This window comes from Hydrogenophaga laconesensis (assembly GCF_031457235.1).
Lineage (GTDB): Bacteria > Pseudomonadota > Gammaproteobacteria > Burkholderiales > Burkholderiaceae_C > Hydrogenophaga > Hydrogenophaga laconesensis.
The window spans coordinates 1-54,948 of sequence record NZ_JAVDWE010000002.1; the positions used below are offsets into that span (position 1 = coordinate 1).

General features: G+C 67.7%; 58 protein-coding genes (1 of these 58 only partly in view). 25 read left to right on the plus strand and 33 right to left on the minus strand.

What is annotated here, in order from left to right; genetic code table 11:
* Together J2X09_RS04355 and J2X09_RS04360 are read right to left on the minus strand one after the other, a co-directional pair.
* Positions 1-500, minus strand: a 500-nt coding sequence (locus tag J2X09_RS04355) for an amidohydrolase family protein (RefSeq protein ID WP_510184450.1), incomplete at its 3' end; no start/stop codon positions are given.
* Between the two features lie 33 nt (positions 501-533).
* Entirely contained in the window at positions 534-1,595 is a 1,062-nt protein-coding gene (locus J2X09_RS04360; RefSeq protein WP_204732967.1) for a LacI family DNA-binding transcriptional regulator, read from the minus strand.
* Between the two features lie 166 nt (positions 1,596-1,761).
* Here J2X09_RS04360 and J2X09_RS04365 point away from each other — a divergent pair, with 166 nt between their 5' ends.
* From J2X09_RS04365 to J2X09_RS04385, 5 genes are read left to right on the plus strand one after another with little or no spacing between them, the layout of a single operon-like run.
* Positions 1,762-2,637 carry a dioxygenase family protein gene (locus J2X09_RS04365; protein ID WP_310307549.1) on the plus strand — a complete coding sequence of 292 codons (876 nt, stop codon included), beginning with the start codon at positions 1,762-1,764 and terminating at the stop codon, positions 2,635-2,637.
* 19 nt (positions 2,638-2,656) lie between these two features.
* Positions 2,657-3,418 carry an SDR family NAD(P)-dependent oxidoreductase gene (locus tag J2X09_RS04370; protein ID WP_204732966.1) on the plus strand — a complete coding sequence of 254 codons (762 nt, stop codon included), beginning with the start codon at positions 2,657-2,659 and terminating at the stop codon, positions 3,416-3,418.
* 18 nt (positions 3,419-3,436) lie between these two features.
* Positions 3,437-4,336, plus strand: coding sequence for a beta-keto acid cleavage family enzyme (locus tag J2X09_RS04375; protein ID WP_204732965.1), 900 nt, complete (start codon positions 3,437-3,439; stop codon positions 4,334-4,336).
* Positions 4,337-4,364: 28 nt separating this feature from the next.
* A complete protein-coding gene (locus tag J2X09_RS04380; protein ID WP_204732999.1) occupies positions 4,365-5,378 on the plus strand; it encodes a quinone oxidoreductase family protein in 1,014 nt (337 codons plus the stop codon).
* 10 nt (positions 5,379-5,388) lie between these two features.
* The gene (locus J2X09_RS04385) at positions 5,389-5,754 is read left to right on the plus strand and encodes a cupin domain-containing protein (protein WP_204732964.1); all 366 of its coding nucleotides are present in this window, start codon (positions 5,389-5,391) and stop codon (positions 5,752-5,754) included.
* Positions 5,755-5,782: 28 nt separating this feature from the next.
* Here J2X09_RS04385 and J2X09_RS04390 read toward each other — a convergent pair whose 3' ends face one another.
* From J2X09_RS04390 to J2X09_RS04410, 5 genes are all read right to left on the minus strand, one after another.
* The gene (locus J2X09_RS04390) at positions 5,783-6,184 is read right to left on the minus strand and encodes a hypothetical protein (RefSeq protein WP_204732963.1); all 402 of its coding nucleotides are present in this window, start codon (positions 6,182-6,184) and stop codon (positions 5,783-5,785) included.
* Between the two features lie 69 nt (positions 6,185-6,253).
* Positions 6,254-7,834, minus strand: coding sequence for an MFS transporter (locus J2X09_RS04395; protein ID WP_204732962.1), 1,581 nt, complete (start codon positions 7,832-7,834; stop codon positions 6,254-6,256).
* A 21-nt stretch (positions 7,835-7,855) separates the two neighbouring features.
* The gene (locus J2X09_RS04400) at positions 7,856-8,242 is read right to left on the minus strand and encodes a DUF2845 domain-containing protein (protein ID WP_204732961.1); all 387 of its coding nucleotides are present in this window, start codon (positions 8,240-8,242) and stop codon (positions 7,856-7,858) included.
* A 5-nt stretch (positions 8,243-8,247) separates the two neighbouring features.
* Positions 8,248-8,877: a response regulator gene (locus tag J2X09_RS04405; protein ID WP_204732960.1), complete on the minus strand. Its 630-nt coding sequence runs from the start codon at positions 8,875-8,877 to the stop codon at positions 8,248-8,250.
* A complete protein-coding gene (locus tag J2X09_RS04410) occupies positions 8,855-10,003 on the minus strand; it encodes a hybrid sensor histidine kinase/response regulator (protein ID WP_204732959.1) in 1,149 nt (382 codons plus the stop codon). Before J2X09_RS04410 ends, J2X09_RS04405 begins: the two co-directional genes overlap by 23 nt.
* Before the next feature lie 161 nt (positions 10,004-10,164).
* Between J2X09_RS04410 and J2X09_RS04415 the strand changes: the two genes are divergently transcribed.
* The 6 genes from J2X09_RS04415 (at position 10,165) to J2X09_RS04440 (ending at position 16,081) form a co-directional block, all read left to right on the plus strand.
* The gene (locus J2X09_RS04415; RefSeq protein ID WP_204732958.1) at positions 10,165-10,608 is read left to right on the plus strand and encodes a hypothetical protein; all 444 of its coding nucleotides are present in this window, start codon (positions 10,165-10,167) and stop codon (positions 10,606-10,608) included.
* Positions 10,609-10,669: 61 nt separating this feature from the next.
* Entirely contained in the window at positions 10,670-11,032 is a 363-nt protein-coding gene (locus J2X09_RS04420) for a response regulator (RefSeq protein ID WP_204732957.1), read from the plus strand.
* A gap of 132 nt (positions 11,033-11,164) precedes the next feature.
* Positions 11,165-13,273 carry a chemotaxis protein CheA gene (locus tag J2X09_RS04425; protein ID WP_204732956.1) on the plus strand — a complete coding sequence of 703 codons (2,109 nt, stop codon included), beginning with the start codon at positions 11,165-11,167 and terminating at the stop codon, positions 13,271-13,273.
* A 60-nt stretch (positions 13,274-13,333) separates the two neighbouring features.
* Positions 13,334-14,224 carry a CheR family methyltransferase gene (locus J2X09_RS04430; protein ID WP_204732955.1) on the plus strand — a complete coding sequence of 297 codons (891 nt, stop codon included), beginning with the start codon at positions 13,334-13,336 and terminating at the stop codon, positions 14,222-14,224.
* A gap of 123 nt (positions 14,225-14,347) precedes the next feature.
* Positions 14,348-14,977: a chemoreceptor glutamine deamidase CheD gene (gene cheD / locus J2X09_RS04435; protein WP_204732954.1), complete on the plus strand. Its 630-nt coding sequence runs from the start codon at positions 14,348-14,350 to the stop codon at positions 14,975-14,977.
* A gap of 12 nt (positions 14,978-14,989) precedes the next feature.
* Complete coding sequence (locus J2X09_RS04440; protein ID WP_204732953.1) at positions 14,990-16,081, plus strand: protein-glutamate methylesterase/protein-glutamine glutaminase; 1,092 nt, start codon at positions 14,990-14,992, stop codon at positions 16,079-16,081.
* A 304-nt stretch (positions 16,082-16,385) separates the two neighbouring features.
* Here the strand turns inward: J2X09_RS04440 and J2X09_RS04445 are convergent, their stop codons facing one another.
* Entirely contained in the window at positions 16,386-17,090 is a 705-nt protein-coding gene (locus tag J2X09_RS04445; RefSeq protein ID WP_204732952.1) for a hypothetical protein, read from the minus strand.
* A 132-nt stretch (positions 17,091-17,222) separates the two neighbouring features.
* Complete coding sequence (locus tag J2X09_RS04450) at positions 17,223-17,729, minus strand: cupin domain-containing protein (protein WP_204732951.1); 507 nt, start codon at positions 17,727-17,729, stop codon at positions 17,223-17,225.
* 99 nt (positions 17,730-17,828) lie between these two features.
* On the opposite strand from J2X09_RS04450, the gene J2X09_RS04455 reads away from it, so the two are divergent.
* Entirely contained in the window at positions 17,829-18,389 is a 561-nt protein-coding gene (locus tag J2X09_RS04455; RefSeq protein WP_204732950.1) for a DUF2889 domain-containing protein, read from the plus strand.
* Positions 18,390-18,451: 62 nt separating this feature from the next.
* Here the strand turns inward: J2X09_RS04455 and J2X09_RS04460 are convergent, their stop codons facing one another.
* The 5 genes from J2X09_RS04460 to J2X09_RS04480 all read right to left on the minus strand — a co-directional run bounded on the left by J2X09_RS04460 (position 18,452) and on the right by J2X09_RS04480 (position 24,158).
* Positions 18,452-19,546: a competence protein CoiA family protein gene (locus tag J2X09_RS04460; protein WP_204732949.1), complete on the minus strand. Its 1,095-nt coding sequence runs from the start codon at positions 19,544-19,546 to the stop codon at positions 18,452-18,454.
* Positions 19,547-19,629: 83 nt separating this feature from the next.
* A complete protein-coding gene (locus J2X09_RS04465) occupies positions 19,630-20,076 on the minus strand; it encodes a universal stress protein (RefSeq protein WP_204732948.1) in 447 nt (148 codons plus the stop codon).
* 13 nt (positions 20,077-20,089) lie between these two features.
* Positions 20,090-20,521, minus strand: coding sequence for a response regulator (locus J2X09_RS04470; RefSeq protein WP_204732947.1), 432 nt, complete (start codon positions 20,519-20,521; stop codon positions 20,090-20,092).
* Positions 20,518-23,169, minus strand: a complete 2,652-nt coding sequence (locus J2X09_RS04475; protein WP_204732946.1) for a PAS domain S-box protein — start codon at positions 23,167-23,169, stop codon at positions 20,518-20,520. The genes J2X09_RS04470 and J2X09_RS04475 overlap by 4 nt, the downstream gene beginning before the upstream one ends.
* The gene (locus tag J2X09_RS04480; protein ID WP_204732945.1) at positions 23,166-24,158 is read right to left on the minus strand and encodes an ABC transporter substrate-binding protein; all 993 of its coding nucleotides are present in this window, start codon (positions 24,156-24,158) and stop codon (positions 23,166-23,168) included. Before J2X09_RS04480 ends, J2X09_RS04475 begins: the two co-directional genes overlap by 4 nt.
* Before the next feature lie 199 nt (positions 24,159-24,357).
* Between J2X09_RS04480 and J2X09_RS04485 the strand changes: the two genes are divergently transcribed.
* Together J2X09_RS04485 and J2X09_RS04490 are read left to right on the plus strand one after the other, a co-directional pair.
* Positions 24,358-25,167 (plus strand): trypsin-like peptidase domain-containing protein, encoded by an 810-nt coding sequence (locus tag J2X09_RS04485; RefSeq protein ID WP_204732944.1) that lies wholly within the window; start codon positions 24,358-24,360, stop codon positions 25,165-25,167.
* Positions 25,164-26,240, plus strand: a complete 1,077-nt coding sequence (locus tag J2X09_RS04490) for a pyridoxal phosphate-dependent aminotransferase (RefSeq protein WP_204732943.1) — start codon at positions 25,164-25,166, stop codon at positions 26,238-26,240. Before J2X09_RS04485 ends, J2X09_RS04490 begins: the two co-directional genes overlap by 4 nt.
* 9 nt (positions 26,241-26,249) lie before the next feature.
* Here J2X09_RS04490 and J2X09_RS04495 read toward each other — a convergent pair whose 3' ends face one another.
* The 3 genes from J2X09_RS04495 to J2X09_RS04505 are packed head-to-tail and all read right to left on the minus strand — an operon-like array spanning position 26,250 to position 28,533.
* Positions 26,250-27,032: an alpha/beta hydrolase gene (locus J2X09_RS04495; protein ID WP_204732942.1), complete on the minus strand. Its 783-nt coding sequence runs from the start codon at positions 27,030-27,032 to the stop codon at positions 26,250-26,252.
* Positions 27,032-27,994: a Bug family tripartite tricarboxylate transporter substrate binding protein gene (locus J2X09_RS04500; protein ID WP_204732941.1), complete on the minus strand. Its 963-nt coding sequence runs from the start codon at positions 27,992-27,994 to the stop codon at positions 27,032-27,034. Before J2X09_RS04500 ends, J2X09_RS04495 begins: the two co-directional genes overlap by 1 nt.
* Positions 27,991-28,533 carry a cupin domain-containing protein gene (locus J2X09_RS04505; RefSeq protein WP_204732940.1) on the minus strand — a complete coding sequence of 181 codons (543 nt, stop codon included), beginning with the start codon at positions 28,531-28,533 and terminating at the stop codon, positions 27,991-27,993. The genes J2X09_RS04500 and J2X09_RS04505 overlap by 4 nt, the downstream gene beginning before the upstream one ends.
* 103 nt (positions 28,534-28,636) lie before the next feature.
* On the opposite strand from J2X09_RS04505, the gene J2X09_RS04510 reads away from it, so the two are divergent.
* Positions 28,637-29,584, plus strand: a complete 948-nt coding sequence (locus J2X09_RS04510; protein WP_204732939.1) for a LysR family transcriptional regulator — start codon at positions 28,637-28,639, stop codon at positions 29,582-29,584.
* Between the two features lie 3 nt (positions 29,585-29,587).
* Here J2X09_RS04510 and glxR read toward each other — a convergent pair whose 3' ends face one another.
* The 5 genes from glxR to J2X09_RS04535 all read right to left on the minus strand — a co-directional run bounded on the left by glxR (position 29,588) and on the right by J2X09_RS04535 (position 35,284).
* The gene (gene glxR, locus J2X09_RS04515; protein ID WP_204732938.1) at positions 29,588-30,472 is read right to left on the minus strand and encodes a 2-hydroxy-3-oxopropionate reductase; all 885 of its coding nucleotides are present in this window, start codon (positions 30,470-30,472) and stop codon (positions 29,588-29,590) included.
* Positions 30,473-30,585: 113 nt separating this feature from the next.
* Positions 30,586-31,374 carry an HpcH/HpaI aldolase family protein gene (locus tag J2X09_RS04520; protein ID WP_204732937.1) on the minus strand — a complete coding sequence of 263 codons (789 nt, stop codon included), beginning with the start codon at positions 31,372-31,374 and terminating at the stop codon, positions 30,586-30,588.
* Between the two features lie 41 nt (positions 31,375-31,415).
* On the minus strand, positions 31,416-32,744 hold the full coding sequence (gene gudD, locus J2X09_RS04525; protein ID WP_204732936.1) for a glucarate dehydratase: 1,329 nt from the start codon (positions 32,742-32,744) through the stop codon (positions 31,416-31,418).
* Between the two features lie 144 nt (positions 32,745-32,888).
* Positions 32,889-33,842 (minus strand): Bug family tripartite tricarboxylate transporter substrate binding protein, encoded by a 954-nt coding sequence (locus J2X09_RS04530; protein WP_204732935.1) that lies wholly within the window; start codon positions 33,840-33,842, stop codon positions 32,889-32,891.
* Positions 33,843-34,246: 404 nt separating this feature from the next.
* Positions 34,247-35,284 carry a LacI family DNA-binding transcriptional regulator gene (locus tag J2X09_RS04535; RefSeq protein WP_204732934.1) on the minus strand — a complete coding sequence of 346 codons (1,038 nt, stop codon included), beginning with the start codon at positions 35,282-35,284 and terminating at the stop codon, positions 34,247-34,249.
* 78 nt (positions 35,285-35,362) lie between these two features.
* On the opposite strand from J2X09_RS04535, the gene garD reads away from it, so the two are divergent.
* Positions 35,363-36,973: a galactarate dehydratase gene (gene garD, locus J2X09_RS04540; RefSeq protein ID WP_204732933.1), complete on the plus strand. Its 1,611-nt coding sequence runs from the start codon at positions 35,363-35,365 to the stop codon at positions 36,971-36,973.
* Positions 36,974-37,075: 102 nt separating this feature from the next.
* Entirely contained in the window at positions 37,076-38,494 is a 1,419-nt protein-coding gene (gene cls / locus J2X09_RS04545) for a cardiolipin synthase (protein WP_310307572.1), read from the plus strand.
* 165 nt (positions 38,495-38,659) lie between these two features.
* Here cls and J2X09_RS04550 read toward each other — a convergent pair whose 3' ends face one another.
* The 4 genes from J2X09_RS04550 to J2X09_RS04565 all read right to left on the minus strand — a co-directional run bounded on the left by J2X09_RS04550 (position 38,660) and on the right by J2X09_RS04565 (position 42,575).
* Complete coding sequence (locus tag J2X09_RS04550) at positions 38,660-39,217, minus strand: hypothetical protein (protein WP_204732932.1); 558 nt, start codon at positions 39,215-39,217, stop codon at positions 38,660-38,662.
* Between the two features lie 113 nt (positions 39,218-39,330).
* On the minus strand, positions 39,331-39,762 hold the full coding sequence (locus tag J2X09_RS04555; protein WP_204732931.1) for a hypothetical protein: 432 nt from the start codon (positions 39,760-39,762) through the stop codon (positions 39,331-39,333).
* A gap of 109 nt (positions 39,763-39,871) precedes the next feature.
* On the minus strand, positions 39,872-40,915 hold the full coding sequence (locus J2X09_RS04560) for a TRAP transporter substrate-binding protein (RefSeq protein WP_204732930.1): 1,044 nt from the start codon (positions 40,913-40,915) through the stop codon (positions 39,872-39,874).
* Between the two features lie 49 nt (positions 40,916-40,964).
* Positions 40,965-42,575 carry a flavin-containing monooxygenase gene (locus tag J2X09_RS04565; protein WP_204732929.1) on the minus strand — a complete coding sequence of 537 codons (1,611 nt, stop codon included), beginning with the start codon at positions 42,573-42,575 and terminating at the stop codon, positions 40,965-40,967.
* Between the two features lie 150 nt (positions 42,576-42,725).
* Here J2X09_RS04565 and J2X09_RS04570 point away from each other — a divergent pair, with 150 nt between their 5' ends.
* Genes J2X09_RS04570 through J2X09_RS04580 form a run of 3 tightly spaced genes read left to right on the plus strand, consistent with a single transcriptional unit; the run spans position 42,726 to position 44,881 of the window.
* Positions 42,726-43,466 carry an SDR family NAD(P)-dependent oxidoreductase gene (locus J2X09_RS04570; protein ID WP_204732928.1) on the plus strand — a complete coding sequence of 247 codons (741 nt, stop codon included), beginning with the start codon at positions 42,726-42,728 and terminating at the stop codon, positions 43,464-43,466.
* 21 nt (positions 43,467-43,487) lie between these two features.
* On the plus strand, positions 43,488-44,432 hold the full coding sequence (locus tag J2X09_RS04575; protein ID WP_310307574.1) for an alpha/beta hydrolase: 945 nt from the start codon (positions 43,488-43,490) through the stop codon (positions 44,430-44,432).
* Positions 44,433-44,437: 5 nt separating this feature from the next.
* Positions 44,438-44,881, plus strand: coding sequence for a MarR family winged helix-turn-helix transcriptional regulator (locus J2X09_RS04580; RefSeq protein ID WP_204732927.1), 444 nt, complete (start codon positions 44,438-44,440; stop codon positions 44,879-44,881).
* Positions 44,882-44,890: 9 nt separating this feature from the next.
* Here the strand turns inward: J2X09_RS04580 and J2X09_RS04585 are convergent, their stop codons facing one another.
* On the minus strand, positions 44,891-46,312 hold the full coding sequence (locus J2X09_RS04585) for an ATP-binding protein (protein WP_310307577.1): 1,422 nt from the start codon (positions 46,310-46,312) through the stop codon (positions 44,891-44,893).
* A 175-nt stretch (positions 46,313-46,487) separates the two neighbouring features.
* Here J2X09_RS04585 and atpE point away from each other — a divergent pair, with 175 nt between their 5' ends.
* The gene (atpE, locus tag J2X09_RS04590) at positions 46,488-46,727 is read left to right on the plus strand and encodes a F0F1 ATP synthase subunit C (RefSeq protein WP_204732925.1); all 240 of its coding nucleotides are present in this window, start codon (positions 46,488-46,490) and stop codon (positions 46,725-46,727) included.
* On the plus strand, positions 46,727-47,281 hold the full coding sequence (locus tag J2X09_RS04595) for a hypothetical protein (protein WP_204732924.1): 555 nt from the start codon (positions 46,727-46,729) through the stop codon (positions 47,279-47,281). The genes atpE and J2X09_RS04595 overlap by 1 nt, the downstream gene beginning before the upstream one ends.
* A gap of 108 nt (positions 47,282-47,389) precedes the next feature.
* Here the strand turns inward: J2X09_RS04595 and J2X09_RS04600 are convergent, their stop codons facing one another.
* Entirely contained in the window at positions 47,390-48,427 is a 1,038-nt protein-coding gene (locus J2X09_RS04600; RefSeq protein ID WP_204732923.1) for a Rieske 2Fe-2S domain-containing protein, read from the minus strand.
* Positions 48,428-48,503: 76 nt separating this feature from the next.
* A complete protein-coding gene (locus J2X09_RS04605) occupies positions 48,504-48,983 on the minus strand; it encodes a MarR family winged helix-turn-helix transcriptional regulator (protein WP_204732922.1) in 480 nt (159 codons plus the stop codon).
* 200 nt (positions 48,984-49,183) lie between these two features.
* Here J2X09_RS04605 and J2X09_RS04610 point away from each other — a divergent pair, with 200 nt between their 5' ends.
* A complete protein-coding gene (locus J2X09_RS04610) occupies positions 49,184-49,849 on the plus strand; it encodes a hypothetical protein (protein WP_204732921.1) in 666 nt (221 codons plus the stop codon).
* Between the two features lie 5 nt (positions 49,850-49,854).
* On the opposite strand, the gene J2X09_RS04615 is transcribed toward J2X09_RS04610, so the two are convergent.
* From J2X09_RS04615 to J2X09_RS04625, 3 genes are read right to left on the minus strand one after another with little or no spacing between them, the layout of a single operon-like run.
* A complete protein-coding gene (locus J2X09_RS04615; protein WP_204732920.1) occupies positions 49,855-50,919 on the minus strand; it encodes a Kelch repeat-containing protein in 1,065 nt (354 codons plus the stop codon).
* A gap of 43 nt (positions 50,920-50,962) precedes the next feature.
* Entirely contained in the window at positions 50,963-52,177 is a 1,215-nt protein-coding gene (gene pncB / locus J2X09_RS04620) for a nicotinate phosphoribosyltransferase (RefSeq protein WP_204732919.1), read from the minus strand.
* On the minus strand, positions 52,174-53,019 hold the full coding sequence (locus J2X09_RS04625) for a cysteine hydrolase family protein (RefSeq protein ID WP_204732918.1): 846 nt from the start codon (positions 53,017-53,019) through the stop codon (positions 52,174-52,176). The genes pncB and J2X09_RS04625 overlap by 4 nt, the downstream gene beginning before the upstream one ends.
* 149 nt (positions 53,020-53,168) lie before the next feature.
* Between J2X09_RS04625 and J2X09_RS04630 the strand changes: the two genes are divergently transcribed.
* Together J2X09_RS04630 and J2X09_RS04635 are read left to right on the plus strand one after the other, a co-directional pair.
* Positions 53,169-53,528, plus strand: a complete 360-nt coding sequence (locus J2X09_RS04630; RefSeq protein ID WP_204732917.1) for a RidA family protein — start codon at positions 53,169-53,171, stop codon at positions 53,526-53,528.
* Between the two features lie 17 nt (positions 53,529-53,545).
* Positions 53,546-54,871, plus strand: coding sequence for a (Fe-S)-binding protein (locus tag J2X09_RS04635; protein WP_204732916.1), 1,326 nt, complete (start codon positions 53,546-53,548; stop codon positions 54,869-54,871).
* A gap of 12 nt (positions 54,872-54,883) precedes the next feature.
* On the opposite strand, the gene J2X09_RS04640 is transcribed toward J2X09_RS04635, so the two are convergent.
* Positions 54,884-54,948, minus strand: the 3' end of a protein-coding gene (locus tag J2X09_RS04640; protein ID WP_204732915.1) for a 3-hydroxybutyrate dehydrogenase. Its footprint extends 733 nt past the window's final position; only the last 65 of its 798 coding nucleotides appear in the window; the start codon falls outside the window, past its right edge; it ends in the stop codon at positions 54,884-54,886.

Genomic DNA, 54,948 nt, shown 5'->3' on the forward strand with positions numbered 1-54,948 from the left:
TTGTGGTACGGCACCTCGCCGGGACGCTCGGGGGGTTTGACGGTGCCGCGGGCGAAGACGGCGCGGATGCCGGACTCTTCGAGGCCGTCGATGGCCACATCCGTCATCTCGGCGTCGCGCAGGATGTGGCACCAGTCCACCACCGTGGTGGTGCCGTTGCGCAGCTGGTTCAGGGAACCCAGCAGGTTGCCCAGGTACACATCGCGCACGCCGTACTTGGTGGCCAGGTTCTTGTGCATGTTGGCGTGGTAGTCGCGGCTGCCCACCCAGTCGGATCCGATGCCGCGCAGCTGGAATTCCCAGGTATGGATGTGCGCGTTGACCAGGCCGGGGATCACGATGCGGCCCTTGCCGTCGATGATCTCGGCACTGTCGGCCTGCAGGTTCGGGCCGACCGCGACGATCCTGTCGCCTTCGATCAGGATGTCGGCGTCGTCGAAGTCGCCCACGGCGGGGTCCATGGACAGGATGCAGGTGTTCTTGATAAGGATGCGGGTCATGGCTTTCGCGGATGAGGAGGGAGAAAAAGGGGCTCAGTCGGCATGGGCCGGCAGGGGGCGGGTGGAGTTGCGCACGACCAGTTCCGGCCGCAGCACGACGGTGGCGGCCGACATCTGCCGCTCGTCGAGCGCATCGAACAGCAGTTGCGCGGCCCGCCAGCCGAGCTCGCGGTGCGGCAGGCGGATGGTGGTGAGCGAGGGATGGACCATGTCGACCAGCGGCATGTCGTTGTGGCCGGTGACGGCCACGTCGCCCGGCACGCTCAGGCCGGCAGCGTGCAGCGCGTCGTAGGCACCCAGGGCCACGAGGTCGTTGGAGCAGACCACCGCCTCGGGCGGCACCGCGCTCTGCGCGAGCAGCCGGGCCATGGCCACGCGGCCGGCCTCGCGGCTGTAGGCCTCGCAGACCACCACGCCCGCGCTCTCCAGCTTGCGGTCGCGCAGGGCCTGTTCGAAGCCCTGCAGGCGCCCCATGCCGGTGGGCAGGCTCTGCGGGCCGGCGAGGTGGGCGATGCGCTGGCAGCCAGTCTGCACCACGTGGTCCACGGCCAGCTTCATGGCCAGCCGGTCGTCGCTCACCACGGAAGGCAGGCGGCCCGATTCGTCGGCGCGGTTGACCATCACCGCGTGCAGGCCGGCGCCCACGATGAAGTCGACCAGCGGGTCTTCGCGCGAGGCGGTGGCCAGCACGATGCCATCCACCTGCTGGGCCAGCATGCGTTCGACGATGGGCTGGGCCATGGCGCTGCCCGACACATTGGCCAGCATCACGAACCAGCCGCGCGAGGCGGCGCAGGCCTCGATGCCCTGGAGGATGGGCGGGAACACCGGGTTGGTGATGTCGGGCACCAGCACCCCGATGGTGTAGGTGCGGCCCGTGCGCAGGGCGGAGGCGGCGCGGTTGGGCCGGTAGCCGAGGCGCCGCGCGGCCTGCTCCACCGCCTCGAGAACCTCGGCGCTGACGGCCGCGCGGCGGCGTGGGTCGAGCGCGCGCGACACAGTGGACAGGTGCACCCCGGCCGCCCGCGCCACGTCACGGATGGTGACGGGGCTGACGGGCTCATGCGCGGTGCTGGTGCGGTGATTTTCAGACATTCTGGCAAAATCTCTGCAAACGTTTGCTCAAATTCTGGCGCTATTCTTTCTAAATATCAACAAGTAGAATTTGGTGAAAACCCGAATGCCACGCCCCAATATGGGGACGAAAATTAGCAAACGTTTGCAACCTTGCAAAATCCTTGCCATCGACGAGAAAATCGACGTGAAACTGATCTCCACACCCGAATCCGTGCTGCCGGTCGCGCTGGCGGCGATGGAACGCACCCCCGACCCGCGCCTGCGCGAGGTCATGGCCGCCCTGACCCGACACCTGCACGCCTTCGTGCAGGAAGTGCACCTGACCGAGGCGGAGTTCGAGCACGCGCTCGATTTCCTGGTCGCCATCGGCAAAGCCACCGGCGAGAAAAAGAACGAGGTTGTGCTGCTGGCCGACACGCTGGGCGTGTCCACCCTGGTGGCGCTGCTCAACAACCCGGGCGATGCCGCCACGGGCGGTGAATCGCTCACCGCGCTGCTCGGGCCGTTCTGGCGCGAGCGCTCGCCCATGTGCGAACCGGGGGACAGCATCGCGCGCGGCGGCACGCCCGGTGTGCCGCTTGAGGTGCACGGCCACGTGCGCGACCCCCAGGGCCGGCCCGTGCCAGGTGCGATGGTGGATGTGTGGCAAGCCTCGCCCGTCGGCCTCTACGAAAACCAGGACGACGGCCAGCCCGACATGAACCTGCGCGGGCGCTTCACCGCCGACGACGCCGGCCGCTTCTTTCTGCGCAGCGTGGTGCCGGCCGGTTACCCCGTGCCGACCGACGGGCCGTGCGGCGACCTGCTGCGCGCCCAGCGGCGCCACCCCAACCGCCCGGCCCACCTGCATTTCATGATCAGCAAGCCGGGCTTCAAGGTGCGCGTGTCGCAGGTGTTTGCTGATACGGACGAGAACCTGGAAAGCGACCCGGTGTTCGGCGTGACGCGGCCGCTGGTAGGCCGCTTTCAGCTGAACGCCGACGGCACCCAGGCCACGCTGCATCACGACTTCACGCTGGAACCCGGTCAGACCGTGTTTCCCAAGGCCCCGATCCCCTGAACCTTTCCACCTTCACACCATGGCTTTTGAACCTCAGACACGACTCGACGGCAAGGTGGCCGTCATCGCCGGCGGCACGGGCGCCATCGGCCTGGCCACGGCGCGCCGGCTGGCCCACCTGGGCGCCACCTGCGTGCTGCTGCACCGGAGCGACGCCGCCGGCGCCGCCAAACACGCCGCCGCCCTGCCGGGCCAGCAGGCACACGGCGCCGTGCGTGCCGACATCGTCGACAGCGTCTCGCTGAACGCCGCCGCAGCCGAGGTGGCGCAACGCTGGCAGCGCTGCGACATCCTCGTCAACAGCGCAGGGTTCACCCAGGCGGTGCCGGCGGCCGACCTCGACGCGCTGGACGACGACCTGATCGACCGCCTGATGCAGGCGAACTTTCGCGGCGTGTTCGCCACCATCCGCGCCTTCGCGCCGCTGCTCAAGGCCAGCGGCGACGGCCTGATTGCCAACGTGTCCTCCATCGCGGGTTTCACCGGCGTGGGCAGCAACCTCGCCTATGTGGCGGCCAAGGCGGGCCTGGATGTGGTGGGCGACGCCCTGGCCAAGGCGCTCGCGCCGGCGGTGCGGGTGGTGTCCGTGTCGCCCGGCGCGGTGGAATCGACCTTCGTGCCCGGCCGTGGCAGCGAGTTCAACGCCAGGACCGCCGCCACCACGCCGCTGGGCCGCGTCGGCCAGCCCGACGACGTGGCCGCCACCATCGAGGCGCTCGCCACCACCCTGCGCTTCGTCACCGGCACGCGCATCGTGGTGGACGGTGGTCGCCATCTCTGACCTGTCCTTCGCCATCCCATGAGCCTCTTCAACCCACTTTCACAGAAAACCCTGATCACCTGCGCGGTCACCGGCAACCTGGTGAAGCCGGAGCAGACCCCGCACCTGCCCGTGACTCCCGAGCAGATTGCGCGCGAATGCCTCGCCGCCGCCGAGGCGGGCGCGGGCCAGGTGCACATCCATGTGCGCGACCCCGCGACCGGCAAGCCCTCGATGGAGGTGGAGCTCTACCGCGACGTGGTGGACCGCATTCGCCGCGAGAACCGCGAGCTCATCATCAACCTCACCACCGGCCCCGGCGGCCGCTTCGTGCCGGGCGAGGACGACCCCAAGGTGTACGCGCCCGGCACCACGCTGCTGCCGCCGGACAAACGCGTCGAACACATCGCGCTCATCAAACCCGACGTGTGCTCGCTCGACTTCAACACCATGAACTCCGGCCCGGACGTGGTCATCAACACGCCGCGCAACGTGCGCCGCATGGCCGCCACCATCCGCGCGGCCGGTGTGAAGCCGGAGCTGGAGATCTTCGACTCGGGCGACATCCACCTCGCGCTCGACCTCATCGCCGACGGCAGCATCGACGGCCCTGGCATGTGGACCTTCGTGCTGGGCGTGAAGTACGGTTTCGCGCCCTCGCCCGCCACGGTGCTCTATGCGCGCGACATGCTGCCGCGCGGTGCCATCTGGACCGCCTTCGGCATCGGTCGCATGGAGTTCCCCATCGTCGCCCAGGCCTGGCTGGCGGGGGGGCACGTGCGCGTGGGCATGGAAGACAACATCTACCTCGACAAGGGCGTGCTCGCTGAGAGCAACGCGCAGCTGGTGGCACGCGCACGCGACATCATTCAAAGCATGGGCGGCCGCATCGCCAGCGCGCGGGAAGCGCGCACGATGCTGGCATTGCCCCAACCATGAAGGCAAGGGAGACGACTTGAACGCACGCATTCACGACAGCGCCGGTACAGCGCCCGTATCCACCGACACCGGCCAGGCCCTGCGCCTGCTGCAGAAGGCCGCCAGCATCGACGCCCTGCAGCTCGCGCTGGCGGACAGCCCCCGGCGCACACCCGCGACGGGCCATGCGCTGGTACGCGTGGGCGCGGCGGCGGTCAACCCCAGCGATGCCAAGGCCAGCCTGGGCATCATGCCGCAGGCGGTGTGGCCCCGCACGCCGGGGCGCGACTTCGCCGGCACGGTGATCGAGGGCCCGGGCGAATGGATCGGGCGCGAGGTCTACGGCTCGGGTGGCGACGTCGGGATCACCCGCGATGGATCCCACGCCCGTTTCCTCGAGCTGCCGGTGGCGGCGCTGCGCGCCAGGCCGGCCAACATTTCGATGGAGGAAGCCGGCGCCGTCGGCGTGCCCTTCGTCACCGCCTACGAAGGCTTTCGCCGCTGCGGCATGCCGCAGGCGGGCCAGACCGTGATGGTGATGGGTGCCAACGGCAAGGTGGGCCAGGCGGCGGTACAGCTGGCGACCCAGGCCGGTGCGCGCGTCATCGCGGTGCAGCGCGGGCCCGGTCCGTTCGCCGGTTTCAGCTGCGCGCCGGTGGACGTGATCGACGCCACGGTGGCCGACGTGGCCGCCACGGCGCGCGAACTCACCAGCGGGCGCGGCGCGGACATCGTCTTCAACACCGTGGGCAGCGCCTACTTCGAGGCTGCCAACAAGTCCATGGGCAAGGGCGCCACACAGATCTTCATCGCCACGCACGACCGGGCTGTGCCATTCGACATCTTCACCTTCTACCGCGGCATGCACACCTACGTGGGCATCGACTCGCTGGCCATGGACTGCACCACCTCCACCGCCCAGCTCGACGCGATGCGCGAGGGCTTTGAACGCGGAACGCTCAAGCCCTTCCCCATCGCGCGCGCCTACGCGCTGGCCGACGCGGCCGAGGCCTACCGCGCGGTGCTGGGCGGCAGCACCGACCGCATCGTGCTGCGCCCCTGAGGGACACGCCATGCACGTCACCCGATTCAACGAGGCCAGACCCTACGAGGCGCCCAACCACTTCGACATGCGTTGCCTGCGTCTGCAGGGCAAGGAAGCCGGCCCGTCCGAGCAGATGTGGATGGGCATGAGCCAGATCCTGCCGGGCGGCCACACCACGCTGGACCCGTCGCCGATCGAGAAGCTCTACTTCGTCGTCGAAGGCGAGGTGACCGTGGTCGGCGCCCTGAACGGCACCGAACAGCGAGCGAGCCTGCGCGCCTTCGACTCCTGCCGTTTTGCGCCGGGCGAGGCGCGGCAACTCGTCAACGAGAGCAACCGGCCTGCGCTGGTGCTGCTGGTGATGGGCAACGCGCCGCCCGCCGCCAGCGCTTGAGTGACGCGCGACGCGGCCGCCAGGGAGCTCAGTCGCGGCAATAGCCCTCGCCCGCGCGCACCGTCAGGCAATCGGTTTTTTCGGCGAGCCACTTCATCCCGGTCTCGGCACCGTTCGTGGCGTGCACCGATTCCTTCACGCCGTCGCGCTCGAATTCGATGCGGTCGCCGGTGGCCGTGCCCGCAAAGGTGCGGGGGCCGTCCAGGTTGCGCACCGTGACCTGGTACTGCCCGTTGCCGCCCTCCAGCTTGAGGAACGTGCCCTCAGGCCCGTTCCACTGACCGAGCCAGCCATCGGTGGCAGGTGCAGGTGCAGGTGCAGGTGCAGGTGCAGGTGCAGGTGTGGGTGCAGCAGGTGCAGCGCCGCGGTCCTGGCAGCCGGCCACCGCCAGCGTCAGTGCCAGCAGCGTGGCAAGGCATGCAATGTTCATCGTTTCACCTCCTGTGATGTTGTCGGGCATAGGGTTGTCGATCCGCGCGCCGATGCCGCCTTTCGGCGCTCACCGTTCGGCGATGTAGTGCGACATGCGCGCGCTCTCGCCATCGGCGAGGAAGGCACGCACCTCGGTCTCGATGGCGCGGTCGGCGACCGTGGCGCGGGCGCGCTGGTGCAGGTAATCGGCCCAGGAGGTGACGATGAAGCGCTCGACGTAGCGCGAGGGCTCACCCAGGTCCTTGTAGATGCGCCAGAAGGTCGCGCCGTCGCGGCGGCGCGGCGCCTTCATGCGGGCGATGGTGTCGAGGAAGGCCTGGTCCGCGCCGGGGCGGATGCGATAGCCCACCTCCACCGCCACCGGACCGGCCTCGGGGTTGGGCTCGGCCTCGACGAACAGCTCGTCCCACGGCGTGCCCTGCGTCACCTCGTGGTCCGCCCCCACGCGCAGCGGGAACGGCCGCGCCAGCAGCAGGCCGGCGGCCATGAGCACTCCGGCGGCGACCAGGGCCCCGGTGAGCCCCGCGATGTCGGACACCGCGCCCCAGAACGCCGAGCCGATGGCAAAGGCACCGAGCGCGGAGAGGATGTGCAGCGCCACGGCGCGCGAGCGCACCCATGGTGGTGCGCTGGCCTGCGTGGCGGTGTTGAAGGTGGACATGGTGGCCATCCAGGCCGCACCGCCGAACGCCATGGCGATGTAGACGATCAGCGGCACGCGCACCCAGGCGGCCAGCAGCATCACGGCGGCGAACACCACGCAGCTCACCGCCACGATGTGGTCCAGCGCGAAGCGCGCCCGCAGGCGCCCGATGACCAGCCCCGACGCGACCGCGCCGGTGCCCAGGCAGCCCATGAGCAGGCCGAAGCCCTCGGCACCGGTGCCGAGCTGGCGCTGCGCGATCACCGGCAACAGGGCCCAGAGCGCCGAGCCAGCCGCGCTGAAGGCCATCACGCGCACCAGCTGCGCGAGGATGAGGCGCGAATGCCAGGCGAAGCGCAGGCCGCTCAGCATGCCGCCCCACAGCCGTTCGGGCGGCAGGCTGGACGGCGGGTGCGCACGCGGTGGCCAGCGGCGGATCGACTCCCACATCACCACCGTGGTGAACACCGAGACCACGAACACCCAGCCTGCGCCCAGGCGTGCGAACAGCAGGCCCGCCAGGGTGGGGCCGATGGCACGCGCCGCGTTGTAGGCGATGCCGATGGCGGTGATGGCCTGCGGCCATTCGGCGCGCGGCACGGGATCGACCACCGAGGAGTTCCACGCGGGCGTGAGCATGGCCGTGCAGCAGCCGCACACGAACACCAGGAACAGCACCGACGTCGGCCCGCCCCAGCCCGCGAGCACCAGCCCGGCCAGCAGCACGCTGGCGCCCACCTGCGCGATCAGGGCGCCCGAGATCAGACGGCGCCGGTCGGTGGTGTCGGCCAGCACACCGGCGGGCAACGCCAGCAGGAACATGGGCAGGAACACGGCGGTCTGCACCAGCGCGGCGAGGAAGGAGGAACCAGTGAGCTCGACCATGAGCCAGGCCGCGGCCATGGTCTGCATGCCGGCACCGATGAAGAAGATGGCACCGCAGATCCACAGGCCCCGGAAGGCGGGCTGGCGAAGAGGACTCCAGATGGACGTGGACGGGGGCATCGACCCATTATTCCGTACACATCACCGTGGCGTGTTCCCGTAGGTGATCGACAGGACCACACCCGATCGCATGCGCACCGTCGCCCACAGGTTGCCCGGCCCCCGGTCGTACAGCCATTCGTCGATGAGCTGGCAGGGCACGACGCGGTGGGCGTAGGGCTCGGGCACGGGATACCAGGAGGAGCCCTGGTACACCGGCGCGCAGTACCGGTCCGTCAACATCGGCTGGCCGCATTTGGCCACCAGGGACAACCGCGACTCGCCCTCGGCGGCGATGCCGCCCGCGCAGCGCAGCGACTCGGCACGGACTGGCCCGGCCACGCCCGCCAGCCCGAGCAGCAGGCCCGTGCAGACCAGCCAGCGCCCGACCGGCGGGGCGGTGTGGGGCGCGGCGGCGTCGATGGGCATGGCGGTTACACGATGCCGTTGCGGATCGCGTAGACGGTGAGCTCGGCGTTGTTCGCCAGATGCAGCTTTTCGAGCACGCGGGCGCGGTAGACGCTCACGGTCTTGGGACTGAGCATCAGCTCCTCGGCGATGTCGGAGAGCTTCTTGCCGGAGGCAATCTTCTGCAGCGTCTGCAGTTCGCGTTCGGAGAGGCTGGCGTGCAGCTCCTCGCTCTCGGGTGCGTTCAGGGTGTCCACCAGCATCTGCGCGACGTCGGCCGTCACGTACTTGCGCCCCTGCATCACGGTGCGGATGGCGGCGACCAGCTCGGCCGGCTCGCCCGCCTTGTTCAGGTAGCCCCGCGCGCCGGCGCGCAGGCAGCGGATGGCGTACTGGTCTTCCGGGTACATGGACACCACCAGCGTCTTGACGGCAGAGCCCTCCTCCTTCAGCGTGCCCAGCACCTCCAGGCCACCGCGCCCAGGCATGTTGAGGTCGAGCACGAGCACGTCGCACTCCACCTTGCGCATCAGGTCGCGCAATTCGGGATAACTGCCCGCCTCGCCCACCACCTGGATGTCGGTCGCTTCCGAGATGGTGTCGCGGATGCCGCGCCGCACCATGGCGTGGTCGTCACACAAAATCACCTTGATCATGGGGTTCCTCATCGGCCTGGGCCGCATTGTCCGGGTTGCTGGAAGACTGCAGGGGCACCGAAAGGATGACCGAGGTGCCCCTGGGGGATGAACTCACATCGAGCCAGCCACCGACCTTGGCCGCGCGCTCGCGCAGGCCCAGCAGGCCGAAGGACTTGGCCTTGCGCAGCGCATGCGCGTCCAGGCCCTTGCCGTTGTCGGTGACTTCGAGCGTGAGCACGCCCTCGCGGTCGCTGAGGTCGATGTCCACCGCGCCGGCCTGGGCGTGCTTCTGCACGTTGGTCAGGGCCTCCTGCGCGGTGCGGTAGGCCACCAGCTGCACCTCGCGCCGCACGTCGAGCTGTTCGGACGAGCGGCGCACCGTCACCCGCAGGCCGGTGCGCCGTTCAAACCCGGCGGCCAGCCAGACCACGGCGGCCACGAGGCCCTGGTCCAGAATGGGCGGGCGCAGATTCATCATGATGCGCTGGCTCGCGCCCAGGGCGTGCTGCAGCATTTCCATGGCCGAGCCCAGGTGGCGCTGCACATCGCCCTCCTCCACGTGCCGGCCAACCCAGGCGAGATCGAGCTTGACAGCGGCAAGCGATCCACCGATGTCGTCGTGGATCTCGCGGGCGATGTCGGCACGCTCCTGCTCGATGCTGGTCTGCAAGTGTTCGGCCAGCTCGGCCAGTCGCCGGCGCGATTCGGCCAGCTCCGCGTCGGCGGCGGCCTTGGCGCGGCGGGTCTCGCTGATCTCGATCGCGCGTTCGATCACGTGGGACAGCCGGTGCATGCTGTCCTTGAGCAGGTAATCGCTCACACCACGGTGCATCACGTCGACGGCGGCCGTCTCGCCAATGGCGCCCGACAGGATGACGAAGGGAATCTCCAGCTTCATCTGGCGCACCACGTCCCAGGCGTCCATGCCAGTGAAGCCGGGCAGGTGGTAGTCGGCGAGGACGATGTCGTAGTGCGTGCTCTCCAGCTCGCGGCGGAAATCGTCCAGCGAATCGACCAGCACCACCTCGCTGGCCAGCTGGCTGCGCTGCAGGGCGAACTTCACCAGGGCGTGATCGACCCGGGAATCCTCCAGATGCAGGATGCGGACAAAACGCTTGTCCGGGTTGTCAGGCGATCCGCTCATGGTGTGGGAAGGGTGGGAGGCGGGACGCCACCGAGCGCCCCGTTGTGGGCCGGCAACGCGGGAATTGGTGCTGAATTTGCCCCGTTATCGGTCGATACAGAGGCGTGCAGCTGTCGAAAATTGTAATACCCACCCCTGTACCCTAGCCCGAATCACCCACCATGGAACGACCGACGATGCAGCAGACCACGCCGTCTGTCACCCTGCCCGTGAATCTGGTAGCCGATCTCCAGGATTCGCTGCTCATGGCCATGACCGATCTGCAGCGCCTGGAAGGCCTGCTCGACCACGCCACCAGCAACCTGCTGGAACGTTTCGGCTCGGCCAACCAGGCGCTGGGCGACCTGGGCGCAGAACGGGGCGAGGAACTCGGCCCCATCCGCCAGAGCCTGCACCAGGCCGTGACCGAACTGCAGTTCCACGACATGGCCACCCAGCTGATCGTGCACACCGGCAAGGTGCTGCAGAGCTGCGCGTGGCGGCTGGCCGACCAGACCATGGAGCCTGAGGAAGGCGAGGTGCCGATGGAACTGGACCCGATGCCCGAACGCCCCAGCCCGGTGACCCAAAGCGAAATGGACGCGGGCTCCATTGATTTGTTCTGAGCCAGGGCCGATTCAAGACCCTGCCCCGAATGCCGATATCTGAACCGAAACGGAGTAAGCCATGCGATCGATTCTTGCCGTAGACGACTCGGCGTCCATGCGAAAAATGGTGTCATTCACCCTCACGGGGGCGGGCTACCACGTGGTCGAAGCCGTGGACGGGCAGGACGCCTGGGAGAAGGCCCAGACGCACAGCATCGACCTCGTGCTGACCGACCAGAACATGCCCAACCTGGATGGGCTGGGCCTCACGCGCAAGCTGCGCGAGCACCCCAAGTTCAAGACCATTCCCATTCTGATCCTGACCACGGAGTCCAGCGACCAGATGAAGCAGCTCGGCCGCGCCGCGGGCGCCACCGGCTGGATGGTCAAGCCGTTCGATCCAGGCCGCCTCATCGAAGTCATTCAAAAGGTGATTCGATGACCCCCCGCGTCGCCTTCGGCGCCTCCCCCCTTTCATGGGGGCGACACCCGGGGACCGGCAAAGCCGGATCCCTGGTGTCTCCGGGCAATGACATTTCGCGCCGACAGAACCACATGAACGAGGAGTTTCACCATGGGTGAAATGATGAATGAGGGCCAGAACCTCGGCAACGACATCGACCTGAGCCAGTTCTATCAGATTTTTTTTGAAGAAGCCGGCGAGAACCTCGACTCGATGGAGCAGATGCTGCTCGCGCTCGACCTGGACAAGGCCGACGACGAAGAGCTCAACGCCATCTTCCGCTGCGCGCACTCCATCAAGGGTGGCGCCGCCACCTTCGGCTTTGCCGACGTGGCCGAACTCACGCACCAGATGGAGTCGCTGCTGGACAAACTGCGCCGCCATGAACTGACGCCGACGGCTCCCATGGTGGACGTGCTGCTCGAGTCCTCCGACGCGCTGCGTGGCCTGCTGGGCGCCCACCAGGGTCGTGGCGTCGAGCCGCCGGCCACCGGTGACCTGGTTGCCCGCATCAGCCTGCTGGCCAACGGCGAAGACGCCGCCGAAGCCATGGCCCCCGCCCCCGTGGTGGTGACCGCTCCCGTCGCCGCCCCGGCGCCGGCCCGCAAGGCCGCCGCCAAGGCCGAGCGCGATCTGGAAATCCACATCGGCCCGCTGGAGAATCCGGCCTCGGCCGACGGCATCGCCGAACTGTTCCGCGACATCCCCGGCCTGGGCACGATCGAACCCCTGCCCTGCGACCTGGCCACGCGTCGCGCCTGGCGCGCCCGCACCACCGCCAGCGACAGCGACCTGATGGACCTGTTCACCTTCCACGTGGGCAAGGACGACATCCGCATCGTCGAACCGTCCGCCGTGCCCAACGTCACCATCGGTGAAGACGGTGAACCCATGGGCACGGGCCACCCGAACCCCACCACCGAGGGTCGCGACTACGGGTTCTTCGAAGGCGCACCCGGTGTGCCGGCACGCGCCACAGCCGCGCCCGCCGAGGCACCCGCCGCGTCCCGCGCCGCGCCGAAGGCCGACCCGCGCGCGCCCGCTGGCGCCGGCCTCGAATCGAGCACGCTGCGCGTGTCGGTGAGCAAGGTCGACCAGCTCATCAACCTGGTCGGCGAGCTCGTCATCACCCAGGCCATGCTGGCGCAGAAGAGCCGCGAGCTCGACGACAAGCACAACCAGCCCCTGCTGGCGGGGCTGGCCGACCTGGACCGCAACACCCGCGACTTGCAGGAAGCGGTGATGTCGATCCGCATGATCCCCATGTCCGTGGTGTTCAACCGCTTCCCGCGCATGCTGCGCGACCTGGCCAGCAAGCTGGGCAAGAAGGTGGAGCTGGTGACCCAGGGCGAATCGACCGAGCTCGACAAGGGCCTGGTGGAGAAAATCACCGACCCGCTGACCCACCTGATCCGCAACAGCTGCGACCACGGCATCGAGATGCCCGAGGAGCGCCGCGCCAAGGGCAAGACCGAACACGGCACGATCACGCTGTCGGCCACGCACGAAGGCGGTTCGATCCTCATCGAGGTGCGCGACGACGGCAAGGGCCTCTCGCGCGAGAAGCTGCTGAAGAAGGCGCGCGAGAAGGGCATCGACGCACCCGATTCGCTGACCGACAGCGAGGTCTGGAACCTCATCTTCGCGCCCGGCTTCTCGACCGCCGAGGAAGTGACGGATGTCTCCGGCCGCGGTGTCGGCATGGACGTGGTCAAGAAGAACATCGCCGCGCTCAACGGCACGGTGGAGATCGATTCGGCCGAGGGTTTCGGCATGCGCGTCTCGGTGCGCCTGCCGCTCACGCTGGCGATCATGGACGGCATGTCGGTGCGCGTGAGCGACGAGGTCTACATCCTCCCGCTGTCCAACGTGATCGAGTCGTTCCAGATCAAGCCGAACGACATCAACACCATGGCGCAGGGCGCACAGGTGGTGAAGGTGCGCGACGAGTACATGCCGGTGGTGGAGCTGGAACGCGTGTTCCAGGTGCCGCGTTTCGAATTCAACGGCGGCAGCCCCATCATGGTGGTGGTGGAAGCCGAGGGCTCCCGCGTCGCGCTGATGGTCGACGAACTGCTCGGCCAGCAGCAGGTGGTGATCAAGAACCTGGAGTCGAACTACCGCAAGGTGCCCAACGTCTCGGGCGCCACCATCCTCGGCGACGGCAAGGTGGCGCTGATCCTTGACACCTCCGGCCTGGTGCGCCGCTCCCGCCATTGATGAGCTGATCTCTTTCGCGACGCTGCCTGGCGCCCCCAGCTACTTCCCGGTCAGGACCCCATGCTGCTGCAGACCCCCTCCCCGAAACGCCCGCCCCTGCCCACCGGCAAGACGGGCGTGCCCGCGCCCGAAGACGGCCCACTGGCCGAAGGCCGCGAATTCGTCTGGTCCAACGACGACTTCACGCGCATCAAGGCGCTGATCTACAAGAAGGCAGGCATCAGCCTGCACGATGGCAAACACGCCATGGTGTACAGCCGCGTTTCTCGCCGGCTGCGCGAAACGGGCCATGGCAGCTTCAAGACCTACCTCGACTGGCTCGAGCAACACGACGGCGCGGAGTGGCAGGAATTCATCAACGCGCTGACCACCAACCTCACCGCGTTCTTCCGCGAGTCGCACCACTTCAGCATCCTCCACGACCTGCTGGCCGCGAAACGCACGCAGGCCTGGCGCATCTGGTGCTCGGCCGCGTCCACCGGCGAAGAGCCCTACTCCATCGCCATGACGGCCACCGAGGCGCTGGGCACGTCGGGCTCGTTCCAGATCGTCAACAGCGACATCGACACCAAGGTACTGGCCACCGCGCAACGCGGCATCTACAAGACCGACGGCGTCAAGGGACTGAGCACCGAACGCCTGCAGCGCTTCTTCATGCGCGGCAAGGCGAGCAATGCCGGCCTGATGCGGGTGAAGCCCGAACTGCAGAAGCACATGGAGTTCCTGAGCGTCAACCTGATCGAGAACCTGCCGTTCCGCGAGCCGTTCGACGTGGTGTTCTGCCGCAACGTGATGATCTACTTCGACGCCGCCACACAGCGTGCCGTGCTGGAGCGCATCCACCGCGTGATGAAACCGGGCGGCATGCTCTTCGTGGGCCACGCAGAAAATTTCAGCGACGCGCGCAACCTCTTCGCGCTGCGCGGGAAGACCGTCTATGAGAGGCTTTGAACGCCCCCCTGCGGCGCTTGGCGCCTTCCCCCGAGGGGAACAACACCAGCGGCCCGGCAAAGCCGGTTGCGCGGTGTTTCCCGTGCAAGACACTTCGTGCTTCCCGAACAGCGGAGCCGTCGCATGATCGCTGCCCCACATTCTTCGCTCGAAGCCTTGAGAGCCCGCAAGTCCAAGCCGGGCGAGGCCAGCTTTTTCTACCACGACCACCACTTCAAGCACGACGCGGTGAAGGTGCTGCCGGGCGAATACTTCGTGACCTCGGACGACCTGGTCGTGATGACGGTGCTGGGCTCGTGCATCGCCGCCTGCATCTGGGACCCGCGCGTGCGCGTGGGCGGCATGAACCACTTCATGCTGCCCGATGGCGACAACGATGCGAGCGGGCGCTACGGCTCGTATGCGATGGAACTGCTGATCAACGAGATGATCAAGCTGGGTGCGCGGCGCGAGACCATGCAGGCCAAGGTGTTCGGCGGCGGCCAGGTGATGCACACCTTCACCACCATGAACGTGGGCGAGCGCAACACGGCTTTTGTGCTGGACTACCTGCAGACCGAACGCATCGCCGTGATCTCCAAGGACGTGCTCGACATCCACCCGCGCAAGGTCTGCTATTTCCCGGCCACGGGCAAGGCGATGGTCAAGCGGCTGGCGCACTCGCACCCGGAAACACTCGAGACACAGGAACGCAAAGGCAGCGCGGCCGTCGTGGCGAAAGCCACGGCAGGCGGCTCGGTCGATCTGTTCTAAGGGAGCACAAGAATGGCAAAAATCAAGGTCATCGTGGTCGACGATTCGGCACTGGTGCGCAGCCTGCTGACCGAAATCATCAACCGCCAGTCCGACATGACGTGCATCGGCGCGGCCAGCGACCCGCTGGTGGCGCGCGAGATGATCCGCGAACTCAACCCGGATGTGATCACCCTGGACGTGGAAATGCCGCGCATGGACGGGCTGGAGTTCCTCTCGCGCCTCATGCGCCTGCGCCCCATGCCGGTGGTGATGGTCTCCACCCTGACCGAACAGGGCGCTGAGATCACGCTGCGCGCGCTGGAGATGGGCGCGGTCGACTTCGTGGCCAAGCCGCGCATCGGCGTGAGCAGCGGCCTGAACGAACTGGCCGGCGACATCGTGGACAAAATCCGCGTGGCCGCCAAGGCGCATGTGAAGCGGCTGGCCAGCGCGCCCGCACCGGCCGCCAGTGCCACGCCGGGACAGGCCCACGAAGCGCCTCGCGTGGCACTGCCGCGCCTGTCCACCGAGAAGGTCATCTGCATCGGATCCTCCACCGGAGGCACCGAAGCCATCCGCGAGGTGCTGGTGCCGCTGCCGGCCGACGCCCCCGCGATCGTGATCACCCAGCACATGCCGCCCGGCTTCACGACCAGCTTTGCCAACCGCCTCAATTCGCTCTGCCGCATCCGCGTGGCCGAGGCGCGCGACGGGGAGCGCATCCTGCCCGGCCATGCCTACATCGCACCCGGCGGGCGGCACCTGCGCATCGACCGCAGCGGTTCGAACTACGTGGCGGTCGTCGAGGACACCGAACCCGTCAACCGCCACCGGCCCTCGGTGGAGGTGCTCTTCAAGTCGGCCGCGCGCGTGCTCGGCCCGAACGCACTGGGCATCATGCTCACCGGCATGGGCGCCGACGGTGCGAGTGCGATGCGTGAAATGAAGGACGCGGGCAGCTACAACTACGTGCAGGACGAGGCCAGCTGCGTGGTGTTCGGCATGCCGCGCATGGCGATCCAGCACGGCGCGGCGCACGAGGTGCTGCCACTCAACCAGATCGCACCGGCCCTGCTCGCCCGCCTGGCGAGCGCACCGGCGGGCGTGCGCCATCGCATTTAGGGACACCCCCCTGCGCCGCTGTGCGGCTTCCCCCCTCCGTGGCGCGCCTGCCGGCGCTTCGAGGGGGGACGGTGCCTTGGGCCGGCGGAGCCGGACCCTCGGCACCTCTGGACGCAGGCACTTCGCGCGTTGCGTGTTCGGCTTTTCACCCGACCGGAGCGCGACCCGCACCGCACGAAGCCACCTCTTCCAGAGGCATCAAGGGTCCGGCTCCGCCGGCCCGAGATGCCGTCCCCCCTCGAAGCGCCGGCAGGCGCGCCACGGAGGGGGGAAGCCGCACAGCGGCGCAGGGGGGTGTCCGAATCTAGACGCGTTCGCTGATGATGGCGCCGGCTTCCACGGGTGCGGCGCTGCCATGGCCGTACTCGTCGTAGGCCACCACCTCGGCGGCGGTGTCCTCACCGGGCACGATACCGTCACCCACCACGTCGATTTCCACCTCGGACGACTCCGGCATCACCGGCCACGGCAGCGGCTCGAGGGCGGGCTTGGGCTGGCGTTCGGCCACGACGGGTTTGCGCGGTATGGTCGATGCGGCCACCGACGAGAGGTCGGGCGCGGTGTCGCTCTGGGTGCCCGGCACCTCGCTGCTGGCGGCGGGCTCGATGCCGAGGGCGCGGTCCACCACGGCCGCGCTGGCCTCCCACATGCGCGACAGCACGTTCTGCAGATGTTCCACGGCCTTCTTGTCGCCGGCCTGCTTGTTTTCCGCCGCCCGGGCGGCCTCCTGCCGGGCCTGCCGATGGGCCACCATATCGTGCGGAGCCGGGGTGCCCGAGGCCGGGGTACCGGCACCTTCGACCGGGGCGCCACGTTCGTCCACGGTGGATCGCCCGGCTGCGGCGCGCTGCGGTGCGGCGCGGTCATCACGGCCAAACCCCATCTGGGTCTTACCATCCTGGCCACCCGTCTGGACGGATGGAACGGACGCGACCGGGTGCACCGGTGCTACGGCGACGGACGCCGGCGCAGGCCAGGACACGGCAGAAGGGCTGGTTACGTTCAACATGGGCGACCCCTTACGGCGGCACCGGGGAAATACAGGCCCGGTGTTCTTGTGGGGGTAATTCGACACCCCGATGTCGATCTTGAGAACTTTTTTCGACCCCGCCGGCCAGCGCCGACAAACGGGGCCCAACGCTCACACCCCGCCAGTGGGGTGCGTCGGGTCCACCCACAGCACCTGCTCGGGCTTTTCCACGGGTTCGATGTCCAGGTTGACCGCCACCGCCTGTCCATCGCTGCGACACAGCACGCATTCCAGCACCTCCGTGGGGCTGGCGTTGATTTCCTGGTGTGGCACGTAGGGTGGCACGTAGATGAAATCGCCCGGCCCGGCTTCGGCGGTGAACTCCAGCGCCTCGCCCCAGCGCATGCGCGCGCGGCCACGCACGACATAGATGACGCTTTCCAGTGGCCCATGGTGGTGGGCACCGGTCTTGGCATCGGGGTGGATGGTGACAGTGCCGGCCCACAGTTTCTGCGCCCCCACACGCGCGAAGTTGATGGCCGCCTTGCGGTCCATGCCGGGCGTGGATGGCACGTTGCCGTCCAGCTGGCTGCCCGGGATCACGCGCACACCGTCGTGCTTCCAGGCGGGGTGGTCGTGGTGGTGATCCTCGTGGGGGTGCGCGTGGTCGTGTGCCATGGAGTCTCCTGCTTGTTGTGAGTGTCCAGTGTGCCAGCAAGCAAGCCCGGGCGCATGGCGAGACAATGCGAAGGTTGACCCCACAACCTGGAGACCCACGTGCCCCTGCCCGACCCCGCCCCCCGCCGCCAGATGCACACCCGGCGTGTCACCTACCAGGGCTACCAGCGCGACGACGGCCTGTGGGACATCGAGGGCGAGCTGCACGACAGCAAGCCGGTCGGCATCGAGATCCATGGGAACACGTGGCCACCGAACGAGCCGATCCACCACATGCGGATCCGCGTCACCTTTGACGAGACGATGGTCATCCGGGACATCGCCGTGGCGATGGAGGCGTTCCCGCACGCACCCTGCCCGGACGCCATGCCGAACATGCAGCGCATGGTGGGTGAGGTGCTGGGGCGTGGCTGGCGGCAGACGATCCAGCGCCACCTGGGCGATGTGCAGGGCTGCACGCACCTGCGCGAGCTGCTGTTCAATCTGGCCACGGCGGCCTTCCAGACGCGCTCGGGCGTGTTCGGGCCCCGCGAGGATGGCCGGCCGCCCGCGCACCTGGGGCAGTGCCTGGGCTGGGATTTCAACGGGCCGGTGGTGGAGCGTGTGTACCCGATGTTCTTTCGCTGGCAGCCGGCGCAGAAGAACTCTGTCGCGGGCTGATGTCCCCCCCTGCACCGCGCGGGCTCAGCAGCGCCATGGAGGCCGTCGCACCCGAAGAAGACTCAGGCCCCCAGAAACACCGAAGGATCCCGCCCACTGCGGGTGAGCTGGGAGCGGCGCGAGAGGTAGGTGACCGCGTCGAGAAATCCCCTGCAGCGCACGATGCCAGCGACCCGGTCGGCCACCCCGACCGAGGTCGGCACCGCATCCTCCCAACCCGCGAAGCGCGCCGGATAGGGCGCGAGCGCGTACAGCTTCTCGGAGGCTGCGCGCCAGTCGGCCGGGCCTTTGCGCTCCAGCAGGTAAAGCAACCAGGCTTCCGTTTCCGAGAGCCTGTAGAAAGTGAAGCTGATGTTCGGGGCATGCCCGGGCGCGCAGTCGTAACGCGGCGCGCTCTCGGGCAGGATCGGCGTGGCGGGGCCATAGAACAGCGGCGCGGGCCGCGAGTCTTCCGCCTCGTCCACCGTGGCCGGGCCGCCAGCGGCGTGGGCCATGTTGAGCCAGTTGCGGTAGATCTGCCGGCTGCGCGACTCCAGCCGCGCTTGCGCGGCGGCGATCAGCCCCATGGTGTCGGGGTGGTGCAGCCAGACCAGTTCGGCATGCTGCGCCAGATGCCGGTCCACGCTGCCGCGGTCGCGCAACACGCCGGGCGGCGGCAGCGGACAACGGAACACGGCCTGCGCGACAGCAGCTTCGGGCGGCGGTGGCGCAGAGGCGTCCAGCACGACATGGATGTGCAACTCCACCCCGGTGTCGAGCCGCACGCGCACCACCGGCTCGTGCGCGGGAGCCAGCGGCTGCCACTGCGCATGGCCCATGGGGCGGGCACGCCACTGCACGTCCTCGTGCACGTTGATCAGGGTGCGCACGATGGAGACGCGTTGCCGGTACGGCGGCAGCGGCAGGCCGCCGGTCCCCTCGCGGGCCCGCAGGTGCTCGATCATCAGGCGCCGCAGCATGCTGGCAGAAGCGGTTTCGCACTCGGGGCGCTCCTGCGAAGCCTCGTGCGCGAAATGCCATTCGTTGGCGGCACCCTGCCGTGCCACCAGCGGGCTGCCGCACACCGGGCACGAGCAGCCGCACCCGGACCCGCGTGCCACTTCGCTGATGAAGCGCAGCGCACCAGAGGCATTGAGGGCGGAAAAAAGCGGGGTCACGGGCGGGAGGGGACCTGGGGGCGAAGGGCATGCACGGGAAGAGCCGGACAGCGCCGGCTCTCATGGCATTCCGGCTCGCGGAGTCAGTCGGGCTGCGCGTCCTCGGGCACCTTGACGAGCGTCACCGGCACGGGCGAGCGCTGCACCATGTCCTGCGACACCGAGCCCAGCACGGCCGCACGCAGGCCACCACCGCGCGTGCTCATGAAGACGGAATCGCAGCCCTGACTCTCCACCAGTTCGGCCAGCACCTGGGCCGGATCGCCGCTGACCACGAGGGCCTCCACCTGTTGGCCCGCCGCGCTCAGCAGTGCCATGGCAGGGCGCACCAGATCGCGCCCGGCGGCATCGCTCACCTGTTGCAGCACGGCCGGGTCGTGAGCAACCACCAGTTCGTAGAGGTTGGCGGCTTCCTGCACGTTGGCAACGACGAAACGCGCCTTGAGGCCCGATCCCACGAGCCTCAGCGCGTGGTGCACAGCCAGCAGGGCATGGGTCGAACCGTCGACAGGGATGAGAATCTTCAGCATGGGCACTCCAGTTTCAGTATGGCCTCGCGTTGACCACGCACCAATACAGCTCGATACGCTCGGCCACCTCGATGAACTTGCTGAAGCTTACCGGCTTCTCGATGTACGAACTCACCCCCAGATCGTAGGCGGACTTGAGGTCCTTGTCCTCACGGGAGGATGTCAATATCACCACCGGAATGCGGCGAAAGCGCGGATGCGCCTTGAGCTGTGCCAGCACCTCCAGGCCACTGGCGCGCGGCATGTTGAGGTCGAGCAGGATCACGGCCGGCAACGGTTCGCCAGCCTCCCAGCGCGCGAACCACGCGAGCGCCTCCTCACCGTCGCGCGCCACGTGGATGGTGTTGGAGAAGTTCTTCTTGTTGAAGGCCCGCAGGGTGAGGTCCAGGTCCATCGGGTTGTCTTCCACCAGCAGGATGGAAGGCACGGTGGAGGTGGCGCTCATGATGGAAACTCCAGATAGAACGTGGCGCCCTCGCCGGGGCTGCTTTCGGCCCAGACGCGGCCGCCCATGCGCTGCACGGCCTTGGCCACGAGGGCGAGGCCGACACCGGTGCCGGCATAGTCCTCGGCGCGCTGCAGGCGCTGGAAGATGCCGAAGATGCGGTCGTGGTACTTCATGTCGAAGCCGACCCCGTTGTCGCGCACCCAGAGCAGGCAACGCCCTGCCTCGCGCCGCGCGCCGATCTCCACCTGCGGCTGCGGCTGGCTCTTGCTGAACTTGATGGCGTTGCCCACCAGGTTGCGCAAGGCCACCGCCAGACCTTCGCGGTCGAGCTGCAGTGTCATGGGCTCGACCTGCACCGCGAGCGAGGTACGGGCGGCCGCGATGTCGGCGGCATGGGTCTCCAGCACCAGATCGAGCACCGGCTGAAGCTCGACCGCGCGCTGCTCCATGGTTCGGCGCTCCATGCGCGAGTAATCGAGCAAGTCGGAGATCAGCGTGCCCATCTGATGCACGCCCCGGCGGATGCGCTGGATGAACTGGCGCCCTTCGTCGTCCAGGCGATCGCCGTGCTCTTCCTGCAGCAGCTGGCTGTAGCCGTCAATGCCGCGCAGCGGCGCCTTCAGGTCGTGCGAGACGGTGTAGGAAAAGGCTTCGAGTTCGCGATTGGCTGCGCTGAGTTGCTCGGTGCGCTCGGCCACGCGCTGCTCCAGCTTGGCGTTGATGCGCTCCAGGTTGGTCTGCGCCTGCTTGATCTGGGTGATGTCGAGCAGGGTTCCGCTGTAGTGGTGGCCCGTGCCGTCCGCATGAGGGCGGCATTCCAAGCTGCCCCGGAACCAGCGCTCGACACCGAGGTCCGGATGGCGCCGGAACTCGGCATGCAGGCGCACGCGGCTGTCCGACAGGGAGCGCATGAAACGCGCCACGCGCTCGCGGTCCTCGGGGTGGATGCAATCCAGGTAGGCCTCGAGATGGGCGGGCGGACCCAGCACCTCGGCCCGGCCGATGTTGTGGTACATCTGGCGCGACCACCAGATGTGCTCGGTCTTCGAGTCGTAGAGCCAGCTGCCCAGGCCGGCCATGGCCTCGGCCTGCTCCAGGAGACTCTTCTGGTCGCTCAGCGCCTGGCTGGTCTGCAGCCGGTCGGTCACGTCCTGGATGATGGAGAACAGGTGCTTGAGGCTGCCATCGGCATTGCGAACCGCACGCACGTGAATCTCGGCATGCACAAAGCTGCCGTCCCTGCGCACGAAGCGCTTCTGCATCTGGTAGCTGTCCGTGTGGCCTTCCTTCATGTGCTGCAGCAACTCGAGGTTCTGGTCGAGATCGGGCTGCGGTGTCATGTCGGACCAGGTCAGCTTCAGCAAGTCCTCGCGCGGGTAACCGAGGATCTCGCACAGGTGGTCGTTGACCTGCAGCCAGTGCGTGCTCTGCGGCGATGAAATCGCCATGCCGATGAGCGGCAACTCGTAGAACAGCCGCTGGAATTCGGCCTGCTCGCGCTGTGCGATCTGCGCTTCCTTCTGCACGGTGATATCGAGCAGCACACCGCTGATCGTGGTGACCTTGCCTTCGGCATTGCGTCCGAGGGTGCTGCGGTCATCGATCCAGATCCAGCGGCCATCGGCGCACCGCAGGCGGTATTCCTGGCGGTAGTGGTCGGGGCCGTGTTCGAGGTATTCGTCGATTTCAGCGTTGACCTGGCCCACATCGTCGGGGTGGATCAGGTCATCGTAGGTCATGCGCCCCTGCAGCAGGGGCTCGGGCGCGTAGCCCCACTGTGCAATGGACGGACTCACGTAGTGAATCGGACAGCCGATCACGTTGTACCACTCGATGACCACCAGCGGTGAGCGGTCCACGAGGTCGGTCATGTGCTGCAGCTGTGCATGGCTGGCCTGCAGGCGCTCGGCCATGCGGTCGGCAGCGTTGCCGATCAGCGCGAGTTCATCGCGCCCCTGCAGCCCGGTGCGTGCTTCCAGCCGGCCTTCGCCCATGGAGGTGAGCGCACGCGCGAGCTGTTCAGCGCGGCGGAACCACACCCAGTGCAACAGCAGGGCCAGCAGGCCGACGAGCACGAGCAGCACCATGGTTTCGCGCAGCACCTGCGTGCGCATGCCGGCGAAGCGGGTCGCGATGGGCTGGCTCAGGTCCACCACGGCCAGCAGTTCTCGCCCCGACTCCAGCAAGGCACGACCGAACAGCAGGGACGACCCCGCCGGGCGTTCCACCTGCAGGCTGGAGCCGGCCATGGGATCGACGAACAGGCTGCGGACATCCGCCAGCTCGGGATGCATGCTCTGAACGTCGGCGAACGGTAGGCCGATGTCCGTGCGCAGCAGCGACGCCATCACGGTGCCATTGCCGTCGATCAGATAGGCGTGCTGCATGCCGCTGTACAGACCCAGCCCTCCCACGAGCCGGCGCACCAGCAAGGCATTGGTGTTGCTGGACTCGGCACTGAGCCGGCTCTGTTCGACGCCCAGCCGTTCGCGCAGCCGCCGGGTCTCGTTCTCGCTCACCTGCTGGTCGACCTCCCGCCACTGGATCACCAGGTTGACGCCGGTGGTGGTCAGGGCGAACGCTGCCAGCAGCAGGGGAGCGAGCCAGCGTGCAGGAATGGAGAGCAGGCGCGCCACCGGTTTCATGGCAGGGGCACGGCGTTGCGCGCGCGCATGGCGGGCGCGGTGTCGATCAGGGCCGCCCAGTTGGGACGGCTGCGCAGCAGGCCCAGCTCGACCAGCAGGCGTGCCACTTCACCCCCCTGCAGTGCCAGCGGAGGCGGGCTGCCCGTGAGCATGGACAGCGATTCGGTCGGCGTGTAGAAGCGCAGCCCGCCCTGCACCGCCTGGTACTGGGCAGGCGTGAGGTCGGTGCCCGGCGCCAGTGAGGCGGCCGCGCCGGGTGGGTCCAGCTGCATCACGTTCAGGCCCGAGGCCCAGGCACCCAGCAGCGCATCCACCGCGGCGGGGCGCTCGCGCAGCACAGAACCACGCACCACCAGCACGTCCACGATCTGGCCGGGCATCTCGCGGCTGTCGAACACAGGCCGGTAGCCCAGGGCGCGGATCGGGCCATCGATCGGGGCATAGCTCACCGCAGCGGCCACGCGTTCGCTGAGCAGCGCGGTGAGGTGCAGGGTCGCATCCATGCGGACCACGGTCACATCTTCCTGCCGCAGGTCCGCCTTGCGCAGCAGCCGCTCGAGCATGAGGGTGCCGACGGTGGCGTCTTCCACCGCGATTCGCTCGCCGCGCAGCTTCTTCAGGTGGGTGATGCGCGGCGCGGCCACCACGACGTCGGCCCCGGCGGAGGTGTCGAGCAACGCGACGATGCGTGCGTCGAACCCGCTGTCGACCAGGCGCAGGGCTTCGTCCAGGGTGAGGCCGGCAGCGTCCAGCAGCCCGTTGCGCAGGTGGCGCAAGGCCTCGGCGCTGGACAGCAGTTCCACCACCTTGAGATGTTCCGCGTCGGTGAGGCCCCGGTCGCGGGCCAGCACCAGGGGGTCGTAACCGACCCAGGTGTTGATACCCACCACCAGCGGCGGCTGCGGGAGCTCGGTGCAGGAAGCCATGCCCAGCACCAGGCAGACGAGCGCCAGCCCGCGTGCCAGCACATGCCTGACCCCGTGCCCCACGCGCTCCCTTCCGCGATTCGAATCGATTCTCATCCCGTCTGCCATGGGAAAACATTCTGTCACCATCGGGGCGGCTCCGGCCCATCGCCGCTGACGGATGGACCGAAAACCGGACTTTTCCGCGTTTCGCCATGCCCCGGCGCACGTCAGCTCAGCGCCACCCCATGGAGATGGCCGGCAAGGGTGCGACACTGCGCTCATGAACAAGCCAACCCGAAACACCGCTGCCAGGTCCCGAACCGTGGCAAAGGCCGCTCCGCCACCCGCGGCGGTGGACCCGCTGTTCCTGGCCGCCCCACAGATCGCCACCTTCGTGGGCACGCAGCCGCTGACCAACGCCAGTGGCTTCTACTTCGAGCGCGACGCACGCCTCTACCTCGCCACCAGCCGTCACGTGCTGTATGACGAGCCCACCGACCACCGGCCCGATCGGATCGAGATCGGCCTGCACACCGACCCCAGCAACCTCACCCTCTCCACCGGTTTCTCGGTACCGCTGTACGTGGAGGGCGTGGCGGTGTGGCACCAGGGAGAGGACGGTGGCGGCGAGATCGACGTGGCCGTGATCGAACTCGATCGCGCCGCCTTTCCCGCAGAAGCGGTGGTGCGCACCTTCACACCCGCCCACCTGCAGACCGATTTCAACGCCGTCCCCGCCGACACGCCGCTGCTGGTGGTGGGCTTCCCGCTCGGCTTCCATGACGTGGTGCACCACCTGCCAGTGCTGCGGCGGGCCGGCATCGCCTCGCCTTACGGCATCCGCTTCCAGGGGCAGGGCTGCTTTCTCACCGATGCCCGAACCCACCGGGGCATCAGTGGCGCAGCGGTCGTCATGCGCGACACCGCCCCCTCGGCGGCCACCGCCACGCTGCCCTGGAAGCTGCTGGGCATCCACTCCTCGCGCGTCGACATGGGCAACCGCGACCTGGTGCTCGACGAGTCGCTGGGTCTGAACACCGCCTGGTACGCCGATATCCTCCTCACCCTGACCGAGCCCCCTGCCGCATGAACCCATCCGTCCCCGTGCGCGCCGCCGTGCTCGCCAGCGCCGACTACCCGTTCTCACCGATCACCGCACCGATCAAGCTCGACCAGAACGAGTCATTCGCCGATTTCCCTGAAGAACTCAAGGCACTCGCGCTCGAGCGCCTGCGCCTGTTGCCGTGGCACCGCTACACCGACCTCCATGCCGAGGCCGTGTGCGAGGCGGTGGCGCGGCACGAAGGCTGGTCGGCCGACGGCACCGTGGTCACCACCGGCAGCAATGTGCTGATCGCCTTGCTCATCCAGCTCAGCGCACTCGGCGGCGGCCGGGTGGTCACGGTGAAACCCAACTTCGCGCTGTACGGGCTGGACGCGGAGCTGCTCGGCGCCAGGTTGACCGAGGTGCCGCTGCGTGAGGACCTGTCGATCGACACCGCTGCCGTGATCGCGGTGCTGCAAGGCAGCGAAGGGCCGGCGCCGCACGGTGTGATCTACCTGCCGCGCCCGCACGCGCCCACGGGTTCGCTCTGTCCGCTAGACGAACTCGAACGCCTGGCCCTGGCCAGCCAGGGCTGGCTGCTGGTGATCGACGAGGCCTACCACCACTTCATCGAAGGCCCCGACGCGCGCGAGCTCGCGCGCCGGCACCCGCACGTGGTGCTGTTGCGCACGCTCTCCAAGGCCTGGGGTCTGGCCGGCCTTCGCATGGGGTACGCGCTCGCCTCCGACGCCGTGGCACGCCAGTTGCGCAAACTGGTGCCGCCGTTCGGCGTGTCGGTGCTGCAGACCGTCTGCGCCCAGGTCGCGCTGGAGCACCCGGGCTATGTGAAGGAGCGCGTGGCGCAGACTCTGCGCGAACGCGATCGCCTGTTTGCCGCGTTGCAACGCCACCCCGGCTGGCGGCCCATCCCCTCGCACGCCAATTTCCTGCTGGTGCGCACGCCCGACGCGGCACAGGCGCACGCGCAGTTGCTGGCGGGTGGCGTGCTGGTGCGGCGGCAGGACCGGCTGCACGGTTTGCAGGGCTGCTTCCGCGTCACGGTGGGCACGGTCGAGGAGAACAACGCGTTCCTGCGCGCGGCCGGGCTCGCGGGCTAGCAAGACCCATCAGACCCGAAGGCACGGCTGCGCCATCGGGTCCGCTTGAGCGGCACCGCGCAGCCGCTGCACCAGGAAGTCCACCGTGAGCGCCAGTTCCTCCGGTGATCGGCCGAAGTGCGCGCCTGGATAGACCACCAGGCGCTTGTCGGGGGTCGCCAACGCGCTGAACACGTCCAGCGTGCCCTGCCGGTCGAACAGCTCGTCGTCCCAGTGCTGTACGAACAGCGTGGCCGCCTTCACCTGCGCAGCGTCGGACAGCAGGTGCCTGCTGTTGGCGTGTGTGGCCGACCACTTGCCGAGCACCGCGGCGCGCATGGAAGGACAACGTGCGACCACCGTCATGCCGTACGCCGTGCCCATGGACAGGCCACACCAGCCCAGGACCGCGTTGGCCAGGCCGTCCACCGCGCCCAGCGCGTCGATCACATGCAGCCAGTCCGCCACCAGCGTCTCCCTTTCGCCGCCCACGGTCTGCCAGAAAGCCAGGAACTGCTGCAACAACGCTTCCCTCCCCGCAGGCGGCAGCGTGCGCCGATCGCCATGGATGAGACCATCGATCGCCACAACCGAGAGGCCACGCGCGCACAGGGCATCCACCAGCTCTAGCACCGACGCGTCACCCTTGTGCCCCGAGCCGCCGTGCTGCACGAGCACGAGCGCGACCGGTCCATGGGCCTGCATGGGCCGCCAGAGCAGACCGGGAATGCGGCGACCTTCGCGCAGGACCTCGAAGGCATCCACCCGCACACCGGGTGGGGCATCCGGCGCACCGGTCTTCAACCAGCGCATCACTCGACCCGGATGTTGTTCTCACGCACGACCTGCTCGTATTTGCGCAACTCCTGCTTCACGTAGGCCGCGAACTGGTCGGGCGGGCTGCCCACCAGCCGCACGCCCCGGCTGGCGCTGTAGGCCTTGAGCTCCGGCGTGCGCAAGGCCTTGCCCACCTCGACAGCGAGCCGCTCGACGATGTCCCGTGGCGTGCCGGCCGGCAGAAAGATGCCCTGCCAGCCGTCCGTGTCGAAGCCCGGGTAGGTCTGCGCAATCGGCTGGGCACCGGCGAACACCTCCACCTCGCGCGGCCCGGCCATGGCAATGGCCTTGAGCTTGCCCGACTGAACGTAGGGAACCGACGTGTTCGTGTCGAACGCCATATCGATCTCGCCGGAGATCAGGCCCAGCAGCATCTCCGATGGCCCGCGGTAGGGAATGTGTTCGGTCTGCATGCCGCTGGCGCGCTGCAGCATCACCATCGACAGGTGCGGCCCCGAGCCCGCCCCGTACGAGCCGTAGTTGAATTTGCGCGGGTGCTTCTTCACATGCGCGACAAGCTCGGGCAGATGAGTGGCGGGGAAATCCTTCCGGGTCAACAGCACATAGCTCACCGCAATGGTCTGCGACACCGGAATCAGGTCCTTTTCGGTGTTGAAGTTGAGCTTCTGCACGAAAGGGTTGATGACAATCTGGGACGCGCTGTTGAGCAGCGTGTAACCGTCCGCCGCGGCCCGCACCGTGGACTCCACCGCGATGTTGCCGGCGGCACCGGGCCTGTTCTCCACCACGAAGGGCTGCCCCATGCTTTCCTGCAGCTGTTTGGCGATGGCGCGGCCCAGCAGGTCGGTGGACGAGCCCGGCGTGTACCCCACGAGCATGCGTACCGGCCTGCTCGGGTAAGCCTGTGCCCGGGATGGCAGCGCGATGGCGGCGACGGCCGCCGCGCCCGCGCGCAGACAGTCGCGCCGCGCGATCACGCGTTTCCCCCATCGGCATCCGCCGTTTCCAGGAAACCGGCCGCGTCGTGCGACAGGCCGGTGGCTTCAGCGGCCTTGACCACGTCGGGGTGCCAGGTGATGCGACCGACCTCGGCGTCGGTGCCGCCCACCACGGAATAGATCAGCAGCGTGTGGTCGTTCGGGTTGCGAAAGCCGCGCATCAATCCGACGGGAACCGAAAAGCAGTCCCAGGCGTTGAGTTCGACTTCGTGTTCGCCATGGTCGCCCCAGAAGACCACCATCTTGCCGTTGAGCGGAAAGAAGACCTCTTCCGTCTTGTGCGAATGCAGGTTGGCGCCTTGTCCGACCGGCACCTCGATCAGGCTCACACCGAAGCGGTGCTCGCCCTGGATGGCAGGCTCCACACCTTTGTTCTCCAGCACACCGCGGTTGATGAGCTTGTAAAGGCGCTTGTTGAAGCCGGGCAGGCGGCTTTCGATGAAGGTCTCGCCATAGGGCTGCACCTTGCCCCAGCGGGCGATGCGGGTGGCTTCCATCTGTTCGGGTCTGATGTCCATGAAGGTCTCCTGTTGAATGTCAGGAGCGCAGTCTAGGAATCGGAAGATGATGCGTCCATTATCATTTTTCTCAGGATTCAATATCAAAAGGTTATGAAACGACATGGATCTCCGACAACTTCGCTCGTTCGTCGTGCTGGCCACCCAACAACATTTCGGCCGGGCAGCGAACCAGTTGCACATCGCCCAACCCGCCTTGAGCCGGCAGATCCGCCTGTTGGAAGAAGAGCTCGGCGCACCGCTGTTCGAACGCCATGCGCGCGGCGCCACGCCCACACAGGAGGCGCTGCTGCTGCTGGAGCGCGCGGAGTTCGTGCTGCGATACGTCGAACAATTGCGGGTGGACATGCTGGACCAGCACGCCACCCCGCGCGGCCCGGTCACGATGGGCATGTCGCCCGCGCTGGCGGCCCTGCTGTCGCTGCCCATTACACAGGCGCTGCGTGCGCGCTACCCGGACATCCGGCTCAAGATCGTGGAGACGTTCGCCCCCACGCTGTACACCATGCTGCTCGACGGTGCCGTCGACCTGGCCATCCTCAGCGGTCCGGTGCCACCGATCCATGCCAAGTCCGTGCCGCTGCTCACCGAAAAGATCTGCGCCATCGGCCCGCGTGACGATGCCCGCCTGCGGCGTGAGCAGATCGGCATCCGGGACCTGCGCGGGATCCCGCTGATCCTCACCGGCGTGTCGAAATCAGGCATCCGGCGCGAGCTGGAGGATGCCGCGCACCGCGCCAACGTCGCGCTGGATCAGGTGGTGGAGGTCGAGTCGCTGGATGTCGCACGCCGCCTGGTGGCCGGCGGTGTGGGCTGGACAGTGCACTTCGCCTCGCCGATCAAGCGGGAGATCGATGACGGCATTCTGGCCGCCACCCCCATCCGGGGATTGAAACTCCAGCGTTCCATGGCGCGCTCACTCGACCGGCCGCCCTCGCGCGCCACGGAAGTGTTGATGGCACTGGTACAGGACGCGGCCATCGGCCTGGTGGATGGTGGCGAATGGCCCCACTGCGTGCTGGCACCGGGTGTTCGCACGCGGGCCGGGTGACGCTCAGCCTTTGGCGACCTCGTGGTTCGCCATCAGCTCCAGCGCCTTGACCAGCGCCGAGTGGTCCAGGTCGGCCATGCCATTGGCGGCGCACGCGCCCATGAGTTGCGAGGCGCTGGCGGTCTGCGGCAGGCCCACGCCCAGTTCCTTCGCGCCCTGCAGCGCGAGGTTCAGGTCCTTCTGGTGCAGCCTGATGCGGAAGCCCGGATTGAAGGTGCGCTTGATCATGCGTTCGCCGTGCACTTCCAGGATGCGGCTGGCGGCAAAGCCACCCATCAGGGCCTGGCGCACCTTGGCCGGGTCGGCACCGGCCTTGCTCGCGAACACCAGGGCCTCGCTCACGGCCGCGATGTTGAGTGCCACGATGATCTGGTTGGCCACCTTGGTGGTCTGGCCGTCGCCATTGCCCCCCACCAGCGTGATGTTCTTGCCCATCAGTTCCAGCAGTGGGCGCACGCGTTCGAACACGGCTTCCTCGCCACCGCACATGATGGTGAGCGAACCGGCCTTGGCGCCCACCTCGCCACCGGACACCGGGGCATCGACGTAATCGCAACCGAGCGCGTTGATCTTCTTCGCGAAATCCTTGGTGGCCATCGGCGAGATCGAGCTCATGTCGACCACGACCTTGCCCTTGCTGAGGCCCTGCGCCACACCGTTCTCGCTGAACAGCACGGTCTCTACATCAGGCGTGTCGGGCACCATCGTGAAGATCACCTCGGCCTCGCGCGCCACGGCGGCGGCGTTGTCGCAGCGCACGCCACCGGCGGCCTGGATGGCTTCGGGCACCTGGCTGCGCGTGTGCACGAACAGCTTGTGGCCGGCGTTGACGAGGTGCAGGGCCATGGGCGTGCCCATGATGCCCAGGCCGATGAATCCGATGTTCATGTCATTCCTTGGTTAACACCCCCGCCGCGCTGCGCGCGACCCCCTCAAGGGGGCGACACTTGCGGCCCGGCAAAGCCGGTTCCGCGTTGTCCCTGGGGTGGGGTTGTGGTGATTCAATAGCCGTCCGGCGTGGCCTTGGGGGCCGAGGCGCGCAACGTGGCGAGCACTTGCTGCGAACCGGCGGCGATGAGGCGGGCGTCGGAGCTGATGGTGACGAACTGGAAGCCCATGGCGATGCGCCGTGCGGCGGCCTCGGGCGAACCGTTGTGGATGCCGGCCACGAGGCCGTGCGCCTTGGCGCGCGCCAGGATGTGTTCCACCGCCTGCGCGGCCTTGGGGTCGAGGTCGTCGAAGGTGGGGTTGCAGCCCAGGGCGAGCGAGAGGTCGGACGGGCCGATGTAGATCGCATCGAGGCCGGGTGTGGACATGATGTCGTCGAGGTTCTCGAGCGCCTGCGCGGTCTCGATCATGGCGAAGGTGACGATGGTGTCGTTCGCGTGTTTCGGGTAGTCGGCACCCCCGTAGAGCAGTGCACGCACCGGGCCGAAGCTGCGCGTGCCGCGCGGCGCGTAGTGGGTGTAGGCGACGAGCTTCTCGGCGTCCGCGCGGGTGTTCACCATCGGGCAGATGACGCCGTAGGCGCCAGCGTCCAGCGCCTTCATGAGGATACCGGGCTCCAGCCAGGGCACGCGCACCACGGGCACGGTGTCGGTGGTGGAAATGGCCTGCAGCATCGTCACCATGGCCTGGTAGTCGACCACGCCGTGCTGCAGGTCGACAGTCAGCGAATCCCAGCCCTGGTGCGCCATGGTTTCGGCGGAGAAGCTGTTGGGGATGGCGAGCCAGCCGTTGGCGACAGCGCCTCCCCTGGCCCAGATTTCGCGCAGACGGTTGGGTCTCATCGGTGTCCTTCGTTGTTGGATTGAGGTCGTGGCATTGTCAGTCAACGGTCCATCGCCGGGCGCTTCGGGTTGAAGGTCCAGTCGGGAATCAGGCTCTGCATGGCGATCGCGTCGTCGCGCGCGCCCAGGCCATGTTCGCGGTAGAGCTGGTGCGCCTTCTCCACCTCGGCCATGTCGAGCTCGATGCCCAGCCCCGGCTTTTTCGGTACCTGCACGTGGCCATCCACGATCTTCAGCGGCTCTTTCGTGAGGCGCTGGCCGTCCTGCCAGATCCAGTGCGTGTCGATGGCCGTGACCTTGCCGGGCGCTGCGGCACCCACGTGCGTGAACATCGCCAGCGACACGTCGAAATGGTTGTTGGAGTGCGAGCCCCAGGTCAGGCCCCAGTCGCGACAGGTCTGCGCCACGCGCACGCTGCCCGCCATGGTCCAGAAGTGTGGGTCGGCCAGCGGAATGTCGACCGACTGCAGCGCGAGCGCGTGCACCATCTGCCGCCAGTCGGTGGCCACCATGTTGGTGGCCGTGGGCAGACCGGTGGCGCGGCGGAATTCGGCCATCACCTCGCGGCCCGAGAAACCCTCCTCCGCACCGCAGGGGTCTTCGGCATAAGCCACCACGCCGCGCATGCGGTGGCCCAGGCGGATCGCGTCCTTCAGCAGCCAGCCACCGTTGGGGTCGAGCGTGACGCGCGCATCGGGGAAACGTTCGTGCAGCGCGGTCACCGCATCCACCTCCTCGTCGCCGCGCAGCACGCCACCCTTGAGCTTGAAGTCGTTGAAGCCGTAGCGTTCGCGCGCGGCCTCGGCCAGGCGCACCACGGCCTCGGGCGTCATCGCCTCTTCGTGCCGCAGACGGAACCAGGCGTTGTCGGCGCCAGGGTCGCTGGTGTAGGGGAGAGGGGTCTTCTTCCTGTCGCCGACAAAGAAGAGGTAGCCCAGCATCTCTACCGATTCACGCTGCTGCCCCTCGCCCAACAAGGCTGCCACGGGCACTCCGAGGTGCTGCCCGAGCAGATCGAGCAGGGCCGACTCCACCGCCGTCACGGCGTGGATCGTGGTGCGCAGGTCGAAGGTCTGCAGTCCTCGACCACCGGCATCGCGGTCAGCGAAACGGGTCTGCAGTTCGCGCAGCAGGCGCTGGTGATCGCCGATGGAGCGGCCCACCACGAAAGCCCGCGCGTCTTCCAGGGTCTGCCGGATCTTCTCGCCCCCGGGCACCTCGCCCACACCGGTGTGCCCGGCGCTGTCCGTGAGGATGAGGAGGTTGCGCGTGAAGAACGGCGCGTGCGCGCCGCTCAGGTTGAGCAACATGCTGTCGCGCCCCGCGACGGGGATGACGCGAAGTTCGGTGATGCGAGGGGTGGAAGACATGAAGGAAGCGCGTGAAAGTTTCAATGAAAAGCCGCATCGGCGCGAAGAGACCCGATCCAGAGACACCCCGAGGAACCGGCTTCGCCGGGCCTCAGGTGTCGCCCCCTGGCAGGGGGTCGCGCGCAGCGAGGCTGGGTAGCTCTTTCAGTCCGCCTTGATGTTGCGTGACTGGATGAGTTTCTGCCAGCGCGCGAACTCGGTGGCCTGGAAGGCGGTGAACTGCTCAGGCGTGCTGGCCACGATCTCGAAGCCCACTTCGAGCAGCTTCGGTTTCACTGTGGGGTCGTTCAGCGCGTCCTTGATGGCGGCCTGCAGCTTGTTCTTCAGGTCGACCGGCATGCCCTTGGGGCCGGCAACGGCTTGCCAGGAATAGACGTTGGCGTCCTTGATGCCGAGCTCGTCGAGCGTGGGCACGCTGGGCAACAGGGGCGAGCGCTGGGCGCTGGTGATGGAGAGCGCACGCAGCTTGCCGGCCACGATCTGGGGCATGGCCGTGTTGATGTTCATGAAGGACGAGTCCACCTGGTTGCCCAGCAGGTCGGTCATCACCGGGCCGCCGCCCTTGTAGGGCACGTGCACGCCGGTGGTACCGGTCTGTTGCCAGTAGAGCTCGGCGGTGAGGTGGTCGCTGCTGCCGTTGCCGGAGGACGCGAAGGTCATCTTGCCGGGGTTGGCTTTCTGGAAGGCCAGCACGTCGGCCATGGTCTTGTGCGGCGAGGCAGCGGGCACCACGAGCACGTTCGGGGCCTGCACGGCGACGGAGATGTAGTCGAAGTCCTTGGGGGCGTCGTAGGCCACCTTGAACAGGTGGGGCGCGATCACGAAGGGGCCGAGCGAGGAGACGAACAGCGTGTGACCATCGGGCGCGGAGCGCACGACCTGCGTGGCGCCGATGGTGCCGGTGGCGCCGGGCTTGTTGTCGACCACGAAGGTGCCGCCAAACTTTTCCTGCAGCTTGGGTTGCAGGGTGCGCGCGATCAGGTCGGTGGAGCCGCCGGGCGGGAACGGCACGACGATGGTGACGGGCTTGGCATCGGGCCAGGCCATGGCCGCGGTGAGGGTCATGGAGGCGCCGAGGGCGCACAGCAGTTTTTTCATGTCTCTTGTCTCCTGTCGTTGGTGATTGTGGGTGGAGGGGCTCCATTTGGTAGCGGTACCAAATGAAGTTGCCGCGGATGGTACCGGTACCAAATTGGATCGTCAACGGGTTTTTCCCGTGTTTTGACTGCCTTTCGGGAACGGAGGGGCATGGCACTCTGCTCCGCGACTGTCCCCCGGCGGCTGGTGCCGCCTCCTCCTTTTATGTCGCTGCGCAGAGCGCCATGCCCCTCCGTTCCAGCAGCAAGGTGGGCGTGCCCGCAGACCGAGTGCCGAAGAGGTCGTCGTCGATGGGGTGGCCGGCGCAGCGGCATAAAAGGAGGAGAACCGGCGCAGCCGGTTCGGGGGACAGCCGCGGAGCCGGCCACCCCATCGGCGATGACCGGAAGCCGCCGGAGAAAAAACTAGGTCGTGTCCCGCTCGACGATGGAAAACCCCACATCGACCAGCGGAGAGGCCACCTCACGCCCCTCTGCCCGATCGATCAGACAACGGGCCGCCATGCGCCCGATGTCCGCGCCATTGATGTGCACCGTGCTCAGCGCCGGCACCATGTCCGCCACGAACGGCACATCGCCGAAACCCACGATCGCCAGACGGCCCGGAATGTCGATGCCCCGCACCCGCGCCTCCGTCACCACACCCGAGGCCAGTAGGTCGGAACTGCAGAACACGGCATCCACCTCGGGATCGATCTCCAGCAGACGGCCCAGCGCCTCCCGCCCGCTCTTGATGGTGCGCGAAGCCCCCACGTCCACCACCTGCACCTTCGCCAGACCACTGCGCTCCGCCTCGACGGCGAACGCCTGCGCCCGGCGGCCGGCACGCTCGTCGTCGGCGCGGATCATCGCCAGGCGGCGTCGGCCCTTGCCCACCAGGAATTTCGCCACCTCGCGCCCGATGTCGCTGTGCGAGAAACCCACCAGCATGTCGATCGGTGCGGGCGTCAGGTCCCAGGTCTCCACCACCGGGATGCCCGAAGCCAGCAGCCGCGTGCGGCCCTTGCCCGAATGCAGCACGCCGGTGAGAAAGATGCCGTCGGGCCGACGGCCGATGATGGCCTCCAGCAGCGACTCCTCGCGGCTTGCCGAATAGCTGGACTGCCCCAGCATCAGCTGGTAGCCGGCGTCGAACAGCGTGCCGTTGAGCGACTCGATGGTCTCCATGAACACCGACATGACCGTGCTCGGCACCACCGCCGCGATCAGCCGGCTGCGCGAGGACGCCAGGCCGCCGGCCATGCGGTTGGGCACGTAACCGGTCTTCTGCACCGCGTCGAGCACCTTCTGGCGCACGTCCACCGACACCTGCTCGGGCGTGTTCAACACGCGCGAGGCGGTGATGGGCGCGACGCCCGCCAGCTTGGCGACGTCGCGCAGCGTGATGGCCCCGCTGCCCCTGCGGGAACGCCGGGTGTTGTCGGATTCTTTTGTTTGCGGCATAAAATGGTACCGGTACCAAATTGATCACATCGTAGTCTGAAATCGCCTGCGATGCGCGCCGAATCATAGGAGATGCGCATGCCCGAGACCCTCGCCCCACCCGCGCCCGCCACCGCCACCACGCCGCTGACCATCCGGATGCATGCCGACGACAACGTCGCCATCGTCGCCAACGATGGCGGACTGGCCGCCGGCACCGCCCTGCCCGGTGGCCCCGTGCTGCGCGAGCGGGTGCCGCAGGGCCACAAGGTGGCCCTGGTGGATCTGCCGCGCGGCGGCGCGGTGCTGCGCTACGGCGTTCCCATCGGCCACGCGCTGGACGACATTGCGGCCGGCAGCTGGGTGCACGAGCGGCTGCTGCGGATGCCCGAGGCGCGCGGCCTGGACAACCTGCCCATGGCGACGGCCAGGCCCGAGAACCTGCCACCCCTGGAGGGCTATACCTTCGAGGGCTACCGCAACCCGGACGGCTCGGTGGGCACGCGCAACATCCTGGCCATCACGCAGACGGTGCAGTGCGTGGCCGGCGTCACCGAATTCGCGGTGCAGCGCATCAAGGCAGAGCTGCTGCCCCGGTTCCCGCACGTGGACGACGTGGTGGCGCTCGAACACGGCTACGGCTGCGGCGTCGCCATCGACGCGCCCGATGCGGTCATTCCCATCCGCACGCTGCGCCACATCAGCCTGAACCCCAACTTCGGGGGCGAGGTGATGGTCGTCAGCCTCGGTTGCGAGAAGCTGCAGCCCGAGCGCTTGCTGCCGCCGGGCTCGATTCCTCTGGTGGACGAGCGCAACGTGGCCGACGTGGGCGCCAGCGCGGAGACCAAGCTGGATGTGGTCTGTCTGCAGGACGACGCGCACGTGGGCTTCATGTCCATGGTCGATTCCATCCTGCGCCAGGCCGAGGAACACCTGAAGCGGCTGAACGCGCGCCGGCGCGTGACCGTGCCCGCGAGCGAACTGGTGGTGGGTGTGCAATGCGGCGGCAGCGACGCGTTCTCCGGCGTCACCGCCAACCCGGCCGTGGGCTTCTGCACCGACCTGCTGGTGCGCGCGGGCGCCAGCGTGATGTTCTCCGAAACCACCGAGGTGCGCGACGGCATCGCCCAGCTCACCGCGCGCGCCACCACGCCCGAGGTGGCCGAGGCCATGGTGCGCGAGATGGCCTGGTACGACGCGTATCTGAAACGCGGTGCGGTGGACCGCAGCGCCAACACCACACCGGGCAACAAGAAGGGTGGCCTGTCCAACATTGTGGAGAAGGCCATGGGATCTATCGTGAAGTCGGGCAGCGCGCCGATTTCCAACGTGCTCTCGCCCGGCGAGAAGCTCAGAGCCCGGGGCCTGACCTACGCAGCCACCCCCGCCAGCGACTTCATCTGCGGCACGCTGCAACTGGCCGCCGGCATGAACCTGCACGTATTCACCACCGGGCGCGGCACGCCGTACGGCCTGGCCCCGGTACCCGTGATCAAGGTGGCCACGCGCAGCGACCTGGCGCGGCGCTGGCACGACCTGATGGACATCAACGCCGGCACGATTGCCGACGGCACGGCCAGCATCGAAGACGTGGGCTGGCAGCTGTTCCGGTTCATGCTCGATGTGGCCAGTGGCCACAAGAAGACCTGGGCCGAACGCTGGAAACTGCACAACGCGCTGGTGCTGTTCAACCCCGCGCCCGTGACCTGAGGGCGAATGACCTGAGCCCTTCGTAGGGTACGCAGGGACAACCCTTGACGCTGCCCGGCCGCGCTGTATCGTCGCCCGTGTGTAAAAACTGAGGAAGACAACATGGCGTTCGTGCCGCACGGGCAACTGCAACGGATTCATGGGGTGGTGGCCTGCATGCTGCTCGCCGTCGGGCTGGCCGGCTGCAAGAGCCTGCCGCGCGTGGTGCCCGACATGGACCGCCGCCCTCCACCGGTTCGGCTGGAAGGCTCGCAGGGCCCCCTGTCGGCCGAACGCAGCCGCGCCATTCTGGAACGCCTGAAGGCCGGTGGCCAGGGGACAGATATCCTGTCGCGACACCTCGCGGTGGAAGAGGCCGTGGCGGGCAGCCCGCTGACCGCCGGCAACAAGACCGCCCTGCTGGAAGATGGACCCGCCACCTACCGCGCCATGCTGGCCGCGATCGAGAAGGCGAAGGACCACATCCACCTGGAAACCTACATTCTCGACGACGATGACGTGGGACAACGCTTCGCGGACGCGCTGATCGCGAAGCAACGGCAAGGCGTGCAGGTGCATCTGATCCATGACAGCGTGGGCACCATTGGCACGCCGGACGAGTTCTTCAAGAAGCTGACCGATGCCGGCATCAAGGTACTGGAGTTCAACCCGATCAACCCCGCCCAGGCGCGCAAGGGCTGGGAACTGAACGAACGCGATCACCGCAAGCTGCTGATCGTCGACGGACGCGTCGCCTTTCTCGGCGGCATCAACATCAGCGGCGTGTATTCCAGCGGCTCGCTGGCCTCGATGTCCAGCGGGGGCAAGACCAGCCAGAAGCCCGAAGAGGGCATTCCGTGGCGCGACACACACATTCAACTGGAAGGCCCCGTGGTGGCCGAATTCCAGAAGCTGTTCCTGGAGACCTGGAAGGAGCAGAAGGGCGAGCCCCTGGCTGAGCTCAACTACTTCCCACCCCCTGAGCGCGTCGGCCGCGACGTGGTGCGTGCGCTCGCCAGCTCGCCGCGCGACAACTTCAGCGGCATCTACGCCACGCTGCTCTCCGCCATCACCAGCGCCGAGACCAACGTGTATCTCACGAACGCCTACTTTGCGCCCGATCCGCAGCTGCTGGAGGCCCTGGAAGACGCCGCGCGGCGGGGCGTGGACGTCAGGATGATTTTGCCGAGCAAGACCGACTCATGGCTCATCTTCCACGCGGGCCGCAACTACTACCACCGTCTGCTGAAGGCGGGGGTGAAGATCTATGAGCGGCAGGGCGTGATCCTGCACACCAAGACAGGCTCCGTGGACGGCGTGTGGTCCACAGTGGGATCCACCAACCTGGACTGGCGCAGCTTCCTGCACAACTACGAACTCAACGCCGTCGTGCTCGGGGCAGACTTTGCCGCACAGCTCCAGGTGCTGTTCGATGAAGACCTGAAGAACTCCCGCCAGATCACGCTCGAGGAATGGCGGCGACGCGGTGTGGCACCCCGATTCCAGGAGTTCTTCGCGCGCATGTGGGAGTACTGGTTGTAGACAGGGACATCCCCTGCGCCGCTGTGCGGCTTCCCCCTCTCTGGCGCGCCTTCGGCGCTGGGAGGGGGACGGCATCTCGGGCCGGCGGAGCCGGACCCTGGATGCCACTGGAGCAGGTGTGGCGTTCGGTGCGGGTTGCGCGCCGGAGGGTGTCTCTGTTCTGGCTTACCGGGTCATCGGCGCGGGCACCGGCGGCAGCGGAGCCGGCGTGGGGTTCATCGAGGGCGGTGTCGTCATGGACGGCGGCGGCATCGGCGCGGCCGGCACGGGTGGCGAGAGCATCGGTGCGGGTGACGCCATGGGCGGCGGAGGCGGTGCCGGCAGCGTCTCCTGCGTCACCAGCTCGCGGATGGTGCCACCGCCCTGCACCGAGCCGGAGGAACTGCCTTCACCGCGCGCCATCCGCTCGCAGATCGTGCGTTCCTCTTGAGAGTTGTGCGACTGGCAGCGCTGCAAGGCATTGCGTTCCAGTTCCTGCGGCGACGTTCCGCCGCGCACGCCCGTGCGCAGGGCCTGAGCGCGGTGTGCACCGGCGTCGCGCAGACAGCTGGTGCGGTCCTGTGTGGGGCTCAGCGCCTGGCAGGCCGCACGATCGCGCTGGTAGGCGGCTTCGATCGCGGCCTTGTCGGCACCAGCAGCCCAGGCGGTGGGCATGCAGACGGCAAACACCGCCATGGCCACCCAGCCACGGGAAGAAGAAAAAGGACGTGTCGATGGGTTCATGGTGTGACCTCCTGTGAACGGGGCCGGCGCGAGACGCGGCGACCTTGTCACACCATGCTAGGAAGCGGGTTTTGGGGCGTCTGTAGGCCGAGTCCGACCCGGGCCTCGGACATTCACTCCCAGTGCAGCTCGATCAGCTTCCAGTCACGGCCTTCCAGTCGCCACTGCAGGCGCACGGCATAAGGCTCCGCGCGTTCGGGGATCAGCCCCTGCGCGCCGGTCACCAGCACCTTCGCCTCGGTGTGGCCCACCTGCGAACTGCCACTGTCGATGCGGCTGCTGCGCGTGACCGCGATGATCCTGATGTTCGTGTAACGGAAGAACATCAGCGTCATGGTGCGCTGGGCCCACTCGCGGTCCATGCCTTCGCCGGCCTGGAAATTCGCGTGCAGCTGGTCCATCACATCGCTGGTCCTGCGTGCTTCGAGGTTGTCCTGCAGCTTCTGCACGGCCGCTTCCAGAGCGGCCTGGGGATCGGTCTTGCCGCATCCGGCCAGCCACAGCGGCAACAGCAGCAACAACAGGGCGAAGCGGCGCAACAGCATCAAGGGTCCTTTCGGGTCGGCAAAAAAACGCCGCGACCATACCACCGTGGCACACGCGCGAAAAAAAGCCCGCGCTGGGCGGGCTCTCGCGTGCGACGCACGGAAGCGTTCAGACCTTCGGCTTGTACTTGTTGATGAGATCGCGGCCGCCCTGCAGCAGCTTCTTGCCGTCGAAGCCGCGCTTGTCCATGTCGGCCACCCACTCGTCGGTGATGGGCGCGGTGAGCCGGATGAACTCTTCCGTCTCGGCCTTGCCCATGACATGCACCGTGTTGCCCTTGTCGATGGCACCCTTGCGCACCACCGGGTCGGCTTCGGCGATCACGCGGCCGAACATGCCCGACGCCTCCAGGCCCGAGTTGCGGTCGATGATCTGCTTCAGGTCCGGCGCCAGGCTTTCGTAGCGCGCCTTGTTCATCACCATGTACTGGATGCTGTTGTTGAACCCCGGCATGCCTTTGGCGAATTCGGTGTGAAACTTCGTCAGTTCGTCGAGCTTGGCGGCCGGCACCGTGTCCCAGGGAATGATGGCGCCATCGATCACACCCTTGGACAGCGAGTCGGGAATCTGCGGCAGCGGCATGCCCACCGGGATGGCGCCCACCGCACCCAGGATCGCGGTCGCCTTGCGCGATGGCCCACGCACCTTCAGGCCCTTGAGGTCGGCGGCCCTGGTGACCAGCTTGTTCTTCATGTGCAGCACGTTCAGGCCGTGCGTGTGGAAGGTGATCACCTTCACCTCCTTGAGCTCGTCGGCGGAGTACGTGCTCATGTACTCCCACGCCGCCCTGGAAGCGCCTTCACCGTCGTAGGTGAAGAACGGCAGCTCGAACACTTCCGCGCGGGGGAAGCGGTTGGGCGTGTAGCCCGCGAGCGACCACACCATGTCCACCACGCCTTCTCGCGCCTGGTCGAACAGCTGGGCCGGCGCGCCACCGAGCTGCATGGCCGCATAGTGTTCAAACCTGAGCCGCCCGCCCGACTCCTTCTCGACCTTGTTCATCCACGGCACCAGCACGCGCGAATACACATTGGAGGTGGCGGGAACGAAGGTCTGGAAGCGCAGGGTGATCGGCGATTGCGCGCGGGCCGCGATGGCGGGCACCGCCGCCACGGCAGCAGCGGACTTGAGCAGGGTTCGGCGTTGGATCATGTTGTCTCTCTCGGGTGGATGAATGGAGTTATCGGATGCGCTCGGGTAATCAGGCCATCTCGAAGCCGTCGTAGCCGCGCGCGGCCACGTCTTCGATGATCCGGCGGTACAGCGGAACCCCGGAGACGAAGGCCATGAACACACGGGGCTTGCCTGGGATGTTCGCGCCCATGTACCAGGAGTTCGCGCGCGGATACAGGGTCTTGTCGGCCTCTTCCGCGCAGCGACGCACCCAGCCATCCTCGGCTGCCTGCGTGGCCTCGATGCGCCGCACGCCCTTCGCGCGCGCCTGGCGCAGCAAGGCCATGATCCAGTCCACATGGGTCTCGATGGAATGCACCATGTTGCTGAGCACCGACGGACTGCCCGGGCCGGCCACCACGAACATGTTCGGGAAGCCGGCGATGCCCAGGCCCAGGTAGGACGTGGGACCGTGTGCCCACTTGTCGCGCAGCACCGCGCCGTTCACGCCCCGGATGTCGATCGCCTTGAGCGCACCGCTCATGGCATCGAAGCCGGTGGCGAACACGATGGCATCGACGGCGTACTCCCGCTCGTCGGTGCGCACGCCTGTGGCCGTGGCCTCCAGGATCGGGTGCGCGGCCGCGTCCACGATGTCCACGTGATCGCGGTTGAAGGTTTCGTAGTAGTGCGAGTCCACGCACAGGCGCTTGCCGCCGAACGGCAGGTCGTCCTTCGGGCACAGCAACTCGGCCTTGGCGGGATCTTTCACCACGGCGCGGATGCGGTCGCGCGCGAAATCCGCCACCATCTTGTTGGTCTGCAGGTTGCTCATCTGGTCGGCGAAGGTGCGCAGCATGCGGAAACCACCGCCCGCACCACGCCAGCGGTACTCCAGTTCGGCGCGCTGCTCCTCTTCCGTCATCTCCGCCGCGGTCTTGGTGTTCGCGTTGAGGAACTGCCCGGTGATGGCCTCGCGACCCATGGCGCGGCGGTCGGGGTAGCGCGCCTTGGCGGCGGCCAGCGCCACGTCGGTGAAAGGCACGTTGTGCGCCGGCACGCTGAAATTGGCGGTCCGCTGGAACACCGTGAGCCGGGCGGCCTGGTCGGCAATCACGGGCACCATCTGCACGCCACTGGACCCGGTACCGATGAGCGCGACGCGCTGCCCGGTGAAGTCCACGCCCTCCTTCGGCCACTGGGCACTGTGGTACCACTTGCCCTGGAAGTCTTCGAGCCCCTTGAGTTGCGGCCGCTGGGGAATCGACAGGCCACCCGTGGCCATGACGAGGTAGGTGCACTCGAACGCATCGCCCTGTTCGGTGCGCACTGTCCACAGCAGGCGCGCCTCGTCGAACACGGCGCTGCTCACCCGGGCATTGAGCTGGATGCCATCGCGCAGCGCGAAGCGGTCCACCACATGCTCGATGTAGCGCAGGATCTCCGCCTGCGGCGCATAGCGTTCGCTCCAGCGCCACTCTTCCTCGAGCTCGCGGCTGAAGGAGTACGAGTAGTCCAGGCTTTCCACATCGCAACGCGCACCTGGATAGCGGTTCCAGAACCAGGTACCGCCGACGCCGTCACCCGCCTCCAGGACGCGCACCGACAGGCCCATTTCACGGGCCTTGTAGAGCTGGTAGATGCCCGCGAACCCCGCGCCCACCACCAGCATGTCCAACCGATTGACCGACTCCACCATGTTTCCTGATTCCGTTCTGTTGCATCGCCCCAGCTGGCGGCATGGGTCCGACTATCTTTCAAATAGGTTGACAAGTCAACAACAAAACATCCGATCAAGGGTTTACCATAGGTTGACCAGTCAACATAATGAAAATTCAATCCAGACTCCATGACACAACACGACGAATTCGCCGGACGGCATGTGCTCATCACCGGTGGCGCGGGTGGCATTGGCCTGGCCTGTGCCCGGCTCTTTCTCTCCGCCGGTTCATCTGTGCACCTGATCGATGCGGACCGGGAGCGGCTGGATGCCGCACGACATGCCTTGCAGAACCACCCCGGCGTGAGCGTTTCGGCATCGGGCCTGGCCGACCACACCGCTTGCGCGCAGGCCATCGACGAGGGCGGCAAGCCACCGTTTGCACTCGTGCACATGGCCGGCCTCTTCGAGGTCGACCGGCTGGAGCGCGCGGACCGCTCGGTCTGGGATCGCGCCATCGCCAGCAACCTCACCAACGCCTACGAGATGGCGATCGCCTTTCAGGCGGCGCGTGACACGCGCCAGCCCTCTCGCATGGTGTTCTCGACGTCTCGCGCCTTCCAGCGCGGCACGCCGGGACGCGCGGCTTACGCAGCGGCCAAGGGCGGCATCGTGGGCCTGGTGCGCGCCTTCTCGCGCGACTTCGCACCCGACACCCTGGTCAACGCGGTGTCGCCCGGTCTGATCCAGACCCGCATGACCGAAGGCCTCATTGCGAGCCATGGCGATCAGCGCCTGGCCGAGATTCCCCTGCGGCGCTTCGGCACACCGCAGGACGTCGCCAGCGTTGTCGCCTTCCTCTGCGGCGACGCGTCTTCCTACATCACCGGTCAGGTGATCACCGTCGACGGCGGTGTGATCAATGGCTGACCCTTTCCAGCGAAACCCTTCATGAGCATCGACCAACCCACCCTCGATCTGCTGGACCGCGTGCGCATGGCCGGCCGCAAGTCGTTCTCCGCCTGCACAGCCCCGGAAGCCCGCGCCTTTCCCACCCTGATGAAGGCGCTGTTCGGTGAAGGCGAGGCGGTGGCGCAGGTGCGCGATGTCGACATCCCGACCCCGCAAGGCCACCAGGTCCCGGCACGCCTCTACCTGCCCACACAGCATGACGATCGCCTGATCGTGTTCTTTCACGGCGGTGGCTGGGTGTTGGGCTCGGTGGCCGACTACGGCAATTTCACCGCCACGCTGGCGGCGCGAACGGGCACGGCTGTGCTCTCGGTGGACTACCGCCTCGCGCCAGAAAGCCCGTTTCCCGGCCCGGTCGAAGACGCCCTTGCCGCACTGGACCATGCGGGTCAGGAGGGTTCGCAGTGGCTTGGCCAACCGCTTTCACGCCTGATCGCGATGGGCGACAGCGCGGGTGCGACGCTGGCCACCGTGGCCACGCGCCGCCTGCGCGATACACCCGGAGCCCGGCAGGTCGACCTGCAGGTGCTGGTGTACCCGGTCACCGACGCGGGCTTCGACACGCCCAGTTACCGGGAATTCGCACAGGGTCACCTGTTGAGCGCCGACGACATGCGCTGGTTCTGGGACCACTACTGCCCCGACACCGCGGCACGGCGCCACCCCGACGCCTCGCCCCTGCAAGCCACGGACCTCGCGTGCCTGCCGCCCACGCGCCTGTTCACCGCCGCCTGCGATCCCTTGCGCGATGAGGGTGAGGCCTATGGGCGTCGGCTCAAGGCGGCCGGCGTGGATTGCGATGTGGTGCGGTGCGAGGGCCTGTTGCACGCCTTCCTGTCCATGATCCACTATTCTCCGAATGCCGCGCAGGCCTTCGACACCATCGTGCAAAGCCTGGTCACCGACACCGCCTTCCATCGATGAAGCCCATGCAACTCGACCTCGACACCTACGTTCCCGGCTTGCTCCTGTGGTTGTCCAACCGTGTCTCCAGCAGCGCTTCCAGCCTCTACAACGAGCGCTTCGGCATCGGCGTCACCGAATGGCGCATCCTGTCGTACTTCAAGATCCATCCCTGGTCCACCGCTTCGCGCGCCTGTGAACTGATGGGACTGGACAAAGGCGCCGTGAGCCGGTCGATCTCGTTCATGGTGGAAAACGGCTGGCTCGATCCCCGGCCACAGGGCCTGCGCAAGATCGAGTACCACGTGACCCCGGCCGGCAACAAGCTGCACAACACGGTGTTCCGCCTGGCCATGGCACGCCAGGAGGCCTTGCTCGACGGGTTCAGCGCGACGGAGCGCGAGTCGCTCATCGCCATGCTCAAGCGCATGCTGGGCAACCTGGAGAATGTGCAGCGCGTCGGGCGCTGAGCGCGGTGCTCAGCCCTGCAAGGCGGTGTTGCAGGGAAGCGTCCACCAGAAGGCCGCGCCCTGGCCCGGCGTGGACGACGCACCAACGGTACCGCCATGCCGTTCGACCGCGCGCTTGACCACCGTCAACCCCAACCCCGTGCCGCCGACCTGGCGCTCGTCCAGCCGCGAGAAGGGTTTGAACAGCTCACCGATCTTGGCGGGGTCGAAGCCCGGTCCGTTGTCCGCCACAGAGAACCGCCAGAAGCCGTCCTCCTCCTTCGCGTCGAGTGCAATGTGCAGGTCGCGCCGTTCGGCCCCGAACTTCAGCGCGTTGCCCAGCAGGTTCATCAGCACGTGGCGCATCAGGCCCGCGTCGGCCTGCACCACCGGCAGTGGCGCGGCTTCCTGAACCGCCTCGGGTGCCTGCGGGAACTGCACCGCGAGCGACTGCACGCAGTCGCGCAACAGGGCCTGCATGTCCACAGGCTCCGGAGCCGGTGGCTCCTCATCGACCTTGGCCAGCGTGAGCAGGTCGTTGACCATGTTCGAGGCGCGCTGCGCCTCGCGGCGGATCAGCTCCAGCGAACGTTCTGCGCCTGCCGCATTGCCCGCACGGTGTTCTTCCAGCGCCATGTCGGCCAGGCCGGCGGCGTTGCGCAGCGGTCCGCGCAAGTCGTGCGACACCATGCCGGCGAACGAGCGCAGGCCCTGGATGATTTCCTCGAGCTGCTGCGTGCGGTTGCGCACGATCTCTTCGAGCGATCCGGTGAGCTGCTGCAGCGCCTGCTCGGCGCGCACGCGCTCGCGCAGTTCGCGCGCCAGGATCTGTGAATCGCGCTGAAGGATGAGGGTCATCACGAACACATAGCCAATGCTCACGGGCAGCGGCGTCACCCGGCGGAACTGCAGCAAGCTCATGTCGGAGACCATCGCCACCGCGAACAGCAGCGGGTACCCGAGGAACAGCACCGCCAGCACGAGCTGGCCACCCCAGCCGTCGCGCGACCAGATCCACACCAGCCAGCCGGCGGCGAGCAGGAAGAGAAGGGCGATCACCGCCGGCGCGGCAAAGGCCCAGCCGTTCAGCCAGGCGCTCATGCCCACCACCAGCACCGGCGCACCCAGCAGCACCCCGACAAACACGCGGACGGGGGGAATGCCACGCGGCACGAAACAGGCCTGCAGACCCGCGAACAGTGCCGCCATGGCGCCCAGGCCCATGAGCGACCCCACCGGGCCGGCCACCTCACCGCTGATCCAGCCCATGGCGTCCACCGACACCAGCAGCCCCTGCGTCACGCCGAACACCAGTGCCGAACCCGCCAGCCATTTGACGTAGGACCACGACCGCGGACTGGCGTAGGCCAGGAAGGTCATGCCCAGCATCGCGATCAGGATGGTGGACAGGGTGCGGATGTCGCTGAAAAAGATCAGCACCGGGTGGGTCACGAAGGCCTCCTCCATGGCAGGTTGCAGGGGCGGCGGGGGTCTGCAACCTGTCGCAGTGTAGGGCAGGCACAGCCTGCTGGGCGAGCCGGGGTGGGTTGAGCATGACCTCCCACGTCATGGATTTCACGCCGGCACAGTGCCACAGTAGGGTCTACCCCAACAAAAGGAGTCCTCCATGTCAGACCTCAGCCAGCTCCCCCTCGCCGTCGGCCACATGATCGGCCTGGGTGCCCTTGGATCCTGCATCGGCATCGGCCTCATGACCAGCCGGTACCTGGAGGCATCCGCCCGGCAGCCCGAGATGATGGAGGCCCTGCAACCCAAGGTGTTCCTGCTGGCCGGCCTGCTCGACGGCGCGTTCATCATCTCGGTGGCGCTGGGCGTGTGGTTCGCCCTGGCGGCGCCGTTCGCCTGATGCGGGGCGCCATCCTCGCCGGAGCGGGCGGCAACCTTGGCAGCGCCGCACTGCACGCCCTGCTGGGCGACGCACGCTTCGACCGGGTGACGGTGCTGACCACCTGCCGTTTTCTGCAGACGCCATCGCGCCTGGCCTGGGCGGTGGTCGCAGACGGCGGGTGGGACCACACACTGCCGGCGGCCACGCATGCGGTCATCGTGCTGGGCGGCAGGCGCCGTGCGCGCGAGATGGTGTACTGGCAGCCCGCGCGCGACGATCTGCTGCCGCTGGCCACCGCCCTGCGCGCCTGCGGTGTGCAGAGCCTCGAGGTGCTGCTGCCTCCCGACGACGGGCTGCACCAGGAGGAGCGTGCGGCGCTGGAGCGGCTGGCGTTCGAGCCGTTCAGCGAGACCCGGGCCGCGACCCTGCCCCGGGTCGCGCCAGCGAATGCGCCCTGGCCCGAGCGGCTCGCGCTGTGGCTGATCCGCACGCTGATCGCCGCGCTGCAGATGGCGCAGGTGGCCTATCGCAAGCCCCCCACCGCTTCAGCCGACCGCGAGCGCGGGGGCTAACCACCGCGCTGAGCCACCGGTTCACGCGTTGCTGGTGGATGCCGTGGAAGACAACGACCTTGATCGGACCGGCAAAGCCGGGTCTTCGATGCCTCTGCGGGCGTTGCTTCAGACGCTCGCCGTCTCGCGGGCGATATGTTCCTCGATCATTCGGCGCGCCTGTACGCCGCCCGCGTCGATGTTGAGCTTGAGCAGCTTGCGCTGCGCGAAGGCGTCCAGGTTCTGCTGCTGGCGTTCGAGCACCTCGAGGTCTTCGGTGAAGATGCCGCCCTGCCCCGCGCGGATGCGCTCGGTCAGCTCGGCGTCGTCGGGCCGGAAGCGCCGCGCCATGCCCCAGAAATACCACATCGACCCATCGACCTCGGGCGTGATGAAGTCGGTCACGACGCTGTACACCTTCTTGTCGTCCGGCGCATCGTAGCCGCCGTGACCGGCCAGTGCCACACCCACCTCGATCAGCACGTGGCTGGGCGGCGAGAAGCGGCAGATCTGCCAGCGATCGACCTTGGGATTGCCCTCCACACCGATGGCGCGCAACGCATCGAGCCAGAACGGCGGGGCTTCGATGTTTTCCATGAAGCGGCTGGTGACCACGGTCGCACCTTCGCGCGTGGTCTTGCAGGGTGTCTCGTCGATCTCTTCCTGGCCGATGCTGGTGGAATGCACATAGGTCTCGTGCGTGAGGTCCATCAGGTTGTCGATCATGAGCCGGTAGTCGGCCTTGATGTGGAACAGGCCACCGCCGTGCGCCCAGGCGGGATTGTTGTGCCATTCGAGCACGGGGATGGTCGCCGGGTCGGCCTGATCCGCCTCGCCCGCCCACACCCAGATGAAGCCATAGCGCTCCTCCACCGCGTAGCGCTGGATGCGGGGGAAGGCGCTGACGCGCTGACCCGGCATCGATCGGGTGACACCGTCACCGCCCATCACGAGGCCGTGGTAGCCGCACACCAGTTCGCCCTTGCACACACGGCCGAGCGACAGCGCCGCGCCCCGGTGCGGGCAGAAGTCTTCGACCGCCTGCACGCGGCCCTCTCCATCGCGGAAGAACGCCATGCGGACACCGAGCAGACGCCGGCCCAATGGCTTGTCACCCACTTCGTCCGAGGTGGCCCCCACATACCAGGCGTTGCGCATCCAGCTCATGTCGTCTCCTTCATTCAGTACACTGAATCAAATGGTAGCCAAAGCTCGCAAGGTCGTCAACCGCGGCGAAACGGCGTCAGCCGGGACTTTGGCCGAGCAGCTTGTGCATCAGGCCCATGAGCACGTCACGCTCATTCGTGTCCAGCCGCTGGAGGATGCGATCGGCGAGCACGGCTTCGGAGCGGAGCATCTCAGCGATCACGCGCTGCCCTTCTGCCGTGAGCTCCAGGCGGCGCTGGCGGCGCGCGCCCATCTCGCGCACGATCCAGCCATCGCGTTCCAGCCGCACGGCGATCTCCGCCGTGGTGGAGGTGTCCAGCGCGATGGCGGCGGCCAGCGTCACCTGGTCGATGCCCGGGTGTTCCTGCAGCACACGCAGCGCGGCGTACTGCAGCGGCGTGACGGCACGCCCGAACACGGTGTTGAAACAGGAGACCGAATGCTGATGGGCCCGGCGGAACAGATGGCCCGGCTCGTGCAGGCCCAATGTGGCTTCCGGGCTTTCAGCGACGGGCGGTGAGGGGGCTTGACGGTGGGTGCGAGAGCGTTCGGTCATCGGATGCGACGATGGTGTAAGTCAATGGAATTCATTCGGCGTGCGCGGCATTTATTGTCGTCGCGACCGGGCGAGGCCTGTGCGCTGGCTCATGTCCGCGTCGATGCGCCTGGTACCGCCAGCGCCCCGGTTGAAGCCCGCGGCGGTTGCCTCTTCCGACGAAAAGGGAACATGGGTCTTCTCGATTCGGAGCGATTCACATGCAACCCGCCGGCGCCTCTGCCCCGCCACCGATGCTCTTCCTTCTGACGGAATTCGCCACCCTCGATGCCCCGTGGATGGCGACCGGGTACCTGCGCAAGGTCCTGCTGCTCGTCTACGCGAACACGGATACCCACTACCCGGCGCTGTCCGCCGAGCGCCACCTGGCGCGACAACTGCTCTCGTGCGGCGCACAGATCGGCAACCGGTTTGCGCACCTGTTCACCCAGGAACTGAACGGCAGGCACTCGTCCCCGGTGCGCTCCAACAACGTGCACCGCCTGTCACGGCGCATCCAGGACCACGCGCACGACGAGGCGGCCGCGCTGGAGCGCATCCTCGGCCGGGAGATACCCGGCATCCAGTTGCGGGGCACCGCATTCGATCCGATCTGCCTGGCCCAATGCCTGGAAGGCGCCCTACAGGGCACCCTCGAACTGAACCCGCTGGACAAGGACACCGTCTTCCGATCCTGGTCCGGCCTGTTCGCCGAAACGGTGCGCGAGTCGTACATCCAATACATCCAGGTGCTGCTCAACGGCGGCGAGCTGGCGCCCAAGGCACAGCAGGACTTCGTGGACACGGTGCCCTTCTCGATCGGGAACCGGCGCGACCCACCCGCCCCCAGACCACCGCTGCGGCGCCCTCCCTCGCGGGAGGGTTGAGCGCCTCAGCCCAGCGTGAACGACTCGTTGATCGCGCTCTTCACGCCACCGCCCATCTGGGGACCGCCGCCCGCCACGATGATCTCGTTGCCGATCACCACCGCGCCCATGCCATGACGCGGTGTGAGCATGGGTGCGTGCGATTCCCATCGGTCGGCCACGGGGTCCCAGGCCTCGTTCTGGCCGAACACGCGGTTGGTGCCCTCACCGCCCATGACGAACACCTTGTCGCGATAGAGCACGCAGCCGTGGCCGCTGCGCGGCGTGGGCATGGGCGTGCGCGCCACCCAGCGGTCGGCCTGCGCGTCGTAGCTGTGGTGCAGGCTGCTGTTGGTGTGGAAGGAGTCGACACGCCCGCCGATCACATGGAGGTGGCGCCCGACAACGACGATGCCGATGTGGTCGCGCGCCACCGGCAGGGGTTGACGTTTCTCGTAGCGGTCGCTGGCGGGGTCGTAGACGATGTGCCAGTCGACGGAGCGCCGCCACTCGCTGCCGATGGCGCCGCCCACCAGGTGGATGCGGTCACCCACCGCGATGCAAGCCATCGCCCCACAGGTCTCCGGCAGGCGGCGGATGCGCTCCCACCGCGCCCCGTCGAAGCGAAAGGCCTCATCGTGCGGCGTGCGGTTCTGCTCGATGAAACCACCGAAGGCGTACAGGCGGTCGCCCAGCGTGGCCACGCCCACATGGTTCGCACCGCGCGGCAGCTGCGGCAGTTCTTCCCACCGGTCGGACACGGGGTCGTAAGCGTGGTGGTAAGGCCTGTCGACGCGCTGCTCGGCATAGCCGCCGACCAGGTGCACGCGGTGGCGGTACGCCACCGCCCAGGCCATTTCGGTACGGGGAATGGGCAAGGGCGCCCGCACCCGCCACGCGCCGGCGCTCACCGCACGGGGTGCGGGGCTGTCGCTGACGGCCTGCTGCGCGTGGATCTCCGGCAGGTCGATGCGGCCGGGCTGGTTCAGGCGTTCGAACTGGCCGCTGTGGTGGCCATGGTGCTGGGCGCGCAGGAGCGATGGCACAGACAGGGCGGCAGCGGTGACGAGGAACTGGCGGCGAAGGCTCATGGAACAGTCTCCCGATCAAGAACAGGACTGGAACGGCACGCACTCAGGAGGCACCCGGCACGCGGAACACCTGGCGCAGGTAGGCCAGAAAGGTCTCGTCGTCGCAGAGGGTCTTGCCCGGCGAGTCCGAGAGTTTGGCCACCGGCTGCCCGTTGCAGCTCACGAGTTTCATGACGATGCTCAGCGGGCGCAAGCCCACGTCGTTCGTGAGGTTCGTGCCGATGCCGAAGCCCGTCTGGATGCGGTCGGCGAAGTGGTCGTAGAGCTTGAGGGCAGCGGGCAGGTCGAGTCCGTCGGAAAACACCAGCCGCTTGGTGTGGGCGTTGATCTTCAGGCGCTCGTAGTGGGCCAGCGCCTTTTCGCCCCAGGCCACGGGGTCGCCCGAGTCGTGGCGCAGGCCGTCGAACAGCTTGGCGAAGTAAAGGTCGAAGTCGGCGATGAAGGCGTCCATGCCGACCACGTCGGTCAGCGCGACGCCGAGGTCGCCGCGGTACTCCTGCACCCAGTTCTCCAGCGCGGCCTTCTGGAAGCCCTTGAGCTGCACGCCCATGGCCTGGAAGGTCTGCAGGTACTCGTGGGCCATGGTGCCGATGGGCACCAGGCCGTACTTGCGGGCCAGGTAGACGTTGGACGTGCCCTTGAAGAACGCCGGCACTTCCTTCGCGAAGATGGCCACCACCTCTTCCTGCCACGCGGCCGAGTAGCGGCGGCGCACGCCGAAGTCGAAGAACTCGAACGGATGCCTGCGCCCGGCGCTCTGCGCGCCGAAGGCCTTGAGCAGCGCGATCTTTTCGCGCAGGCGCCGCCGCCCCTCGTCCAGCACGCCCGCCGCGTCCAGCCGGCGGAAGTGGATCTCGTTGACGATGGCGAGCACGAAGATCTCGAAAAGCATCACGTGGATCTGCGGGCCGCGCGCGACAATGGACAGCAGGTCGCCGTCGGCACTCACGGTGATGTAGCGGCGCTGCAACTGGAAGATGCGCAGGAAGTCGATGAAGTCCGACTTGATGTACCGCAGCCCGCCGAGGTAGCTCAGCTCGTCCTCGGTGAAGCGCAGCGAGCACAGGTGTTCGATCTGGCGCTCCACCTCGTCGCGGATCTCGCTCAGCGGACGCTCGGGCACGTTGCGGCACACGAAGCGGTACTCGGCCTGGTTGGCCGGCATGCGGTGCAGCATGGGCTGCAGCATGGTGAACTTGTAGAGGTCGGTGCCCAGCAGAGAGTTGACGACCGGAAGGAAGGCGCTGTCGGGGCTCATGAAGGGGTCGGCAGGCTGCCGCGTTGGGCGTGGATGAGGGCGGGGAGTTCGGCCAGCGTCAGCACCAGCGTGCCGGCGGCGCTCGCGCGCTGGAACAGCGCCTCCTCCAGCGGCTCGAAGCCGGCCACCGGGCTCATGCAGTCGCGCAGCAGCACGACGCGCGGGGCGAAGGCCGGCGACTGCGCGAGAAAGCGCATGAACTGGTCGTAGCTGGCGGCCACGCAGTGGCTCGACGCTTCGCCGGCGATCACCACGAGATCGGCCCCGCTGGCCACCGACGCGGCCAGCGCCCGGTTGAACTGCGTGCCCGGCACCGAGGCCACCGGGGCGTCGGCCTCGAACACGCCGAAGTGCTCGCTCAGCGGGTACTCGCCCTTGAGCACCTTGGTCACCGCGCGCTGGTGGGCGAATTCCCAGGCGGCCAGGCCACGGGCCACGTCGGTCTGGATGTTGTGGCCCCAGGTGCCGGTGACGCAGTGCACCGGCCACACCACCATGCCCGGTTTGCCAGCGGTGGCCAGTTGCCCGAGCATGCCCACCACCTGCGGCGTCAGCCCCGGGTCGCGGGGGCGGTAGGTGCCGGCCGTGACATCGTCGGCCGTGATGAAGGTGAACGGCGCCACCGGCTCGCCCTCACGGGTGAGCCAGAAGGTCGTGCGCTCCACCGCCACGCTGGCGTGGGAATCGAGCGTGACGGTGATGCCGTCGATGTCGGCTGCGTGCGAATCGATGAAGCCCGCCAGCCGGCGCAGGTCGGCGTTCGCGCCGCTCACCGGGAGGGCCGCGCCGTCGATGTCGCAAAAGTCGTTCTGGGGGTCGATGACGAGAAGCTGGATGCGCATGGAAGGTCCTCGGTAGCCGTCCACTATGCACCGAATCCGTTCCGCGATCCGTAAGCATCGCGCGCAGGCGGCAATTGATGTGCACGAAGCGACTGCCTAAGCTCGTCTGACATTGGCGCGGGCACCCCGGCACCGCGCAAGGAAACCCGATGCCAGACACCCCACGTTTTTCCCCCATCCACTGCGTTCCGGTCGGTGACGCCACCCTGATGTTCGTCTCCGGCCTCACGGCGGGCACCGCCGCGCCCTACGACACCGAGGCCCAGACGCGCATCGTGTTCGACCGCATCCAGACGCTGCTCGCCGAACAGGGCGCGGACCGTCACGACATCCGCAAGCTCACCGTGTTCCTGACGGACATCCGCGAGTACGCGCTGTTCAGCGATGTGCGCAATCAGCTGTTCGCCGACGTGCGGACGCCGCCCGCCAGTTCGGCGGTCGAGGCGCGGCTGGGTTCGCCCTCGGTGCGCGTGGAGATCGAGGCCATCGCGGTGCGCCGCCACACCTGAGCCAGGAAGGACACCCCATGACTGCCCCTTCATCCGAAGCCAGGGTCGACTTCACCGATTTCGTCGCCCGCTCCTGGGACGACATGCTCTCGGCCTGCACCCGCTGCGGCCGATGCGTCGAGGTCTGCCCCGTGGTGCCGTTCGCGCCCGGCATGGCCGGAGCGGACCCGGTCCATGTCGTCTCCGGCGTGCTCGACTTCATGCGCGACTCGGTGCCCCTGCCCGAGGCGTCCGCCACCTGGATCCGCCAGTGCAACGGTTGCGGTGACTGCATACCGGTCTGCCCCGAGGGCGTGAACCCGCGCAGGATGCTCATGATGAGCTGTTCCAAGGTGGCGGAGGTGCACAACCCCACGCCACACGTCTTCCGCAAGATGGCGCGCGCGATCCGGATCATGGTGTCGATGCAGCTGGTGCCGGCGGACGTCGCCCGCCTGCTGCGCCCGCCCCAGGCGCGTGACGTCGACGTGGTGTTCTACACCGGCTGCAACCCAGTCCGCACGCCGCACGTGCTGTTCAACGTGATGACCGTACTGGACCAGCTCGGCATCGAGTACGAGGTGATGGGCGGGCCGTCGGCCTGCTGCGGCATCGTCTACAGCAAGTGGGAAGGCGACCTGAAGAAGGGAGGGCGCGTGTCCGAGCAGACGCTGCACCGCTTTGGCGACTTCAAGCCGCAGAAGGTGCTGAGCTGGTGCCCGTCCTGCCAGATCCACCTGGGCGAGACCATCAAGGGTTACCGCGAGGTGAAGTTCGACTTCGACCACATCACCCGGTTCCTGCTGGAGCGCGAGGACGACCTCGTCGCGCGGTTCAACACCCCGGTGAACAAGCGTGTGGTGGTGCACACCCACCACGGTCTGCCCGAAGTGGGCCAGGCCGTGCTGCGCCTGCTGCGCGCCATCCCGGGGCTGACCATCGTCGAGGAGGCCGAGGAACCGGGCTACATGTGCGGCGCCTCCGGCTCCGACCGTTCCCCCGAGCTCAAGGCGCATGTGCGCAAGGACACGCTCGCGCTCTGCAAGCGGGACGATGTCGACGCGCTCGTGTCACTGTTCCACGGCTGTCACCTGCAGCTGTCGAAGGAAGGCCAGACCCACGGTTTCCAGGTGATCAATTTCACCGAACTGCTGGTGATGGCGCTGGGCGAACAGCCCTGCCCCGACACCGTGGAACCGTTCCGCCAGCTCAACGATTGGCGCGCCATGGTGCTGGAAGCCGCGCCGATGCTGAAAGCCAACGGCATCGACATGGACCCCGACGAACTCGCTGCCGTGCTGCCCGAGGTGTTCACTTCGGCCGAGTTCCGGGGTGGGCTCTGCAGCTTCGCGCCCCAGGGCTGAGCGGCCCCGGCGTCAGGCAACGGTGTAGGCGCCGTCCACGTTCCACGCCGCGCCCCGCGTCTGCGCGGCCTCTTCGG

Bases quoted from the DNA above. Each gene is read 5' to 3' on its own strand.
- J2X09_RS04550 (WP_204732932.1), bottom strand. From the start codon at position 39,217: ATGAACCCATCGACACGTCCTTTTTCTTCTTCCCGTGGCTGGGTGGCC.
- J2X09_RS04420 (WP_204732957.1), top strand. From the start codon at position 10,670: ATGCGATCGATTCTTGCCGTAGACGACTCGGCGTCCATGCGAAAAATG.
- J2X09_RS04575 (WP_310307574.1), top strand. From the start codon at position 43,488: ATGAGCATCGACCAACCCACCCTCGATCTGCTGGACCGCGTGCGCATG.
- J2X09_RS04405 (WP_204732960.1), bottom strand. From the start codon at position 8,877: ATGATCAAGGTGATTTTGTGTGACGACCACGCCATGGTGCGGCGCGGC.
- cls (WP_310307572.1), top strand. From the start codon at position 37,076: ATGGCGTTCGTGCCGCACGGGCAACTGCAACGGATTCATGGGGTGGTG.
- J2X09_RS04535 (WP_204732934.1), bottom strand. From the start codon at position 35,284: ATGCCGCAAACAAAAGAATCCGACAACACCCGGCGTTCCCGCAGGGGC.
- cheD (WP_204732954.1), top strand. From the start codon at position 14,348: ATGATCGCTGCCCCACATTCTTCGCTCGAAGCCTTGAGAGCCCGCAAG.
- glxR (WP_204732938.1), bottom strand. From the start codon at position 30,472: ATGAACATCGGATTCATCGGCCTGGGCATCATGGGCACGCCCATGGCC.
- J2X09_RS04530 (WP_204732935.1), bottom strand. From the start codon at position 33,842: ATGAAAAAACTGCTGTGCGCCCTCGGCGCCTCCATGACCCTCACCGCG.
- J2X09_RS04475 (WP_204732946.1), bottom strand. From the start codon at position 23,169: ATGAAACCGGTGGCGCGCCTGCTCTCCATTCCTGCACGCTGGCTCGCT.
- J2X09_RS04370 (WP_204732966.1), top strand. From the start codon at position 2,657: ATGGCTTTTGAACCTCAGACACGACTCGACGGCAAGGTGGCCGTCATC.
- J2X09_RS04375 (WP_204732965.1), top strand. From the start codon at position 3,437: ATGAGCCTCTTCAACCCACTTTCACAGAAAACCCTGATCACCTGCGCG.
- atpE (WP_204732925.1), top strand. From the start codon at position 46,488: ATGTCAGACCTCAGCCAGCTCCCCCTCGCCGTCGGCCACATGATCGGC.
- J2X09_RS04360 (WP_204732967.1), bottom strand. From the start codon at position 1,595: ATGTCTGAAAATCACCGCACCAGCACCGCGCATGAGCCCGTCAGCCCC.
- J2X09_RS04625 (WP_204732918.1), bottom strand. From the start codon at position 53,019: ATGCGCATCCAGCTTCTCGTCATCGACCCCCAGAACGACTTTTGCGAC.
- J2X09_RS04395 (WP_204732962.1), bottom strand. From the start codon at position 7,834: ATGCCCCCGTCCACGTCCATCTGGAGTCCTCTTCGCCAGCCCGCCTTC.
- gudD (WP_204732936.1), bottom strand. From the start codon at position 32,744: ATGTCTTCCACCCCTCGCATCACCGAACTTCGCGTCATCCCCGTCGCG.
- J2X09_RS04385 (WP_204732964.1), top strand. From the start codon at position 5,389: ATGCACGTCACCCGATTCAACGAGGCCAGACCCTACGAGGCGCCCAAC.
- J2X09_RS04445 (WP_204732952.1), bottom strand. From the start codon at position 17,090: ATGTTGAACGTAACCAGCCCTTCTGCCGTGTCCTGGCCTGCGCCGGCG.
- J2X09_RS04390 (WP_204732963.1), bottom strand. From the start codon at position 6,184: ATGAACATTGCATGCCTTGCCACGCTGCTGGCACTGACGCTGGCGGTG.
- J2X09_RS04430 (WP_204732955.1), top strand. From the start codon at position 13,334: ATGCTGCTGCAGACCCCCTCCCCGAAACGCCCGCCCCTGCCCACCGGC.
- J2X09_RS04610 (WP_204732921.1), top strand. From the start codon at position 49,184: ATGCAACCCGCCGGCGCCTCTGCCCCGCCACCGATGCTCTTCCTTCTG.
- pncB (WP_204732919.1), bottom strand. From the start codon at position 52,177: ATGAGCCCCGACAGCGCCTTCCTTCCGGTCGTCAACTCTCTGCTGGGC.
- J2X09_RS04595 (WP_204732924.1), top strand. From the start codon at position 46,727: ATGCGGGGCGCCATCCTCGCCGGAGCGGGCGGCAACCTTGGCAGCGCC.
- garD (WP_204732933.1), top strand. From the start codon at position 35,363: ATGCCCGAGACCCTCGCCCCACCCGCGCCCGCCACCGCCACCACGCCG.
- J2X09_RS04560 (WP_204732930.1), bottom strand. From the start codon at position 40,915: ATGATCCAACGCCGAACCCTGCTCAAGTCCGCTGCTGCCGTGGCGGCG.
- J2X09_RS04555 (WP_204732931.1), bottom strand. From the start codon at position 39,762: ATGCTGTTGCGCCGCTTCGCCCTGTTGTTGCTGCTGTTGCCGCTGTGG.
- J2X09_RS04600 (WP_204732923.1), bottom strand. From the start codon at position 48,427: ATGAGCTGGATGCGCAACGCCTGGTATGTGGGGGCCACCTCGGACGAA.
- J2X09_RS04510 (WP_204732939.1), top strand. From the start codon at position 28,637: ATGGATCTCCGACAACTTCGCTCGTTCGTCGTGCTGGCCACCCAACAA.
- J2X09_RS04440 (WP_204732953.1), top strand. From the start codon at position 14,990: ATGGCAAAAATCAAGGTCATCGTGGTCGACGATTCGGCACTGGTGCGC.
- J2X09_RS04400 (WP_204732961.1), bottom strand. From the start codon at position 8,242: ATGCCCATCGACGCCGCCGCGCCCCACACCGCCCCGCCGGTCGGGCGC.
- J2X09_RS04565 (WP_204732929.1), bottom strand. From the start codon at position 42,575: ATGGTGGAGTCGGTCAATCGGTTGGACATGCTGGTGGTGGGCGCGGGG.
- J2X09_RS04465 (WP_204732948.1), bottom strand. From the start codon at position 20,076: ATGCTGAAGATTCTCATCCCTGTCGACGGTTCGACCCATGCCCTGCTG.
- J2X09_RS04580 (WP_204732927.1), top strand. From the start codon at position 44,438: ATGCAACTCGACCTCGACACCTACGTTCCCGGCTTGCTCCTGTGGTTG.
- J2X09_RS04635 (WP_204732916.1), top strand. From the start codon at position 53,546: ATGACTGCCCCTTCATCCGAAGCCAGGGTCGACTTCACCGATTTCGTC.
- J2X09_RS04485 (WP_204732944.1), top strand. From the start codon at position 24,358: ATGAACAAGCCAACCCGAAACACCGCTGCCAGGTCCCGAACCGTGGCA.
- J2X09_RS04425 (WP_204732956.1), top strand. From the start codon at position 11,165: ATGGGTGAAATGATGAATGAGGGCCAGAACCTCGGCAACGACATCGAC.
- J2X09_RS04505 (WP_204732940.1), bottom strand. From the start codon at position 28,533: ATGGACATCAGACCCGAACAGATGGAAGCCACCCGCATCGCCCGCTGG.
- J2X09_RS04450 (WP_204732951.1), bottom strand. From the start codon at position 17,729: ATGGCACACGACCACGCGCACCCCCACGAGGATCACCACCACGACCAC.
- J2X09_RS04520 (WP_204732937.1), bottom strand. From the start codon at position 31,374: ATGAGACCCAACCGTCTGCGCGAAATCTGGGCCAGGGGAGGCGCTGTC.
- J2X09_RS04490 (WP_204732943.1), top strand. From the start codon at position 25,164: ATGAACCCATCCGTCCCCGTGCGCGCCGCCGTGCTCGCCAGCGCCGAC.
- J2X09_RS04630 (WP_204732917.1), top strand. From the start codon at position 53,169: ATGCCAGACACCCCACGTTTTTCCCCCATCCACTGCGTTCCGGTCGGT.
- J2X09_RS04410 (WP_204732959.1), bottom strand. From the start codon at position 10,003: ATGAGCGGATCGCCTGACAACCCGGACAAGCGTTTTGTCCGCATCCTG.
- J2X09_RS04495 (WP_204732942.1), bottom strand. From the start codon at position 27,032: ATGCGCTGGTTGAAGACCGGTGCGCCGGATGCCCCACCCGGTGTGCGG.
- J2X09_RS04415 (WP_204732958.1), top strand. From the start codon at position 10,165: ATGGAACGACCGACGATGCAGCAGACCACGCCGTCTGTCACCCTGCCC.
- J2X09_RS04570 (WP_204732928.1), top strand. From the start codon at position 42,726: ATGACACAACACGACGAATTCGCCGGACGGCATGTGCTCATCACCGGT.
- J2X09_RS04605 (WP_204732922.1), bottom strand. From the start codon at position 48,983: ATGACCGAACGCTCTCGCACCCACCGTCAAGCCCCCTCACCGCCCGTC.
- J2X09_RS04615 (WP_204732920.1), bottom strand. From the start codon at position 50,919: ATGAGCCTTCGCCGCCAGTTCCTCGTCACCGCTGCCGCCCTGTCTGTG.
- J2X09_RS04470 (WP_204732947.1), bottom strand. From the start codon at position 20,521: ATGAGCGCCACCTCCACCGTGCCTTCCATCCTGCTGGTGGAAGACAAC.